This is a genomic window from Micromonospora sp. NPDC005087, from assembly GCF_042872965.1.
In the GTDB taxonomy this organism is placed as follows: Bacteria; Actinomycetota; Actinomycetes; order Mycobacteriales; family Micromonosporaceae; genus Micromonospora.
In genome coordinates, this window is record NZ_JBIALB010000001.1 from 891,266 (window position 1) to 946,927 (window position 55,662).

The window sequence follows — 55,662 nt, forward strand, 5'->3', positions numbered from 1 at the left end:
CGAAGCCCGCACCGCGTGACCGGTGCGGGCTTCCTTCACGCGACGTGATCTGCGACGTCGCGCCAGCCGGCGTGCTCCCCGCCGAGACGCCGGCTGCCCGCCACTGGATCCGGGAGGCACCCCCCGGCACGCCATCGCGCTGCCGGGCGCCTCCTGCCTAGACCTTGGAATCGCTGAAGCCATGAATAGTTCCCGCCATATCCGTGTGCCGGCCCACGGTCGCGGACCCGGCATCGACCGCAAAGCGCTGTGGGTGGTCAGCGAGCTCGGACTGCCCGCCATCGTCAAAACCTGCGTGTCATGCAGGTCCACGCGGCACCGTCCCACCGGCAAGATCCGGGTCAACGCGAACCACAAGCTGCTCGACGTGTGGCTGCTGATCTGCTGCGACCTGTGCGGCCGCACATCGAAAATCCCCGTCCACGAGCGCATCAACGTGCGGGCGCTGGACAACGAGCGGCTACTGATGTTCGAGAACAACGATCCGGCCATGGTGCGACAGCTGACCATGGACGCGACGCTCGCCCACAAGGCCGCCTACCAGCTTGACTGGACCGGCACCTGGCAGCTGGACACCGACATACCGTTCTACGACCTCCAGCGCGAGGATGCTGCGCCACTCGAGGTCATCATCAGGTTCGAGCTCCCGGCACCCATCCGGGTCGAGAAGCTGCTCACCGCCGGGTTCGGCCTGAGCCGTCCCGCCGTGCGAGGCATGGTCGACTCCGGGCGCATCCGCCTGCCCCTGCCCATCGACGCCAAGGCCCGCGAGGACTTCACCTTCCTGGTCGTCACCGCCCCACCGCTGTCACCTGAGCGGGCATAGGGTGCCACCCCACGGCGCGATGACCTGCGCCGTGGGGCGGCCCGTACCTTCCGGCCCGCCGGCCGTCGCGGTCGGCGGGCCGGCCCAGCGTGCGGCGGCTCACTTGAATGTGCCGGCCTTCGCCCGCACGGACATGCCTGCGTGCGAATCCCGTGCTTTCAAAGACCTCCGCTTGGCTGTCCGCGACATCTCGCCTGAGCGACTACTCCCGCCTCGCGAGCAACGCATCCACCCTCGGGGCCGGACAGCACCTCCGCTCGCGGCCCGCGACGCGGACACCGAACCCGCGCCTTATCGCCCCGTTACACACCGCTGCCACGCACTCAGACGGGCGCCCCCTTAAGGCCGGGCGCGGATCGCCTGCGTCATGGCATCAGCCGACACCGGCATCCGGGTCGCGCAGGGACCTGAGCTGCTGTGCGCTTGACGGGGCGGGGAAGGTGTAACGCCCCAGCACGTTGATGTGCGCGTACCCGAGCGGTGACAAGCGGGCGGCGTCCTCGTCGCGGACCTGGTAGCCCTGGGCGCGGAGCGCGGTGACGGCCAGGTCGATGTAGCGGGTGTTGAAGAGCACGACCGCGTTGAGGACGAGTCCGAGCGCGCCGAGCTGGTCTTCCTGTCTGGCGCGGTAGGGCTGCATGATGTCGCCGCGGTGTCCGTACAGGATCTTGCGGGCCAGGGAGTGTCGGGACTCGCCGATGTTCAGTTGCCGGGTCACGGTACGCCGGTAGGTTTCGTCGACCGGGTCGACCATGGCCAGCAGGTGCAGGGTCTTGGCGATCCGCCCGTACTCGGCCAGGGCTGCCTGGGGTCTTGACGTCAGCTCAGGTCAGTAACGACCGGTTGGAGGGCAACGACATCTGGTCCACGCGCCCCGGTCAGGGCCGGAGCCAGCGATCAAACCAGGCGCGGGTCCGGCGCAGGACGTCGAGTTGGTGGTTGCGTTCCCGGATCGAGTGGCCCTCTCTCGGGTAGATCACGAACTCGTGCTCGACGTCGAAGTGGCGCAGCGCCCGGTGGAGGTACACGGCCTGTCCGAGGGGAACGTTGGTGTCCTCGGCGCCGTGCATGATGAGCACTGGAGTACGGATGTGGCTGGCGAAGGAGATCGGGCTGACCGCGTCATGCGGGTGTGGGCCGACGCCGGACCAGCCAGTGCTGCCACCGAGCGCGGCTTCGAACTGGCCGTTCTCCCCGGTCGCGGCGAGCATGCCCCAGTCGATGATGCCGGCGCCGACCAGCGCGGCGCGGAAGCGGTCGGTCTGGCCGATGGCGCAGGCGGACATGAAGCCGCCGTGGCTCCAGCCAGCGATGCCCAGCCGGTCGGGGTCGGCGACGCCCTCGTCGATCAGCAGGTCGATGCCGGTCAGGATGTCGGTCCACTCCTGCTGCCCGACCCGGCCGGCGACGCTGGCGGCGAACCGGTGGCCATGGCCCTGGCCGCCGCGCGGGTTGGGCAGCAGGACCGCGTAGCCGGCGGCGGCCAGCCACTGCGCGCTGGGAAACCAGAACAACTGGCAACGATCGGCGTAGCGATCGTACGGGCCTCCGTGCACGATCGTGACCAGCGGGAACGGGCCATCCGATGCGGTTTTTCCAACCGGCAGTACGAGCAAGCCGTCTAGGTCGAGGCCGTCGGCGGCGCGGTAGGCCAGCGGTTGTTGCGTGCCGAGCGCGGTGCCGTCCAGTTCCGGGCGGGTGTTGGTGAGTCTTCGCAGCGGGCCGGTTGGCGGTCCGATGTGAACGTTCGGGGGCTGATAGCGGGTACCGGTAAGGACCGCGATCTCTTCGCCAGCAGGGGTGGTGGTGAGGTTGTCGAGGCGTCCAGGGTGATGCGACAGGGTCGTGAGGTCTTTGGGGTCGAGCCGGGCCAGGGTGGTGTTCAGGCCGTCGGCGAACACAACCAGCGGGGCGGCATCGGTCTGGCAGAGGGTGGTGGGGCACATCGAGAGACCAGCGGTGCGGTTGCGCGGGACGCGGCTGTCCACGGCCAGGTCGAACACGGCAGTGCCGGCCTGCAGAACCGGTGGGGTGAGCGCGATGTAACCGAGGTGCCAACCGTCCTCGCCCGGCCACCAGGCCAGGGATCGTGCGTCTACCCCGACCGGTCCGAGGTTCTCCGCAGTCCCGTTCGTGGGGTCGAACAGGTGCAGTTGGCCGGTGCGCGGGCCGTAGTCGTTGTCGGCGCTGGCCCCGGTCAGCACGGCAAGTGGGCCGCCGTCGGGACGTTGCCGCAGTTCCACGACGTGCCGGTCACCGAGCACATCCGGGGTGGTGACCCGCCCGGTGCGCAGGTCGAGCAGGCGCAACCGGGCACGCGGTTCGCGCTCGCCGACGACAATGGCGTCCTCCCGGTCCCGGGCGCGGCGCGCGTCCTGCTCGGTGGGTTCGTCCTCGGCGAGCAGAGCGACCAGGTCGGGGTCGGCGAGCGGCAGGTGGTCGATGACCCCGGCGCGCCAGGTGGTCAACGTGGTCATCGTGCCGGTGGCGAGCGTGAGCCCGTGCAGCTGCGGGGTACCACGGTCGGCGCGGTCGGACAGAAAGAACAGCGTCTCCGAGTCGGCCGACCAGCGTGGCCGGGACTCGGTTGCGGTGTCGGCGGTCGCCCGACGCGACGCGACGGCGCCATCGGTGTCGACGAGCCAGAGTTCGGTGTCGAGGTGGTCATCGGTCCGGCTGACGGGAGCGAGGACGTAGCAGAGCAGGCGCCCGTTCGGGGCAAGCGCCGGGGTCTGTGGGTCACGACCATCGACCACGAGTTCGGCGGTCAGACCTGTCATGCGATCAGTCTGTCAGCATCAACCGGATCGGTGCACGGGCGAGGCGATCCACGAGAAGCGACGTTGACCCTCGACGAGGTTGAGCCTCGACCATCTGCGGCATGGACGACCACGACGACCAACCCGCGCCCGACCCGACCATGACCCGCATCGTCAACGCCGTACAGCTCGGTCGATCAGGACAGCAGGCGCTGGCCCGCGACACCCTCACCGCGCTCTGGGACGAGATCGGCGCCGACGGCGACGCCTTCCACCGCTGCACTCTCGCGCATTATCTGGCCGACCTTCAGGGGAGCACCGAAGCTGAACTCAGCTGGGACGAGCGAGCACTGGCCGCCGTCGCCGACCTCACCGACGAGCGCGCCCAGCAGTACCACCACTCGATGCAGGTCCAGGGATTCCTTCCGTCGCTGCACCTCAACCTCGCCGACGACCACCGGCGCCTGGGCAACACCGCCCTGGCCCGGGAGCATCTGGCACTGGCCGAGCGCTTCGTCGGGCGGTTGCCGGACGACCCGTACGGCGAGATGATCCGCGCCGGCATCCGCAACGCCACCGAAGCCTTGGAGTCGGTGCGGGAGTAGCGGGAGCGGCCGCCGCATGGCCGAAGGACTGTCCGACCAGGCCCTCGGCCATGCGGCTCACCTACGTGAGAGAGCTACCTGTTGGGCTGACGCCCGCTGGCATGGTGCCGACAGGTGTTACTTCTTGTCCGTGTCGGGGTTCGTGCGGATGGACTCCTGATAGACGTCCGCGTAGGTGCGCGAGTCCTTGATCAGGTCGTCGCAGAAGGTGGCGACGTCGGTGCCGGTGAGTTCCAGAACCCCCTTGCCGGCCGCGGCGCCCTCCTCGAAGAAGTCGACGATCCCGGAGAGCAGGAGCCCGTCAGCCAGGTCGACCGGTCCGACCTTGAACAGGTACTTCTGCATCTCCTTGTAGACGATCTGGTAATCCGGCGGGAGTGTCTTGACCCGAGCCACGTGCGCCCGCCACTGCTTCTTGCCCTCGATGATGTCCTGGACTCCCACGTCAGCCTCCTAGCCGGGCCAGTTTCCTTGCGACGGTCCTGTTCAACTGCTCGCGCCACCGGTCGCGATAGGTCCGGGCTCCCTCTCCGCCGACCAACGCCGTGCAGAAGCCGGGGATGTCGTCGCCGAGCACCTCGTGGATGCTCTGCCCGTCCGCCGATGCTTCTTCGAGCAGCCCCAGGGCGGCGTCGAGGATCGGCATCAGGTTGCGACCCGTGAAGCCCCCGTAGGGGAAGAGGTTGCCCTTGATCTGTTCCCACGCCGCCTGGTAGTCGGCCGGCAATGCCTCCGCCCGGGCTTCGAACACCTTCCATTCCCTGGTGAGATCGCTGCCCGTGATGGTCTCCCAGAAGCTCATCTCGCCCCCTCCCTGAGCTTGTCGATGCGTGATGAGACGTACTGCCATTTCGCCCAGAACCGTGCGAGTTCCTCGCGCCCGGCGTCGTTGAGCGTGTAGAACTTGCGCGGAGGTCCCACCTCGGATGGTCGTTTCGTCACCTGGACAAGTCCGTTCCGCTCCAGTCGCAGCAGGATGGTGTACACCGTCCCCTCGATGACGTCGACGAAGCCGAGCTCGTTCAACCGACGCGTGACGGCGTACCCGTAGGTCTCCTCGCCGCCGATGATTTCGAGCACGCAGCCCTCCAGCGTGCCCTTCAACATCTCCGTCAGATCCTCCATGGCGGCTCCTCTTCGGTCCCCCTGGTACCTCGTAGCACTGAGTACCGCTATAACGTACCACCGACTACCGGTATTCGGTAGTACCAAGTAGCGCCTCGAATCTCGGCCCATCGCCGAAAACCACAGTTTGTAGGTAACCTTCTTGACTGGCGGTCATGGCGTAGCTAAGTTTCAGTCACCCGGACTGAGAGGCGTCTATGCAGACCCGACTCGTTACCGCGACCGCCTGGGTGGCCACACTGGCGGCCACCCTCGCCCCCATCCCCGCCCAGGCAGCCACCTCGGCCCACCCCCCGTCGGCCGAGCACGGCTGGGTCACATCGACGCTGCGGCACATGAGCCTGGAACAGAAGGTGGGCCAGCTTTTCTCCACCTACGTCTACGGTGGTGACGCCACCGAACCGACGGCCGCCGACCGGGCCGCGAACCTCGCCGCGTTCGGCGTGGAGACGCCGGCCGAGGTGATCCAGCGGTACCACCTCGGCGGCGTCTGCTACTTCTCCTGGTCGCACAACCTGGACAGTCCCCGCCAGATCGCCACCCTCTCCAACGGACTCCAGCGGGCCGCCCTCAGCGACGGCGCGAAGGGCCGGGTGCCCCTGCTCGTCTCCACCGACCAGGAGCAGGGCACCGTCCTGCGGATGCCCTCCCCCGCCGCCCAGTTCCCGGGGGCGATGGCCCTGGGCGCGGCACGCTCACCCGGGCTCGCCCGGACGGCGGCGGACGTCACCGGGCGAGAGCTGCGTGCCGTCGGCATCCGCCAGCCGTACGCGCCGATCGCCGACGTCAACGTCAACGCGGGCAACCCGGTGATCGGCGTCCGGTCCTTCGGCGCCGACCCCCGCCTGGTGGCCGACCTCACCGCCGCCCAGTTCACCGGCTTCCAGCACGACGCCCGGGTGACCGCCGTGGCGAAGCACTTCCCCGGGCACGGCGACACGGCCACCGACAGCCACACCGGCCTCCCGGTGATCAACCACAGCCGCGCCGAGTGGGACCGCGTCGACGCGCCACCGTTCCGGCGGGCGATCAGCGCCGGCGTCGAATCGATCATGACCGCGCACATCGTGGTTCCCGCGCTCGACCCCTCCGGCGACCCGGCGACGTTGTCGCCGACGATCCTCACCGGCGTGCTGCGCGGTGAACTCGGCTTCCGGGGCGTCATCGTCACCGACGCGCTCAACATGGCCGGCGTGCGGGCAAAGTACGGCGACGAGCGGGTGCCCGTACTGGCCCTCAAGGCCGGCGCCGACCAGCTCCTGATGCCACCGGACCTCGCGCTGGCCCGGGACGCGGTGCTGCGCGCCGTCGCCACCGGCGAGCTCACCGAGCGGCGGATCGACGAGTCGGTCCGGCGCATCCTCGGCATGAAGTACCGCCAGGGACTGGCCCGCTCGCCGCTGGTCGACGTCGAGCGGGCGGTACGGACGGTCGGCGCACCGGAGCACCTCGCCGCCGTCACCCGGGTCACCGACCCGACGCTCACCGCCGTCCGCAACGACGCCAGCCTGCTGCCACTGCCCCGCGCCGACCGGTCGGTCCTGGTCACCGGCTGGGACAGCGCCGCCTTCGCCCCGGTCGCGACGGTCGCCGCCGGCTTCACGGCCCGTGGCGCCCGAGCCACCGCCCGACCGGCGACGCTGCCCTCGGACGCGGTGATCGCCGCGACGGCCGCCCAGGCCGCCGAGCACGACCTCACCGTCGTGCTGGTGAACAAGGCGTGGGACACCACGGTCACCGACCCGCGCGCCACCCAGCAGCGCCTCGTCGCGGCGCTGGTCGGCACCGGCAAACCGGTGGTCGTCGTGGCGGTCCGCGATCCCTACGACATCGCGTACCTGCCGGGCGTGACCACCTACCTGGCGACCTACTCGTACACCCGGGCGGCGATGGACGCGCTCGTCCGCGCGCTGCACGGCGAGCTGTCCCCGAGCGGGCGGCTGCCCGTCACGATCCCCACGGCCGAGGGCGCGGGCTCCGTGCTCTATCCCTACGGCCACGGCCTGAGCTGGTAGGAGGCAACCAATGCAGCGGAGGAATTTCCTGGTCGGCACGGGCGCACTGGGCGCGGGAGCGCTCGGCGTCGGCGCGGCCGTGACGCCCGCGGCCGCCAGCCCCGGTGGCCGGCGGGTCCGCACCGGCCTGGACGAGCTGGTGTCCTCCAGGTTCGCCGAGCTCGCCGGCCAGCGGGTGGGGGTCGTCTCCAACCCGACCGGTGTCGACTCGGCCTACCGGCACCTCGTCGACCTGATGCACGGCTCCGGTCGAGTGCAGCTGGTCGCGGCGTTCGGCCCCGAGCACGGCTTCCGCGGCTCCGCGCAGGCCGGCGGCAGCGAGGGCACCGGCGTCGACGCGCGCACCGGAATCCCGGTCTACGACGCGTACGGCGCCTCGCAGGCCCGGTGGGAAGCCATGTTCACCGAGGCGGGGGTGGACACGGTCGTCTTCGACATCCAGGACGTCGGGGTCCGCTTCTACACCTACATCTGGACGATGTACACCTCGATGGTCGCCGCGGCCCGGGTCGGCAGACGCTACGTCGTACTGGACCGACCCAACCCGATCGGCGGGCGGGCCTACGGGCCGCTGATGACCTCGCCGTACACCTCGGGGGTGGGTCTGAAGGAGATCATCCAGCAGCACGGGATGACCGTCGGCGAGCTCGCCCGGTACTTCAACGCCACCTTCCTACCGGCCGAGGCGGGGCGACCGGTCGACCTGCACGTGGTGCGGTGCCGGCACTGGAAGCGCGACGACCTCGCCGCCGACACGGGCGTGCCGTGGGTGATGCCCAGCCCGAACATGCCCACCCCGGACACCGCGCTCGTCTACCCGGGCACCGGCCTGTTCGAGGGCGTCGCGTCGATCACTGAGGGGCGCGGCACGTGCCGCCCGTTCGAGCTGATCGGCGGGCTGGCGACCGACTTCGACCACCACTGGGGTGACCGGCTCAACGCCCGGAACCTGCCCGGAGTCGAGTTCCGCGAGGCGTACTTCTCGCCGACCTCCGCCGGGCAGAAGCCGGCGCTGCTCAACAAGCTCTGCGCCGGCGTGGAGGTCAAGGTCGTCGACCCGGCGGCGTACGACCCGATCCGCACCGGGGTGGCGATGCTGGTGGAGGCGCACAAGTACCCGGCGTTCGCCTGGCGGCAGGACTCGTGGGACACCGCACGCCCGTACTGGATCGACAAGCTCACCGGCTCGCCCCGGCTGCGGACCCAGATCGACGCCGGAGCCGACGTGGACGACGTCGTCGGCGCCTGGGCCGACGAGCTGGCCACCTTCAACCGGCAACGCCGGCCCTACCTGCTCTACTGAGGAGTGCGGTCATGACCAGGTCGACCCGTCGTCCGCTCCGCTCACTCGCGATCGGCCTGGCCCTGGCGGTCGTGGGCACGACGCTGCCAGCCAGCCCGGTGGCAGCGTCGCCCCCGGCCGGTCCGCCGACCGTCACCCCCGCCGACATCCAGTTCCGGCACGACACGCTGCGCCGTGGCGACGCCCGCCAGGTCGGCCTGCTCCCGGAGCACGTGGACCGCCTCCCCGCCGACCTGGCCGCGTATCTCCAGCCGACGCCGGACCATCCCGGCTACCCGGCGTACGCCGGCGCGGTGGTCCTGGCCGCCAAGGACGGCGTGATCGTTCAGCACGCCGCCGTCGGCAGCGCGGTGCGCTACTCCGCCGTCGGGCCACCGCCCGGCCTGGTCGGCGTGGAACTCCCCGCCGACCAGCAGATCGCGACCCGGCCGGACACCATCTTCGACCTGGCGTCGGTGTCGAAGCTGTTCACCACGATCGTCGCCATGCAGCAGGTGGAGCGGCGTCGGGTGGAGCTGGACGCGCCGGTCGCCCGGTACGTCCCGGAGTTCGCCGCTGGCGGCAAGGCGACGGTCACCGTCCGGATGCTGCTCACCCACACGTCGGGTCTGCCCGCGTTCGTGCCACTGTGGAGCAGGTACCCGACGCCGGCCGAGCGGTTCGCCGCCGCCCTCGCCACGCCACTGGCGGCCGGTGCCACACCCGGCTCCCAGTACGTCTACTCCGACCTCGGGCTGATCGCGCTGGGCGTGCTGCTGGAACGGGTCACCGGCCGGCCGCTGGCCGACCTGGTCCGCGACGGCGTGACCGGGCCGCTGGGCATGACCGACACCGGCTACAACCCCGGCCCGGAGCGGCGGTCGCGGATCGCCGCGACCGAATACCAGCCGTACGCCGGGCGCGGCATGGTCTGGGGCGAGGTGCACGACGAGAACGCCTGGTCGCTCGGTGGGGTGGCCGGGCACGCGGGGGTCTTCTCCACCGCCGCCGACCTGGCCGTGCTCTGCCAGTCACTGCTCAACGGCGGCGAGTACCGCGGCCGGCGGATCCTGCGCTCGGAGACGGTGCGCGCGATGCTGGTCAACTACAACGCGCCGCTGGAGTCGGCCTACCCGGAGAGCGACCGCGGCCTCGGCTTCGAGCTGAACAAGCACTGGTACATGATGGGGCTCTCCTCGCCGGTGGCCTTCGGGCACACGGGCTTCACCGGGACGTCGATCGTCATCGACCCGCTGTCGCACTCGTTCGTCGTCATGCTCAGCAACCGGGTGCACCCTGACCGTGGCTGGGGCAGCAACAACGTGGCCCGACGCGCCGTGGCGCGGGACCTCGCCGAAGCGATGCCGGTGCGGCCGCGCTCGGCCAGCGCCTGGCGAGCCGATCCACGTGACTCCGCGACGAGCACGCTCACGGCGCCGCTGCGCCGGCCCGCGCGGGGCGCCACGGCGAGTTTTCTGCTCTGGTACGACACCGAACCCCGCTACGACAGCGCACGATTCGAGGTCTCCACCGACGGTGGGCAGACCTGGGCGCCGGCGACCATGCAGCTGCGCGAGGCCGGCCGGCGGTGGAGCGCCGACGGCACGGTCACCGGCTACGGAGGCCGGGTGTGGTGGCAGGTCTCCGTGGAGCTGCCCGACCAGGCCACGCACCTGAGGTGGAGCAGCAGCACCGACGGCTCGGGCCAGGGGCGTGGCGTCTACGTCGACCGGATCGCCGCGACGGACCGGTACGGCGTGCTCTTCCGCGGCGAGGGCGCCGATGCCTCCCGGCTCGTCACCGACGGATGGTCACCCGCACGCACCTGAGCCGCTCGCCCGGGGCCGGACGCACTGGCGGCGGCCGGCCCCGAAGCGAACGGACGGCCTCGCGTCGAATCGCGTTGCGGAGGCCGGCGGGCACTGCGAGGGTCGACGGATGCCAGCAATGGATGGCGCCGACGTGCGCGACGCGGGCGAGGAGATGACCCGGGTCCTGGACCCGCACCGGGACCACGACTGGGCGGTGCCCGCCGGCACGTTGCGCTGGAGCTGCTGGACCACCGCCGCGCACGTCGCGCACGACCTGCTCGCATACGCCGGTCAGGTCACCGGCCGACCGGACGACGCCTACCTGCCGTACGACCTGCGGGTCTCCCCCACCGCGACGCCGGCGCAGGTCCTCACGGTGGTCCGGGCGTGCGCCGGGCTGCTCGCCGCCGCGGTCGACACGGCGCCGCCGGAGACCCGGGCCTGGCACTTCGGCCCGTGCGACCCGGCCGGCTTCGCCGCGATGGGGGTGGCGGAGACCCTGCTGCACACCCACGACATCACCCTCGGCCTCGGCGTGCCGTGGCAGCCGCCGCACCGGCTGAGCGCACGGGTGCTGCGACGACTGTTCCCGGACGCCCCGCCCGGCGCGGCGCCCGAGGTGCTGCTGTGGCTGACCGGGCGCGGTGAGCTGCCCGGCCGGGCACGGCGCACCTCGTGGACCTGGCGCGCCGCGCTGGACTGACCGGCCCTCAGCCGATCGAGGGGGCGGTGAGCGCGTGCCGGTGGCCGTCGCGCGGGAACGGCGGGTACGCGGGCAGCACCTCCTGGAAGACGTACCCGCTCTTCTCCGCCACCCGACAGGAGGCCGGGTTGTCCACCTGGTGCAGCAGGTCGAGGCGCTCCAGCCCGGTGAACTGCGCGAACGCCCAGCGGCTGAGCGCGGTGACCGCGCGCGGGGCGACGCCCCGACCGCGCGCCCACGCCGCCGTCCAGTACCCGACCTCGGCCGCCGGGCGCCCGGGCGCGACCCGCTTGAGCACCACGCACGCCACGAGCAGTGGACCGTCCGCGGCGTCCTCCAGCACGGCGAAGGTGAACCGCCGGCCGTCGTCCCAGTCCTGCCGTACCTTCTCCAGCCACTGACGCCCCTCGTCCGGGGTGGTCAACGGGTGTTGCGTCCACCGGTGCAGCACCGGATCCCGGTACGCCTCCAGCAGCGCTTCCAGGTCGTCGTCACGCCAGGGCCGCAGGACCAGGCCCGGTGCCGACGGGGTGGCCACCGCTCGCAGCTCGATCGACATGGGCACATTCTGCCTGCACGCCTATGTCCCGCCAGGGGTGACCAGGCCCGCCTCGTAGGCCACGACCACCGCCTGCGCCCGGTCGCGCAGCGACAGCTTGGCGAAGATGCGGGCGACGTGCGTTTTCACCGTCGCCTCGCTCAGGGTCAGGACCCGCGCCAGCTCGGTGTTGGACAGACCCCGGCCGAGCAGGGTGAGCACCTCACGTTCGCGGGGCGTCAGCGCGTCGAGTTCGCGGCGGCGTCCCGGCTCTTCGGTCGGGCGCCGCTCGGCGGCGGCGAAACGCTCCACGAGCCGCCGCGTGATAGATGGGGCGAGCAGCGCGTCGCCGGTGTCGACGAGCCGGACAGCGTTGGCGAGATGCTCGGCCGTGACGTCCTTGAGCAGGAAGCCGCTCGCGCCGAGGGAGAGTGCCGTGTACACGTACCGGTCGAGGTCGAACGTCGTCAGCATGAGCACCCGGCAATGCGGGCTCCGCGCCAGGATGTGGCGGGTGGCCTCCAACCCGTCCATGACCGGCATCCGGATGTCCATGAGCACGACGTCGGGCCGCAGCCGGCGTTCGGCGGCCACCGCCTCGGCGCCGTCGGACGCCTCGCCGACCACGTCGATGCCACGCGCGGTCAGGATCAGCCGGAAGCCGGTGCGGATCAGCTCCTGGTCGTCGGCGATGAGGACACGGGGCGCGGCGGTGGTCTCGGGTGCTGTCACGGCTGGTCCAGCGGGATGCGCGCGCGGACCCGGTAGCCGCCGCCGAGGCGCCGGCGCGCGTCGAGGTCGCCACCGTAGACCGCGACCCGCCCCCGGAGCCCGAGCAGGCCGCGCCCGGCGCCGTCACCGCCACGCCGCTCCCGTGGCACGGTGCCGGCCAGGACGCTCGGACCGACGTTGAGCACCTCGACCCGCAGGGAACGGTCGGCGTACCGGATCGTCACCTCGGCCCTGCCGCCGTCACCGTGCTTGAGCGCGTTGGTGAGCGCCTCCTGCACGATCCGGTACGCGGTCACGTCGATGCCCGGCAACAGGGGACGCGGCTCGCCGGAGATCCGCACCTCCACCGGCAGCCCGGCGAACGCGATCCGATCGACGAGCACGCCGAGCCGGCTGAGGCTCGGTTGTGGCTCCAGCCGCGTGCCACCGCCCACCCGACCGTCCGGACCGTCGGCGCCTTCCCGACCGTCGGCCGACGGCGCGAGCAGGCCGAGCAGGTGTCGCAGCTCGGTCATCGCACCCCGCCCGGCGCCCTCGACCGCTTCGAGGGCCGCGGCTGCCTCTCCCGGCATGGTCGTGAGGATCTCGCGCGCCGCGGCCGTCTGCACCACCATGATGCTGACGTTGTGGCTGACGATGTCGTGCAGCTCGCGAGCGATCCGGGCGCGTTCGACGTCGACGGCGGCGCGGGCGACCCCCTCCCGGTCCCGTTCCAGGAGCCAGCCCTGACGCTCGACAGCGCGCCGGTGCAGCCGCCGCGCGCGAACCAACGCGAACCACAGCCATCCCGCGCCCGCGCAGACCAGCACGAGGGCGACAGCCAGCCACGTCGTCCCGGATGTGCGCACCCCGTTACCCTCGCAGACCACCGTGGCGTGCCGCATCATCCTCCATGTCCAGCGCCGTACATCCCGCGGATGACGACCCCGGCGGGTTGCATCCCGGGAGGGATGCCCGGCCGGTGCCGCCGACCGTAGCTTCCTGTCATGACGAAAGACGCGACCGTCGTACAGCTCGACGGAGTCCGCAAGGAGTACGGCGACACCACCGCCCTCGACGGCGTGTCGCTGTCGGTCCGGGCCGGTGAGGCGGTCGCCGTGATGGGCCCGTCCGGCTGCGGGAAGTCGACGCTGCTCAACATGATCGCCGGGCTGGACCGGCCCACCACCGGCACGGTCGTCGTCCAGGGCGAGGACCTGGGAAGCAAGAACGAGACGGGCTTGGCGCTGTTCCGCCGGCACCGGATCGGCATGATTTTTCAGTTCTTCAACCTGCTCGACGACCTGCCGGCGCTGGACAACGTCGCCCTCGCCGCCCAACTGACCGGCAGCAAGGCGGGACCGGCGCGCGAGCGGGCCCTGGAACTGCTCGACGAGTTGGGCATCGCCGACCGGCGCAACGTGTACCCGGCAGCGCTGAGCGGCGGCGAGCGGCAGCGGGTCGCGGTCGCCCGGGCCCTGATGAACCGGCCGGCGCTCCTGCTGGCCGACGAGCCGACCGGCGCGCTGGACAGTCGGGCCGGCGAGCAGGTGATGGACCTGCTGCTGGACCTCAACCAGATCGGGCAGACGCTGCTGATCGTCACGCACGACGAGCGGCTCGCCACCCGGTGCGCGAGCCGCGTGGTGGAACTCGCCGACGGTCGGATCGCCCGCGAGCGCACCCTGGAGAAGGCATGAGCGCGGTGTGGCGGGCGTCCCGCGCGGCGGTACGCCGCCGCCGGCTGCAGACGTTCGTGATCGGCCTCGTCGTGCTGCTCTCCACCGCGTCCATCGTGGTCGCCCTGGCGCTGCTGGACGCCTCGTCGGCGCCGTTCGACCGGGCGTTCGCGGAGCGCCGGGGCGCGCACGTCGTCGCGACGTACGACGCGGCGGCTGTCACCCACGCGCAGCTCGCCGAGCACCGGCCGGACGTCACGGCGGTCGCCGGCCCGTTCCGGCAGGCCACCGTCGACACGTCCCGCGACGGGAACGTACCTCGCCTGCAGGGCCGCCCCCTCACCGTCGTCGGACGCGCCGACCCGGGCGGTCCGGTCGACACCGTGGACGTCTGGCACGGGCGCTGGGCCACCGGGCCGGGTGAGATCGTGCTGAACGAGGCGCCGCCGGCCGCCGGCTACCGGGCACAGTTCCGGCCCGAGGACGAACGGGTCACCCTGGCCGACGGCACGACGTTCACCGTGGTTGGCCGGGCCTACAGCATCAGCCGGACCGCCGACGCCTGGGTGGCGCCGGACCGGATCGCCGCGCTGCGCCCGACGACGACCCAGATGTTGTACCGCTTCGCCGACGCCCGCACCACGACCGACGTCGACGGCCACGTCGCCGCGCTGCGGGCCGGGCTGCCGCCGGACGCGCTGATCGCCGCCCAGTCGCACCTCGTGGTCAAGGAGGCCATCGCCGCCGGGCCTGGCGCGTACGTGCCGTTCCTCGTCGCCTTCGGCGTCCTGGGGCTGATCGTGGCGGTCCTCATCGTCGGCAACGTCGTCAGCGGTGCGGTGGTCTCCGGCTACCGGCACATCGGCGTTCTCAAGGCGATGGGGTTCACGCCACGGCAGGTCGTGGCGGTGTACCTCGCGATGGTGTCCGTGCCGGCCGTCGTCGGCTGCGTCCTCGGCACGGTGCTGGGCGATCTGGGTGCCCGCCCGCTGCTGCGGTCCGCGTTCCTGGGGCTGGGTTTCGGCGCCGAGGTCGGCGTCGCGCCGTGGATCGACGTCGCCGCGCTGGTGGGAGCACCGGCGGTCGTCCTGCTGGCCGCGCTCGTGCCGGCGCTGCGCGCGTACCGGCTGTCGGCGGCGGAGGCGATCAGCGCGGGCAGCGCACCGCGGCCCGGCCGCGCGCTGCGGGTGCAGCGGGCGCTCGGCGGCACCCGGCTGCCCCGCGCCGTCAGCCTCGGCCTCGGCCTGCCGTTCGCGCGCCCGGCCCGGACGGCGCTGACGATGGCGGCGGTCGTGCTCGGTGTGGTCACCGTGACGTTCGCGACAGGCATGTCGGAGACGGCGCGCCGCTACTCCGATCTCACCGATCTGAACGACACCCCCATCGCGGTACGGCCGTTGCGCCCGGACGGGGATCAGCCGGTGACGCAGCGGTCGGTGCCGGACGTGGAGCAGCTGCTGCGCTCGGTGCCGGGCACGACGCGGGTGGCCGGCGGACTGGACCTGGAGGTGTCGATCGTCGGGGACCGTGAGCCGGCCACCGTCTACTTCGTCCGGGGCGATGTGCCGGCCATGGGCTTCCAGGACCAGATCGTCGCCGGGCGCTGGCTGCGCGGCCCGGACGAGATCGTCGCGCCCTCGACCGTCCTGCACGACCACGGCCTGTCCGTCGGTGATCGGGCCACCATCCGATTCGGCGCCAGGCAGCGGTCCGTGACCGTCGTCGGTGAGATCATGTCCACCGCGCCCGGCTGGCCGAGGCTGGTCGCCGGCTGGGACACGTTCGAGCGCCTCGCGCCGGACTACCGGATCCTCCCGCACGAGATGTACTACGCGCTGGCCGTGGCGCCGGGCACCGACACCGGGCAGTACCTCGCCGCGATCCGCACCGCCGATCCCGGGCTCGACGCGTGGGACAACAGCGGCTCGAACTCGTACACCACGGCAGTCGTGGCGCTGTCCACGGTGCTCACGCTGCTGCTCGGGCTCGTCGCGGCGCTCGGCGTCTTCAACACCGTGGTGCTCAACACCCGTGACCGCCGTCGGGACCTGGGCATGCTCAAGTCGATCGGGATGACGCCCCGGCAGGTGGTCGTGATGATGGTGACGTCGATGGCGGCGCTGGGGGTGGTCGGCGGGCTGCTCGGCGTACCGCTGGGAGTGCTCGCCCACCGCGTCGTGGTGCCCGTCACGGCGGATGCGGCGAACCTGAGCCTCGCGAAGGCGATGCTTCAGGTGTGGCAGCCCGGCGGCCTCGTGTTGCTGGCCGTCGCCGGTCTCGCGATCACCGTCCTCGGCGCGCTCCTGCCGGCCCGGTCGGCGGCGCGGCTGACGATCGCGGAGGTGCTGCACAACGAGTGACCGGGGCCGGTCAGCTCACCGCCGCCGCCGGGCGGATCAGGTCGCCTGGCGGCGGCGCCACGGCAGCCACGCCCACCAGGACCGGCGTACCGGTGCGACGGCGGGCGCCGGCCCGCCGGTGGGCGCCAGCGAGTCGGTGGACGTCCGGGATCCGGCGGAGGCGCGCTCCGCGCGCCAGCGGCGGACAACCTCGTCGGCGTTCACCGGCCGCACCACCACCCGGGGGCCCTCGGGGTTACGCAGCCAGGTCACGATCTGGGCGTTCAGCTGACCCACGAAGTCCCGCACGGACTGTTCGGTGGGCAGGTCGCGGACCTCGGCGGGAACCTGCTCGATGCGCCGGCGCAGTTGCAGCGGAGTGGGCAGCAGCAGGTCGCTGGGGAGCGCCTCGCGCTCCAGGAAGCTCTTGATCCACCACGATTCGTCGTAGGGCGCGCCGCGGCCGGGGATCGGCTTGCCCATGCCGGGCAGGTTGTCGAACTCGCCGCGTTGTGCGGCGCTCCGGATCTGCGACTCCACGGCCGCTTCCCACGCTTCGGTCACCCTGCGGCACCTCCCTGGCCACCGTAACGCGCCGCCTCCGGCCGGCGGTGCGCACCGCAACGGGTCAGCGCGCCCGGGCCGGCTGCCATTCCCGTCGCCGCCCGGCGGGGGGTGGTTTCCGTCGGGACGTCCGGTTCCGCAGCAGCAGGCCACGGCCTGGCAGGTGGCCCTGGGCCGGTATGGCCGCCCGGCCTACGGTCGGTGCGGGTGTCGGAGTGAACGGGGGGGTTCGTCATGGTGGGTGCGGGTGCGCTGCTGGGTATCGCGCTGGTGGCGTTGGGGCTGGTGCTCACGCCCGGCCCGAACATGGTCTACCTGGTCTCCCGCTCGGTGGCGCAGGGCCGCCGGGCCGGGATGGTCTCGCTGCTCGGGGTGGCCGCCGGGTTCGGCGTCTACCTGGCCGCGGCGGTCGCCGGCCTGGCCGCCGTCTTCGTCCTGGTGCCGACGCTGTACGCGGTGGTGAAGCTGGCCGGCGCCGGTTACCTGCTCTGGCTGGCCTGGCGGACGCTGCGCCCGGGTGGGCACTCCCCGTTCACGCCCGCGCCGCTGCCGCCGGACCGGGCGCGACGGCTGTTCACCATGGGTCTGGTCACCAACCTGCTGAACCCGAAGATCGCCATCCTCTACGTCTCGCTGCTGCCGCAGTTCGTCGATCCGGGTCGGGGGGACGTGGCGGCGCAGAGCCTGCTGCTCGGCCTGACCCAGATCGCCGTCGCGCTGAGCGTGAACGCGCTGATCGTGCTCAGCGCCGGCGCGCTGGCCGGATTCTTCGCCCGCCGGCCGGTCTGGCTGCGGGTGCAGCAGTGGGTGACCGGCACGGCGCTGGCCGCGCTGGCCGTCCGGATCGCCACCGACCGCTCCCGCGCCGCGATCGCCACACCCTGATCCGACGCTCACTGTCCCCGGTGGCGGCGGACCATCCCGGCGGCCAGCGGCGCGGCGTCCAGGTCGCCGGCGGCGAGCCGGGCGGTGAGGGTACGACGCACCAGCCGGTCGGCCAGCGCGGGCGCGTGCCGGCCGACGGCCATCTCCAGCCGCCCGCGCGTGGTGGTGGCCACGTCCCGGGGTGCCCGTCGGGCGGTGGCGGCGCGCAGGATCGCCGCGACGACGCCCTCGACGGGCTCCGGACGGGACACGCCCCGCAGGGACAGGCCAGCCTCGGCGGTGCTGTCGTGGATCGGTGAGGCCACCATGCTCGGGTAGACGACGCTCACCCCGACGTGGGTGCCCACCTCATGGCGCAGCGCGTCGGCGTAGGCGACCAGTGCCCGTTTGCTGACCCCGTACGCGGCGGCGAGCGGCAGCGGCAGCACCGCCATCCTGCTCGACACGAAGATCACCCGTCCGCGCGCGGCGAGCAGTGCGGGCAGCGCCGCGGCGGTGGTCCGCCAGGCCGCCAGCAGGTTGACCTCGAGCTGCCGGCGGACCACCTCGTCCGGCGGCAGCTCGGCCGGGGCGGGGCCACCGACTCCGGCGTTGTTGATCAGCAGGTCGAGGCCGCCGAGCCGGTCGACGGCGGCCTGCACCGCCGGCGGCACGGCGGCCGGGTCGGTCAGGTCGCAGCCGAGCACCGGCAGCTCGTCGTCGGGCCGCGCGTGCAGGTCGAGCCCCACCACCCGGGCGCCGGCGGCGGTCAGCGCGGCGCCGAGGTGACGGCCGAAGGTGCCGCTCGCCCCGGTCACCAGCACCCGGCGGCCGGTCAGCCCGCTCACCGTCCGGCCCCTCACTGCCCCGCTCCGACCGGCGTGCCCGCGCGGGGGCGGCGGCGGGCGCCGGCGGTCAGCTCCCGGGTCAGCTCGGCCAGGTAGGCGTCGAAGTCGACCCGCATCGCCGGGCGGCGCTGGCCCCAGCGGGCGGTCGCGGCCCGCAGCTCGGCCCGGCAGACGGCCCGCTGCCGGTCGGGGTCCGGTAGCGCGTACCGGCCGGCGAGCTGCGCCGCGATCAGCTTGGCCTGCGCCTCCACCAGCGGGAACGCCGACCCGGTGGACTGCATCAGCCCCACGAAGGTCAGGCCGGGAGCGTCGGGGTGAAACACGTGCCGGTACAGCGGCAGGGTGTCCGCGCCCCCGCTGAGCAACGCCGGGTCGAGGAACGGGATCTCCACCCGGTAGCCGGTGCACCAGATGACCAGATCGACGCTGTCGGCGCGGCCGTCGGTGAACTCGACCCGGTCGCCGTGCAGGGCGGCGACGCCGGGTCGGGCCTCGATGTCGCCATGGGTCAGCCGGGACAGCAGCCCGTCGGAGAGCGTCGGGTGGTCCTGCAGGAAGCCGTGGGTCGGCGCGGGCAGCCCGTAGCGGGCGGGACCGCCGACGGTGGTGCTGAGCATCGCCTGGCTGATGCGTTGGCGCAGTCGCCACGGCAGCCGGCGGGCCAGCGCCCCGTTGAGGGTGTCCGAGGGGCGGCCCAGCAGGTACTTCGGCACCACCCAGACGCCCCGGCGCAGCGACAGCAGGGTGCGGGTGGACGCGTAGGAGGCGTCCACCGCGATGTCCATCGCGGAGTTGCCGCCCCCGACGACCAGGACCCGCTTGCCGGCCAGCTGTTCCGGGCCCCGGTAGTCGTGGCTGTGCAGCTGCTCGGCGGTGCAGGTGCCGGGGTACGGCGGGTCAGGCAGCCGGGGCGCCCGGTTGTGGCCGTTGGCGACGACCACGGCCTCGACGGTGACCTCGACCGGCCCGTCCGGTCCGTTCGCTCGGACGGTCCAGGTGCCGGCGGGATCCTGGGTGACCTGCTCGACGGTGTGGCGCAGGCGGATGGTGTCCCGTAGCCCGAAACGGTCGGCGTAGTCGGCGAGGTAGCCGGCGATCCGTCGGTGGTCGGGGTAGTCGGGCCAGTCGGTGGGCATCGGGTGGTCGGCGAACTGGGTGCGGCCGCGGCTGGTGTTCAGGTGCAGCGTCCGGTACGCGGGCGAGTCCGGCGCCCCGTACACCCAGAGGCCGCCGACCTGGTCGGTGGCCTCGAAGCAGACCGTCGGCACGCCGGCGTCGAGCAGTGCCTTGACCGCGGCGAGCCCGGCCGCGCCGGCGCCGATCACCGCCGCCCTGGGTGGTACGCCCATCGCTGCCCCCACTTAATCCAACGTCTGATGGATAATTGTCGTGAGCAGCCGGCCCGTCAAGGGCCCGGCGGTCCGTACAGGCCGTGCAGGAGGCGGTGCACGAACACTCGGAACTCGCGCCGCTCCCGGGCGCCCGGCGCACCCGCGGCCAGCGCCACCACGTGCCCGTGCGCGGCCCAGACCAGGCTCCGTACGGTGATGTGCGGGGTCGGTTCGACCAGCGCGCCGGTCGCCGCCGCGGCGGTGAGCAGCTCCGCCACCAACCGGTACAGCGGCTCGGCGTAGCGCTGGTCGAGCTCGGCGTGCCGCTGCGGTTCCAGCCAGCGACGCAGCCACAGCGCGGTGGTCTCCGGGCGGTCCTCCAGGAAGTCGACGAACACGTCGACCAGGTCGTGCAGGGCGCGTCGCGCCGCGTCCGGCCCCGCGTCGAGAGCCGAGCGGGCCTGCGCGGCGGCCTCGGTCAGCACGTCCCGCTCGGCGGCGAAGACCCGGGCGAAGCAGGCGTCGTAGAGCGCGGTCTTCGTACCCGTGTGGTGGGCGACCGTGGCGACGTCGACGCCGGCGGCGGCGGCGACCTCCCGCAGCCCGACGGCGTCGAAGCCGCGCTCGGCGAACAGCGCGGTGGCCGCGGTGAGCACCACCTCGCGGGTCGGCCGGCTCTCGTCGCGGCGGGGCCGACCCGGACGGCGTCGGGGCATGGTCATGGCCGCCATTCTGCCCCTAGAATCCAGCAACCGTTGGATTGCGGAGAGGATGCGGCGATGACCGGGCTCGACCGGCGGCCCGCTGCCGCCACGGAAGCGATGCTGCCCCGAGGCCCGCTGGCCGGCTTCGCCGCCGGCTCGCTCGGCATGGGTGTCTGGGTGACCGTGCCCGGCCTGCTGCTGCTCTACTTCCTCACCGACGTGCTGGCCGTCGCGCCGTGGCTGGCCGGCCTCGCGCTGCTGCTGCCGAAGGTCGCCGACGTGCTGCTGCACCCGTGGGTCGGGCACCGCGCCGACGTCGAGCAGACCCGCAGGGGCGACCGGCGACGGCTGCTGCTGCTCGGCTGCGCCCTGCCGCTCGCGTTCGCCGCGCTTTTCGCGGTGCCGGGCGGGCTGACGGGCGCACCGGCCGCCGCGTGGGTGGCGGTGTTCTTCGTCGCCGGCAACCTGCTCTTCGCCACCTACCAGGTCCCCTACCTGGCCACCCCGGCCGATCTGCGGATCGGGTATCACGAACGCACCCGGCTGATGGCGTTCCGGATGGTCGTGCTGACCTTGGGCATCCTCGTCTCCGGGCTGCTGGCCCCGCTGCTCACCGGCGGCGACGACGCGACCCGCGCCGGCTACCAGCGGATGGGCGTGGTCCTGGCCGTGGGGATGCTGGCCGCCATGCTGGTGGGCGTCGCCGGCATCGCCCGGCTGCGCGGCTCGGCGGCGGCCACCGGTCCCGCCGGGCACGGCGGGTGGCGGGCGCTGCGCACCGCGCTGCGCGATGCGCAGTTCCGCTGGCTGGTCGCCGCCTACCTGGCCATGTCCACCACCACCCATCTGGTGCTGGCCGGGGTGCCCTACTACGCCGAGTACGAGCTGCGCGCACCCGGCCTGACCACGGTGCTGGTGGCGGCGTTCGTCGCGCCGGCGCTGCTGGTCACTCCGGCCTGGCTGGTGCTGGCCCAGCGCATCGGCAAGCAGCGGGCGCTGCTCGGCGCGCAGGGCGCGTTCGCGGTCGGCTCGCTGGTGCTGGCGGTGGGCCGACCGGCCGGCCTGCCGGTGCTGATCGGGGCGGTGGCGGTGCTCGGGGTGGCGTTCGCCGGCATGCAGCTGCTGCCGTTCTCGATGCTGCCCGACGTGATCCGCGCGGCCGGCACGACCGGCGCGGGCACCTACACCGGGGTGTGGACGGCCACCGAGGCCACCGGCGCGGCCCTGGGCCCGTACGCGTACGCCCTGTGCCTGACCGTCGGCGGGTTCGTGGCCTCGACGGCCGGTGACACGCCGGTCCAGCCGGACGCGGCGCTCGCGGCGGTCCGCTGGGGCTTCGGGCTACTGCCCGCGGTGGCGATGCTCGCGGCGTTGCTGCTGCAACGCCGCTACACCCTGGACGCGACCGCCCGCGCGGCCAGCTGACGGCGCGGCGACGCGGCCCGGCGTCCGGCACTAGACTTCGCGCTCGATGGACGCCCAGCCCGCCCCCGCCGAGACCCGTCCGTGTGCCCACTGTGGACGGCCGGTGCCGCAACGTGTCGGCGCGGGCCGGCCGTTCCGCTACTGCCGAGACAACGACGGCGCCTGCCAGCGCGCCTCCCGCAACAGCCGGATGCGCCACCGCAACGCCCCCGGCCTGCCGGGTCAGGTGGCCCGCACGTGGGAGGCGGTGGACCGCCTCGACCAGGTCGTCGAGACGTTGACCGAGGCGCTGCACGCCGAGCTGTCCCCGGTGGGTGTGCAGCGGCAGCTCGCCCAGGCCCGCGCCGAGGCCGCCACCGAGATCGCGGCCGCGCAGACCGAACGCGACGAGGCCCGCGGTGACGCCGAGGACGCGGTGGCCGACGCGGCGCGCTCCCGCGAGCAGGCCCGCGAGGCGGTGGCCGCCGCCGAGGGGGCCCGCCAGCGCGCCGAGCGGGCCGCTCAGCAGGCCACCGCGGCCGACGAGCGCGCCCAGCGCGCCGAGGCGGCCCGCGACGAGGCCCGGCACGACGCCAGCGCCGCCGAGGCCCTGCGGGCCCAGGCCGAGCGGGACCGCGATCAGGCCCGCCACGAACTGCGCGACCTGCGCGCTGACCGCGACACCGAGCGGCAGCGGGTGGCCGACCTGACCGTCGAGCGCGACGCGCTGCGCGCGGACGCCGAACGGGCCACCCGGGCCGCCGCCGAGGCGACCGAGCGGGCCGGGCGGTGGCAGGCCGAGGTGCAGGACGTACGGCGCCAGATCGACCAGGCCCGCGCGGACGCCGCCCGCACCCGCACGGAGGCCGCCGACGCGGCCCGCGCCCGGGAGCAGGCCGACCGGGCCCGCGACCGCGCGCAGGCCGACGCGCGCGGGGCCGACAACGCCCGGCAGGAGGCCGCCGAGCTGGCCGCGCGGCTACGCGCGGAGCTGACCGCCACCGCCGCCCAGCGCGACACGCTCGCCGCCGAACTGGCCGCCGCCCGGCAGGCCGCGGCCACCGCCGAGGGCCGGCTCACCGCCCTGACGGTACGGCTGGAGGCCGCCGAGACCGACCGTGACCTGGCCCAGCGGCGGGTGGCGCAGCTCGGCGACCAGGTCAGCGACCTGGCCCTGGCGTTGGCGCGGCTCGGCGCCGCCACGCCCGACGACGGCACCCGCTGACGCGGCGGTCAGTGGATGCCGGCCATCAGGGCGCGGATCTGCCGGGCGAACATCACCGCGGCCAGGCCGAACGCCACCGACGCCAGACCGAAGGTGAGGAAGTAGGTCGACTCGGACCAGGTGTCGGCGAGCCGCGCCACCTGCCCACCGATCGCGTCGCCGACGGCGGTGGCGAGGAACCACAGCCCCAGCATCTGGCTGGCGTACTTCACCGGCGCCAGCTTGGTGGTGGCGGACAGGCCGACCGGGCTCAGCGACAGCTCACCGGCGACCTGGATGGCGAAGACCGCCACCAGCCACCACGGGGACACCAGGTCACCGCCGACGGCGGCCTGCGCGGCGGCGGCCATCAGCACGAACGACAGGCCGTTGAGCACCAGGCCGACGGCGAACTTCACCGGCGTGGACACCCGGTTGCCCACCCGCAGCCAGAGCAGCGCGAACAGCGGTGCGCCGATGATGACCAGGATGGGGTTGACCGACTGGAGCCAGGACGCCGGGAACGTGAAGCCGGCCACGTCCCGGTCGGTGCGCTCGGCGGCGAAGAGGTTCAGCACCGACCCGGCCTGGTCGTAGATCAGCCAGAACGCGGCGGCGAACACGAACAGCCACAGGTACGCCTTCATCCGGCTGCGTTCGGTCGCGCTGAGTTCCCGGTCGGTCATGATCCGGGTGAAGTAGCCGATGGTGACCAGCACGGTGACGGCGGTGAGCGCGTTCACGACCGTGTTGACGGTGAACAGCCCGGCCAGCGCGAGTACTGCGACGAGCACGAGGAGCACCGCGACCAGCACGCCGGCGCGGGTGAGCGCCCGGCGGCGGTCGGCGCCGAGCAGCGGGTCGGCGGGGCGGTCACCGGCGTCGCCCAGGTTGCGCCGGCCCAGCACGTACTGGATCACGCCGAAGGTCATCCCGATCGCGGCGACGGCGAATCCCAGATGCCAGTTGATCTTCTCGCCGAGCAGGCCGGTGATCAGTGGGGCGATGAACGCGCCCAGGTTGATGCCCATGTAGAAGATCGAGAAGCCGGCGTCGCGGCGCGGCGAATCCCGGTCGTACAGGGCGCCGACCATGGTGGAGATGTTGGGTTTCAGCAGGCCGGTGCCCAGGACGATGAGGGTCATCCCGGCGAAGACGCTCCACCGCGTGGGCACCGCCATCACGTAGTGCCCGGCGGCGATCACCACCCCGCCCCACAGCACGCTGCGCCGGGCCCCGATCAGGCGGTCCGCCACCCAGCCGCCGGGCAGCGCCATCAGGTACACCATCGCGTTGTACGTGCCGTAGACGGCGTTGGCGCCGGACTCGCTCAGGCCCAGCCCGTCGTCGGCGGCCTCGGCCGTGAGGTACAGCACGAGGATCGCCCGCATGCCGTAGAAGCTGAACCGCTCCCACATCTCGGTGAGGAAGAGGGTGGCCAGTGCCCGGGGATGACCGAAGAACGTCCGCCCGGTGGGGGCGCGACGCTCGACCGGGACGTCATGGGCCATCGCAACCTCCGCAGCACTCGGGCGGTTAACATCCCCGGTGGCGGCCGAAACACTCCACCGTTCCGACCCGGCCGGGGATCACCTGGCCGGGTGACCGTCCCGGCCGGCTACCCTTGGTCCCGGCCCACCCGTGGACGCCTCACGCCCTCGGGCGGGAATGGCTCGACGGGAACCCACCGTTACACCCAGAAGACCAGCACCACGAACGAGGGGAAGTCGATCATGGGCGAGCGTATGCTGCGCGGAAGCCGCCTGGGCGCGGTCAGCTATGAATCCGACCGCAACACGGAGCTCGCGCCGCGCCAGACCCGCGAGTACCTCTGCGCCAAGGGCCACCAGTTCGAGGTGCCGTTCGCCGTCGACGCCGAGGTCCCGACGACCTGGGAGTGCAAGTTCGACGGCAGCGTCGCTCGACTCGTCGACGGCACCGAGCCGGAGCAGAAGAAGGCCAAGCCGCCGCGTACCCACTGGGACATGCTGCTGGAGCGGCGCTCGATCGCCGAGCTCGAGGACATCCTCGCCGAACGGCTCCAGGAGGTTCGGACCCGCCGCGGCCGCGCCTGAGCCGCAACCCGCACGACACGGCGCCCCCGGGAAAATCCCGAGGGCGCCGTCGTGTTGTCGTGCGCGGTCAGTTGCGGCCGGGCTCGATGATCTCGCCCTCGATGGCCCGGCCGCCGTCGACCACCACCGGCTGCTCCGTCTGCGGACGCGGTGTCGGTTGCGGCGCACCTTGGCGCACGCGCACCGTACGCGGCCCGAACAGGTCACCGGCGACCATCGACGACACCCGCCGCTCGGCGGTGCGTTGCACCCCGGATCGGGCCAGTCGCCGCACCGGCGGCACGAGCAGCAGCAACCCCACCAGCCCGCTGACCAGACCGGGCACCGCCAGCAGCAGCGCACCGCCCAACCCGACGAGCCCGTCGGTCACCTGCCGCCCCGGCGGCTGCCCGGACGAGGCGGCGGAGCGGAAGCCACGCCAGGCGCGCATCCCCTCGCGGCGCAGCAGCGCCAGCCCGAGCAGCGAGGCCGCGAACACCAGCAGCACCGCCGCACCGAACCCGAGCGCCCGCCCCACCAGGACGAACACCGCAAGCTCCACCACCACCGCCAGCAACAGGGCCAACGGTACGAACCTCAGTCCTCGGCGCATCTCACCTCATCGCCATCCCGCGACACCGGAAACGTGTCCCGCCCATCCAGCATGACACGGCCGCGCTCACGGCCACCGCACCTGACCGGTGGGGGTGCCGTGCAGGCCCCGACGCACCGCCTGCCGGCGGTCCTGCACCCCCCACGTGGTGATCCGCCACAGCGCCTCGGCAACGATCCGCGGGCTCATCTTGCTGTCCCCGCGCTCCCGTTCGGCGAAGGTGATCGGCACCTCCACGATCCGCACCCCGGCCTGGTGCGCGAGCCGGGACAGCTCCACCTGGAACGAGTAGCCCTGTGAGCACACCGACTCCAGGTCGATGGCGTCCAGCGCGCTGACCCGGTACACCCGGTAGCCGCCGGTCGCGTCGGAGACCGGCATGCCCAGCGCGAGGCGCGCGTACAGGTTGCCGAAGCGCGACAGCAGCAGCCGCCGCAGCGGCCAGTTCACCACCCGCGCGCCGTTGGTCCACCGCGACCCGATCACCACGTCCGCGTCGAGGGCGGCCCGCAGCAGCGCCGGCAGGTCCTCCGGGGCGTGCGAGCCGTCGGCGTCCATCTCGACCACCGCCTGGTAGCCGCGCTCGCGCGCCCAGTCGAACCCGGCCAGGTACGCCGCCCCGAGGCCCTGCTTGCCCTCGCGGTGCAGGACCTGCACGTGCGCGTCGGAGTCGGCGAGGGCGTCGGCGATGGCGCCGGTGCCGTCGGGGCTGTTGTCGTCGGCGATCAGGATCTGCACCGCCGGGGCGGCCCGGCGGACCCGGGCCACGATCGCGGCGATGTTGTCGGCCTCGTTGTAGGTGGGGATCACCACCAGCACCCGGCCCACGCCGGGTACCTCGTCGGGACGTCGGATGGTGTCGGTCGCCTGGATCACGGTGCCTCCGCTCCCGCCGGCGTACCGGCTGTTGCTATCCGGCCAGGACCCGTTGCCGTCGGCGCAGCACCGCCGCGCCGAGCAGGGCGGCCGCGGCCAGCCCGGCGAGCGCCAACTCCGGCCACCAGCCGAGCCGGGTGGCGAGGGTGCGCCCGTCGTCGAGCCGCATCTCCCGCACCACGACCTCCCGGGTGTTGAACCCGGTGGCGTTGCTTACCCGCCCATCGGGGGAGACGAACCCGGACACCCCGACCGTGGAGGCCATCAACGCCGGACGGCCGTGCTCCACCGCCCGCAGGCGCACCATGGCCAGCTGCTGGCGGGCCTCGGCCACGTCGAAGGTGGCGTTGTTGGTCTGCACCACCAGCAGTTGCGCGCCGCCGGTGACGGTGTCGCGGACCACCTCGTCGTAGGCGACCTCGAAGCAGATCACGTCGCCGAGCACCGCCGGGCCGGCGCGTACCACGCCCGGGGTGCTGCCGGGAACGAAGTCGTTGCGGATCAGGTCGACCTGCTTGCTGACCATCCGGGCGACGTCGCGCAGCGGCACGTACTCGGCGAACGGCACGGGGTGCCGCTTGGTGTAGAGCTGGCTCAGGTCCGCGCCGGTGTCGGGCCGCCACAGGATGCCCGCGTTGCGGACCTCGCCGGGGCCGGGGCCGAGCAGCACCGCGCCGACCAGGATGGGCGCGCGGATCGTGTCGGCGGCCTGGGCGATGCGGGCCCCGGCGGTGGGGTTGCGCAGCGGGTCGATGTCGCTGGAGTTCTCCGGCCACACCACCAGGTCGGGTTGGCGCTGCGTGCCGGCGGCGACCCGCGCGGCCAGCTCCAGGGTGGCGTCGACGTGGTTGTTCAGCACCGCCTGCCGCTGGGCGTTGAAGTCCAACCCCAGGCGTGGCACGTTGCCCTGAACGATCGCCACGGTCACCGGGGCACCCGATCCGGCGGACGCGACCGGCACCAGCAGACCCGCCGCGCCCAGCGCCACGGCGGCGGCGGCCGGTACGGCCACCGGCTGCCAGCGCCGCGCGGGCGTGCCGCCCGGGGCTGTCTCCCGGAGCGCGGTGAAGCCCCGCCACGCGGCGGTGACGAGCAGCCCACCGATGAGGGCCACCGCGAAGGTGACCAGTGGCGCGCCGCCCAGCGCGGCCAGGCGCAGCAGCGGCGAGGAGTCCTGGCTGAACGCGAGGCGCCCCCACGGGAACCCCCCGAACGGGGTGCGGTCGCGCAGCGCCTCCTGCCCCACCCAGAGCAGCCCGGTCAGCGCCGGCCACGCCCACCGGCTGCGGTCGGCCAGCGGCGACACCCAGGCGGTGGCGGCGCCGAGCAGCGCCAGGTAGCCGGCCTGCAACAGCGACAGCAGCACCCACGGCAGGTAGCCGGTGTGCAGGTTCGTCCAGGCCAGCAGCGGCGCGAACAGGGCCACCCCGGTGAGGAAGCCCAGGCCGGCGCCGGCGCGCAACCGGCGCCGGTGCGCCGCGGCGGCCAGCAACGCCACCCCGACGGGCGCGAGCGGCCACAGCCCGTACGGGGGGAACGCGACCAGCAGGGCCAGCCCGGCGGCCACGGCCATCGGCGCGGCGGCCTTCAGCGGCAGCGGGCGGCCGACGACGACCGGCGGGGGCGGCGCCGCCGGGGCGCGCGTCTCGTCCCGGTCCAGGGTCGTCACCGCGGTTCCTCGATCACGGGGCGAAGGCTACCTGGCCGGCGGGTGTGTCGGCCGCATCGGGCCGCCGGGGACGGACCACCCAACGGACATGAAATCGGGGCGCGGCTCGCGCCGCGCCCCGATGCTCCCAGGCCCTCCCCGGCCGGTGCGGCGAGGACGAGGCACGCCGACCTTCGGACCGACCGGACGCGGACTGGCTGCCCCCGCCGGGCCGTTGTCTACTGGCCGTGCACCTCACCCTGCCCGTACACCGGTAACCGCGACCGGTTCGCGCCGCCCCGCCGACCCCCGCCCGCTGGACCTGGCCGCCGCGACGATGACGCTGAAACTGTCGCTCGGCCAGCGGACGAAGGGACGAAGCGAACAACAGCCGCTTCCCGTGGTAGGACTCAAAGACGGTACGTGTTGCACCCCGCCCCCTGTCAACCCACCCCCGGCCTGTCGTGTGTTGCACCACGGCGTGTCGGGTCGGCGTGTCTCAATGCGTGGTCAGATGGTGGCGCAGCAGCGCCCCCGAGGCTGCCCGGTGCTCCTCGGCGAGGAGCCCACCGGCGGCCAGCACGTAGTCGGTGTCCACCACCGGCCGGGCGGCGCGCGGCAGCGCCCATCCCCCGGCGTGGTCGCCGAGCACGGCCGCCAGCACCTGCCCCGCCGTGTGCGCCGGCGCGTGCCGCAGCACCCCGCCGGAGCCCACCATCAGCCGAACGTCGCGCAGGTCCCGGCCGGCGCGTTCGCCGGTGGAGGCGCCGCGGGCGTGCCGGCGCAGCGCCACCGTCGCCGCGAGGGTGGCGATCCGGGCGTCCACGGCCCGCTCGGCGTCGTCGGCGGCCAGGAACGCCGGGTCGGCGGCGCGCAGCGCCGCGGCCGCCGTCAGGTCGTCCTGTTCACCCGGGGCCAGGAGCCGCTCGTCGGCGGCGGCGCGGACGACCCCGGGGGCGCTCCACCGCATGCCCAGGTCCCCCTCCACGGTGCGGGCCCGCCACAGGCTGCCGGCGACCTCCCGGCCCGGCCCGGTGGCCCGCTCGTCGGGGGTGAGCACCGAGTACACGTCGGTGGTGGCCCCGCCTACGTCGACCACGGCGAGGTCCCCGCCGATGGTGTCGGCGAGCACCTCCACGCCGGTGAGGACCGCGTCGGGGGTGGCCGCGCGCACCAGCCGGGCGAACCGGGTGCCCCGCGACAGCCGCTTGCCGCCGATGACGTGGCGCAGGAACACCGCGCGGATCGCCGCCCGCGCCGACGCGGGGGCGAGCACCCCGATGCGGGGCAGCACGTTCTGCGCCGCCGTCACCGGCACCCCGGCGGACTCCAGCAGCCCGGTCAGGTCCGCGCGTACGTCGCCGTTGCCGGCGAGCACCACCGGCACCCGCCAGCGGGCCCGGGCCAGCCGGGTGGCGTTGTGGGTGATCGTGTCGGTGTCGCCGCCGTCGGTGCCGCCGACCAGCAGCACCACGTCCGGGCGGGCGGCCCGCAGCGCCGCCAGGTCCGCCGCGCCGAGCCGCCCGGCCGCCACGTGCACCACGTGCGCGCCGGCGGACAACCCGACCCGCCGGCCCGCCTGCGCGGTGACCAGCGGCTCGTAGCCGATCACGGCCAGCCGAAGTCCACCGCCCGCCGACGAGCAGACGTACCACGGGACGTTTCGCGCGCCAAGCCCGGCGGTGGCCGCCGCGACCGCGGCGTCCAGGCCGTGCAGCACGTCGCTGCCCACCGTGGTGGGCGCCGCCGCCGCGCCCACCAGCACCCCGGCGGCCAGGTCCACCACGGCCGCCTTGGTGTACGTGGAGCCGACGTCCGCGCAGACCGCCAGGGTCACGGCGCGGCGGGAACGACCACGGTGCCGGTCGCGGTGACCGCCACGATCGGCGGGTCGAGGACCTCGGCGGCGGACTCGGAGCGGTCCGGTCGGCCCCGGCACACCACCGCGCAGCTCAGCTCCAGGGTGCGGCTGCGGCTGCCCACCCTGAACACCTGCGCCCTCACCTCGACGACGTCACCGGCGCGGATCGGCGCGAGGAACCGCACGTCGGCGTACCCGGCGAACAGGCCCTCGTCGCCGTCGGTCTGGATGCACACCTCCGTGGCGACGTCGCCGAACAGTCCGAGGGCGTACGCCCCGTCGACGAGGTTGCCGGCGTAGTGGGCGTGCGAGTACGGCACGTACCGCCGGTGCGTCACCGTCAACCCGAGCCTGGAGTCCGTCATGCCGTCGCCTTCCGCTGGGTGATCAGGGCGTGCACGAGGTAGCTGGCCACCTCGCCGGGCGTGGTGCCCCGACCGAAGATCCGGTCCACGCCCAACTCGTCGGTCATCGTCTCGTCGAACCGGGGGCCGCCGACGATCAGCAGCGGCCGCCGCCCGGCGGGCATCGCCTCACGGAACGCCGCGGACATCTCCCGGGTGTTGTGCAGGTGCGCGTCGCGTTGGGTGACGACCTGCGACACGAGCACCGCGTCGGCCTTCTCCGCCCGGGCGGCCTCCACCAGCTCGGGCACGCTGACCTGCGCGCCCAGGTTGGTGACCTTGAGCTCCCGGTAGTACTCCAGGCCCTTCTCCCCCGCGATGCCCTTGACGTTGAGGATCGCGTCGATGCCCACGGTGTGCGCGTCGGTGCCGATGCACGCGCCGACCACGGACAGCTTGCGCCGCAGCCGCTGCTTGACCACCGTGTTGACCTCCTTGGCCGACAGCAGCGCGAAGTCCCGCTCCACCACCTGCACCGCGTCCAGGTCGACCAGGTGGTTCACCCGCCCGTAGACGACGAAGAAGGTGAACCCGTCGCCCATCGGCTTGGCGTGCACCACCATCGCCGGGTCGATGCCCATCCGGTTGGCCAGCTGCACCGCCGCGCCCTCGGCCCGCTTGTCATGTGACACCGGCAGGGTGAACGACACCTGCACCATCCCGTCGCCGGTGGTGTCCCCGTACGGCCGCACGATCTGCTTGCTCACGCCGCCGCCTCCAGGATGTCGGTGGCCGGGTTGCAGTAGTCGGCCTCGTGCGCGGCGACCCCGGCGAGGCCCTTGCCGCGGTCCGCGGGCCGCTTCATGATCCCGAACGTGCCCTCGGCGATCGCGGTCAGCAGCGTCTGCTCCCCGATGCGCTCCAGCAGGTCCAGCGCCTCACCGAGGACCTGGTTGGCGCGCCGCCGGATGAACCCGCCCGGCGCGGGCACGAAGTCCTCGTGCAGTCCACCGGCCGCGCCCAGCACGTACCGCACGTTCTGCAGGGCGATGTCCCGGTCGGACAGCCACGGCGTCACCACGGCCTCGGTCATCATCCCCACCAGCAGGATGCCCTGACCGGTCAGGGCGCCCGCCAGGTTGAAGAACCCGTCGAGCAGGTTGCCCCGGAACACGTCGCCGGTCATGTGCTTGGTCGGCGGCATCCACTTGAGCGGGGCGTCCGGGAACAGCTCGCGGGCCAGCAGCGCGTGCGCCAGCTCCAACCGGAACGACTCCGGCACCTCCGGGTTGATCTCGAACGCGTGGCCGAGGCCCAGCTGCCAGTCCGCCAGCCCCGCCTCGTGGGCGAAGAACTCGTTGAGCAGCTGCGACACGGTCACCGTGTGCGCCTCGTCGACGGCGTCGGCGGTGGTCAGGTAGTTGTCCTCACCGGTGTTGATGATGATGCCGGCGCGGGCGTGGACCTGCCGGGAGAACCGCTGGTCGACGAAGGTGCGGATCGGGTTGATGTCGCGGAACAGGATTCCGTACATCGAGTCGTTCAGCATCATGTCGAGGCGTTCCAACCCGGCGAGGGTCGCCATCTCTGGCATGCACAGCCCGGACGCGTAGTTGGTCAGCCGCACGTAGCGGCCCAACTCCTTCGACGACTCGTCCAGCGCCGCGCGCATCAGCCGGAAGTTCTCCTGCGTGGCGTACGTGCCGGCGAAACCCTCCCGGGTCGCGCCCTCGGGCACGTAGTCCAGCAGCGACTGCCCGGTGGAGCGGATCACCGCGATGACGTCCGCGCCCGCCCGGGCCGCGGCCTGCGCCTGCGGGATGTCCTCGTAGATGTCCCCGGTCGCCACGATCAGGTAGATCCACGGCCGCTGCGCCGGGTCCCCGTGCCGCTTGACGAGACGGTCGCGTTCGGCGCGCCGCCGGTCGATACGGCGGATGCCCGCGCCGACGGCCCTGCGCGCCGCCGACCGGGCGGCCGTGGCGGCCCGTCCGGTGGGCACGGTGAAGCGCACCGAACCGGCGGCGGCCTTCTGCGCCAGCAGCGTCACGTCCGTGACGCCCTCGCGGGCGAGGGCGTCGAACACAGGCACGGCCACGCCGTGGCCCAGCCCCACGTCCGCGACGACGGCGTCGACGAGCCGGTTCACCCATGGAATGCCGTCCGGGTCGGCGCCGGTCACCCCGGCCAGGCGCAGCACCGCCCGCTCCACGGACACGGTGGTGTGGCTGCGCGCCAGGTCCACCACCGGCTGCCCGGCCCGGCGCGCCAACTCCCGCGCCCTGGCCACCAACGCCGGATCTAGATCAAGCTTCCCGGTCACGACGACCCTTCCTGATAGATGACCTCACCGCGCAGCACCAGGCTTCGGCACACCGGCAGCGGCGTCGGGTCGTCCGGACCCCGCAGCTCCGGGTCCTCGGCCAGCAGCACCGGCAGGCCCCGCTGCGCGCCGGCCGGCGTCGACCACACCGCGAACGTCGCCGGCGCGCCCAGCGCGAGGACCCCCTCGACGTCCAGGTGCACCGCCCGCCACCCGCCGCGGGTGTGCGCGGCGAACGCCGCCCGCACGCTCATCCGCTGCGCCGGGTTGTGGTGCGCCGCCGCCGCCCGCACCGACCCCCACGGGTCCAGCGGCGTCACCGGCGAATCCGACCCGAACGCCAGCGCCACCCCCACCCCGTGCATCGCGCCCATCGGGTTGGACTCCAACGACCGGTCCAGACCCAGCCGCGACTCGTACATCCGGCCCGCGCCACCCCAAAGCCGGTCGAACGCCGGCTGCATGCTCGCCACGACCCCGTACTCCACGAAACCGGCGATCATCCGCTTGTTCATGATCTCGGCGTGCTCGATGCGGTGCCGGGCGGCGCGCAGCCGCTCCACGCCCAGCGTCCGCGCCGCCGCCGCGAAGCCCTCCAGCACCGTGCCGATCGCCGCGTCACCGATCGCGTGGAACCCGCCCTGCATGCCGTGCGCCGCGCAGTCCAGCAGGTGGTCGCGCACCTGCTCGGCCGACAGGTACCCGTGCCCGCAGCCGTCGCCGTCGCCGTACGGCTGCGACACGTGCGCCGTACGCGAACCCAACGCCCCGTCGGCGAACAGGTCCCCGCCGGCGCCCACCGCGCCCAGCTCCCGGGCCCGCGCCGCGCCACCCAGCTCACCCCAGTACCCGTACACCTCCGGTAGCCCCGCGCCGGAGATGCCCAGCAGGCCGGTGAAGTCCTCCTCGTCGGAGATGTCCGGTCCGCCGCACTCGTGCACCGCGGCGATGCCCAGCGACGCCGCGTGCGCGAGCGCCACCCGCTGCGCGGCGACCCGCTGCGCCCGACTGACCGATCCCTGCGCGGCCGCCCGCACCACGTGATGCGCGTCACGACGCAACCACCCCGACGCGTCGTACCCGGCCTCGGCCGCCGCCTGCGGGCACGCCGCCAGCAGCGCCGTCGACACCAGCGCCGAGTGGATGGACGCCTGCGACAGGTACACCCGCCGGCCGCCCGCCGCCCGGTGCAGCGCCGCCGCGTCCGGCAGCGTCGGGTCCGGCCAGCCCGACTCGTCCCAGCCGTGCCCCAGCACCACCGCGTCCGCCGGCTGGCCGGCCGCGAACGCGGCCACCGCGTCCAGCAGTTCAGCCGCCGAGCGCACCCCGGACAACTCCAGCCCGGACAGCGTCAACCCGGTGTCCGTGGCGTGCACGTGCGCGTCGACGAACGCCGGCGTCACCAGCGCGCCGTCGAGGTCCACCACCCGGTCGGCGGGCGGCGCGTCACGGTCGGTCCCCAGCCAGGCGATCCGCCCACCGGAGACCAGCAGCGCGGTCGCGCTCGGGTCGGCGGGACAGTGCAGCACGCCGCCGCGGTACAGGGTCGAGGGGTTCGTCATGACCTCAGTCTGCCGCGACCCGCGCCGCGAACAGCCGACGCACCCCCGGCTCGGCGCGCAGCAGCCCCAACGCCAGTTCCGCGTGCCCCGGCACGTACCCGTTGCCCACCAGCATCGTCACGTCCGCGGCCAGCCCCTCGGCGCCCAGCGCCGCGGCGGAGAAGCTCGTCGCCATCGAGAAGAAGATCACCGTGCCGCCGTCGGCGGTGGCCAGCACCGCCCCGTGCTCGCAGCCCGGCACGTCCACGCAGACCACGGTGACGTCCGCCGGGCTGCCCAGCGCGGTGGTCACCGCGGTGGACAGCGCCACCGGGTCCCGGGCGTCGGCCATCGCCACCACCGAGGCCAGGCCGGCGGCCGTCAGCGCGTCGCGCTCCGCCGCCACCGGCACCACCCCGACGGTACGCGCGGCGCCCGCCCGCCGCGCCGCGGCCAGCGACAGCGACCCGCTCTTGCCCGCGCCGCCGATCACCGCGACGCGCACCGGCGTCGGGTCGCCCGCACGGTGCCGGTCCTCGACGTAGCGCGACACCACCCGCGCGGTCAGCGCGGGCGCCCCGCACACGTCCAGCACCGCCAGGGACAGCTGCGGGTCCTCGTCGTCCGGCAGCACCGCGGCGATGGAGCGGGCGAACAGGATCGCCCAGCCGTCGCAGGGCACCTGCTCGCTGCGCCCGTCCCAGCGGGCCAGCCCGTCGGTCACCACCAGCGGGGTCAGGGTCAGCGACACCAGGGTGGCGACCCGCTCGCCCGGCTTGAGGCCCAGCGGGGAGCGCCGGCCGGCCTCCTCGACCGTGCCGATCAGCATCCCGCCGGACCCGGTCACCGGGTTCTGCATCTTCCCCCGGGTGGAAATGATCTCCAGGACCTCGGCGCGGACCGCGTCGCCGTTCCCGCCGTGCTTCTCCGACAGCTGCCGGAAGCTCGCCGCGTCCAGGTTGAGCCGCTGCACCCGGATCCGCACCTCGTTCGGGGCGATCGCGGTGGACGCGTCCAACCGCCAGGCCGCCTGCGGCAGCACCCCCGCCGGTTCCACGACGCGGTGCAGTCCCACCGGTGACGTCACGCCGACCTCCCCCTGTCCATCCGCCCGAAGCCCCGGTCGGGGGATCGCGTAACGGGAAAACTTACGGCAGACTAGTTTCTGTACCGGATATTTTCCAGTAGCCTTCGGGTTTCGTTGATCAGCCGCAGCACTGAGGAGGGGCCGTGACCCAGACGCAACCGGTTGAGACCATCGCTCAACCCCGTCACGCCCCGGTCGCCGTACCGACCGCCGGGCAGCCGTACGAATACCGCCGCCAGCCCCTGGTCGAGCCCGACTGGACCCGCTTCCCCGGCTGGCGCCACGTCACCCGAGACCAGTGGGAATCCGCCCAGTGGCAGCGCGTCAACTGCGTCAAGAACATCAAGCAGCTGCGGACCGTCTTCGGCGACCTCATCGACGAGAGCTTCTACGCCGACCTCGAGGCCGACCAGAAGGCCCTGGCCACCATGTCGATGCTGGTGCCGCCCCAGATGATCAACACGATGGTGCCGTTCGCGCCCCTCACCACCGAGGCGCTGCTCGCCGACCCCATCCGCCGCTACATGATCCCGGTCGCCTCCGACCGACGCACCGACTGGCCGTCGCACCCGTACGCCAGCCGCGACTCGCTGCACGAGCACGACATGTGGGTCGCCGAGGGGCTCACCCATCGCTACCCCACCAAGGTCCTCGCCGAGCTGCTGTCCACCTGCCCCCAGTACTGCGGGCACTGCACCCGGATGGACCTCGTCGGCAACTCCACCCCCGCCGTCGACAAGCTCAAACTCACCCTCAAGCCCGTCGAGCGCTACGACGCCCACATCAGCTACCTCAAGGCGCACCCCGGCGTCCGCGACGTCGTCGTCTCCGGTGGTGACGTGGCCAACGTGCCGTGGCGCAACCTCGAGTCGTACCTGATGCGCCTGCTGGAGCTGGAGACGGTCCGCGACATCCGGCTCGCCACCAAGGCCCTCATGGGCCTGCCCCAGCACTGGCTGCAGCCCGACGTCGTCGAGGGCCTCGAGCGCGTCGCGCGCACCGCCGCCCGCCGGGGCGTGAACCTCGCCATCCACACCCACGTCAACCACGCCCAGTCGCTCACCCCGCTGGTCGCCAAGGCCGCCCAGACCGCCCTCGACGTCGGCGTCCGCGACGTGCGCAACCAGGGCGTGCTCATGCGCGGGGTGAACGCCACCACCCCCGACCTGCTGGACCTCTGCTTCGCCCTGCAGGGAGAGGCGGGCATTTTGCCGTACTACTTCTACATGTGCGACATGATCCCCAACGCCGAACACTGGCGGGTGCCGGTCTGGCACGCCCAGCAGCTCCAGCACGACATCATGGGCTACCTGCCCGGCTACGCCACCCCGCGGATCGTCTGCGACGTCCCCTTCGTCGGCAAGCGGTGGGTGCACATGCTCACCGACTACGACCGTGACCGCGGCATCTCCTACTGGACCAAGAACTACCGCACCTCCATCGAGTCGGCCGACCTGGAGGCGCTCAACAAGCGCTACGCCTACTACGACCCGATCGACACCCTGCCCGAGGGCGGGCAGCAGTGGTGGACCGACCACCGCGACGACTGACCCACCACCCACGACACCCCCGGCGGATCCCCTTGCCGGGGGTGTCGCCCATTGCGGCGTCCCTCACCGGCACCTCGACCGCCAGGGCAGGGCGTCGGTCGGTCGGTCCCGCAGGAGCGTTATGACTCCCAGGTATAGATATGACTCTGCGGTATAACGCTCACCGACCTCATGCCGGCCCCTCGGCCGACACTCAGGCGCTGGCCAACACCTCAGACAACGGCGCCGGCACCAGCCCCCGCTCGCGCAACCCGGCCAGGATGTGCGGCAACGCCTCATCGGTCATCGCGGCGTTCGCCTCGGTCACATGCATGATCACCACAGACCCGGGGCGGACGTTGTCCAACACCGCCCGCACCAGCGGCTCCCACGCGGTGGCGAAGGGATCGCCGCTCACCACGTCCCCGTCGACCACCGTCACGCCGAGTGGCGCGAGCGCGGCCAGCGCCGCCGCGTCGTGACACAGCCCTGGAAAACGGAAGTACCGGGTCTGCCGGCCCCCGTACGGCTCGATCACCCGGAAGGTCTTCGCCACGTCGTCGGTCATCCCGCTCGCCCGCACCCGGGGCAGGTCGTAACAGTCCCCGGTGAACGCCGCATGCCCGTACGTGTGGTTGGCCAACTCGAAGCGCGGGTTGCCGGCGAGCCGCCGAGTCACCTGCGGATACCGCTCGACCCACTTGCCGGTCAGGAAGAAGGTCGCCGGAATCCGCTCCCGCTCCAACAGGTCCAGGACGCGCAGGTTCGCGTAGGACCTGACCTTGCCGGTGCGCAGGTTCTGCAGCATCCCGTCGGTCATGTCCGCGTCGAAGGTCAACGCCACCCGGTTACCGGTACGCGGTCCGTGATCCACCACCGGTGGTCGGGTCCCCACCCGCGTCGCCCCGGGAACGGTGGCTGCCGGCCCGCTCGGCGTCGGAGTGGCGCCACCCGACCCGCTCGGCGTGGGAGCGGGAGTGGCCTCACCCGACGGCTCCGTGGCAGCGGTGGGACCGGCTGACGTGGCTGGTCCGGCTGGCGCGGCGACGGCCGTCGACCTGGGCGGCGCCGGTGTCGTGGAGAGCACGATGGCGGACGCGGCGACGCCGATCGCGGCCGCCGCGACCAGCACACCGAGCAGCGAACGCGGCCGTGGTCGGATCACGCCGGCAATCATTCCAGACGCGAGGGCGGCTCACTGTCCCCTGGTGATGCCGTCCAGGATGGTGATCAGGTTGTCCTGGAAGGTTTCCTCGGCGTTGAGGTGGGCGCCGTCGATGACGAGCCGGGCGACGGTGGGATAGCGGCCCGTTTCGAGCATGCGTGTCAGGTAGGGCCCGAGGGCGGCCTGCCAGACGGACACGTCGGTGCCGGTGGAACGGGCGGTGCGTCGCTCGGTGATCTCCCTGCGGAGCGCTCCGACGATGAACGCGTTGAGGGCGCCCAGGGCCCGCTGGAGATCGTCGACACCGCGAACGCCAGGGGCCTGGCTGAGCGCCGCCGCGGTCGACTCGCCCACGGCGAGCGCGTGCGGTCCCAGGTGTGGCCTTGCGCCGAGCAGGTCGACGAACCACTCGTGGTCGAGAGCGGCGTCGCGGGTCCGGTGAACGATGGCCAGCACTGTGTCGCGCCACCCGGATTGCTGGCCGGCCTCGGCGATCTGGGCATAGACGGCGTCGACCATCAGATCGAGCAGTTCCGATCTGTTGATCACGTAGTCGTAGAGCCGCATCGGACCGACACCGAGCTCTTTGGCGATCTTGCGTACCGACAGTCCGTCGAGGCCGTGCGCGTCGGCGATCCGGATCGCCGTGGCGGCGATCTTCGCGCGGCTCAGCGGCACCGGCGCCGCCCGCGGCTGCGGCTCGGGCCGTTCCCAGACGGGCAGCGGTACGCTACCGTACGGCGTCTCCATAAGATACAGCGTACGGTAAGGGGCATGACGATGCGAATCGCGATCGCCGGCGGCGGCCTCGGCGGCCTGACCCTGGCCCGAATCCTGCACCGGCACGACATCGACACGGTGGTGTACGAACGCGAGGCAAGCCGATCCGCGCGAGCACAGGGCGGAATGCTCGACCTGCACCCGGAGTCCGGGCAACAGGCCCTGGCCGACGCGGGCCTCACCGACCGATTCCGATCCGAGGCACGACCACAGGGCGAGGAACACCGCATCCTCGACCCGGCCGGCCGCACCCTCGTGCACCACACGCCCCAACCCGGCTCATTCTCCGGACGCCCCGAGATCGACCGCAGCGCACTGCGTGACCTCCTGCTTGATTCACTCCCCGGCGACACGGTCGCGTGGCAGCACCGGCTCGTCGCCGCGACGCCACGACCCGACGGAGGGTTCGGGCTGACGTTCGATGGCGGCCACCGCGCCGACTGCGACGTCCTCATCGGCGCGGACGGCGCACGCTCGGTCGTCCGGTCGCTGCTGACCGACACGACACTCTCCTACGTGGCCACCCTGATCGAGCTGAACATCAGCGACGCCGACCGGCGCCACCCGGACGTCGCCGAGCTGGTCGGCCCCGGAAACCTCTGGTGCGTCGGCGTCAACCAGATCCTGGCCGCGCAACGCCTCGGCGACGGCAGCATCCGGGTCGGGATCTCCCTGCGCGCGGACGATCGCGACCTGGACACCTACCGCAGCAAGCGCGCCCTGCTGGACATGTTCGATGGCTGGAACCCCAGCCTCACCGCGCTCATCGAAGCCGCCGACAGCCCACCGACCCCACGCAGGATCGAGGCGATGCCCACCGGCACACGCTGGGCCCACCGTCCGGGCATCACCCTCATCGGTGACGCCGCGCACCTCATGCCACCGGTCGGCGAGGGCGCCAACCAGGCCATGCTCGACGCCGCCGAACTCGCCGCCGCCCTCGCCACCAACCCCGCCGACCCCGACCCGGCGATCCAGGCGTACGAGGAGGCGATGTTCGCCAGAACCCACCCGATCGCCGAGATGTCCGCACGAGTCCAGGCCATGATGCTCTCCCCCACCGCAGCCGACGACCTCGTCCGCTTCTTCGCGCCACGGGCCACCGAGCCGGCACCCGCAGAATGACAACCTGGGTTGACACCGTCCTCGACCAGCGCGCCAACCAGACACCACACCCCGCGCCGACGGCCTCGTCGGACGCATCATCCAGGCCCTGCACCTACGCGGCCTGCACGAACCACTCGCCGGCCAGCCCGACACACCCCGACCCACACCGTGGTACCAGTGGACGCTCTCATGAAACTGGCGAGTCCTTGCACGATCCTGCCGCTGACCAGCGGTCACCGCGGGTCTCGTGTTGCACTCGGGGCATGCCCCTGGACGAGCTTCGCGACCTGTTGGAACGACACGTGCGCCGCGACCTGGCCACCGCAATCGAGGGCGTACGGGTCTGCCGGATCGAGCACACCGCCTCCCCGGTCTCCTCGATGTCCGGCAAGGTGCTGGCGGTCATTGCCCGGGGCGGCAAGCGACTCGCCCTCGGCGACCAGGTCTACGAGTACCACCCCGGTCAGTACCTCGTCGCCTCGGTCGACCTCCCGGTGACGGGGGACGTCATCAACGTCGCCCCGGGCCACCCCGTACTCGGCTTCGGAATGACCCTGGACCCTGCCACGATCGCGGAGCTGCTGCTCCAGGCCGGGCCGGGCGATCTGCCGCGTTCCCCCGGCACCGCGCGGCCCGGAATCGCGGTCAGTGACGCCCCGGACGAACTGCTCGACGCCATCGTGCGGCTGTTGCGGCTGCTCGACCGGCCACAGGATCGCCGGGCACTGGCCCCCCTGTTCAAGCGCGAGATCCTCTGGCGGTTGATGACCGGCGAACAGGGCGACGTCGTCCGGCAGATCGGCCTCGCGGACAGCAGCCTGAGCCACATCGCCCGGGCTGTCCAGTGGATCCGGGAAAACTACACACGGCCCTTCCGCGTCGACGAGGTGGCACAGCTTTCCGCGATGAGCGTCTCCGCGTTCCACCGGAACTTCCAGGCGGTGACGGCGATGAGCCCCATCCAGTTCCAGAAGCACATCCGCCTACAGACCGCGAGACTGCTGCTGGCGAACAGCCCCAACGACATCACCCGCGTCGCCCATCGCGTCGGATACGACAGCCCGTCCCAATTCAGCCGCGAGTACCGACGGCTGTTCGGTGCTCCGCCCAGCATCGACGCGCTGCGCATACGTGCCGGAGCCGGAAATGCCGGCGCCGCGCTCCCCTGACTCCGGGGAAGAGGATTGTGCAACCACACGAGACGATTCCGCTAGTTCCGCCTCTCCGGCGCTGCTTTCATGGACTCATCGGAACAAAAGCGGGAAAGGCCGGTGAAATGGACGACGCCATCGCACGAGCCCTCGCCATCGGACCGGACTCCTCCGCGGCCGCGCGCACCATAGACATCACCACACTGGGCGCACGCACCGGCGTCCCCCGCCGCATCGAGATCTGGTTCCACCGCGTCGACGGTCGCTGGTACCTGACCGGTATGCCCGGACCCCGCAGTTGGTACGCGAACGTGCGCGCCCACCCACGGTTCACGGTGCACCTCAAGCACGGGGTCACGGCCGACCTGCCCGCGACCGCGGTGCCGGTCGACGAGCCGACACGACGGCGGGTGATCACCGCGGTCCTCGACCTGCAGAACCGACCCGAAATCGCTGCGCGGGTCAGCCGGCGCCAGACGTTCGACGACTGGTTCCCGCACAGCCCGCTCGTCGAAATCGTCTTCGACGACGAGGAACTGCGCACCACGTCCTCGACGCACTCCGAATAGCCCACCAATCACCGAACCACTCCGAAGGACAACAGTGAAATACCGCAACCTGGGCCGGACCGGAATCGAAGTCAGCCCGTACTGCCTGGGCGCCATGATGTTCGGCGCCATGGGAAACCCCGATCACGACGACTCCATCCGCATCATCCACAAAGCACTCGACGCAGGAATCAACTTCGTCGACACCGCCGACGTGTACTCCGCCGGCGAATCCGAGGTGATCCTCGGCAAGGCGCTCAAGGGCCGCCGCGACAACGTCGTACTCGCCAGCAAGCTGCACTATCCGATGGGCGACGACCCGAACCACCGCGGAAACTCACGGCGCTGGATCACCACTGCCGTCGAGAACTCCCTGCGCCGCCTACAGACCGACCACCTCGACCTCTACCAGGTCCACCGCCCCGACCCGTCGGTCGACCTGGAGGAGACGCTGTCCGCCCTGTCCGACCTGATCCACAGCGGCAAGGTACGCGCGATCGGCGCGTCGTCCTTCCCCACCTCGGAGATCGTCGAAGCACAGTGGGTCGCCGAGCGACGCGGCCTCGAACGCTTCCGCACCGAACAACCGCCGTATTCGATCATCAACCGGAGCATCGAACGCGAGGTGCTGCCGGTCTGTCAGCGCTACGGAATGGGCGCGCTGGTGTGGAGCCCGCTGGGCCAGGGCCTGCTCACCGGCCGGTACCGCAAGGGCCAGCAGTTCGACAGCCACCGGTCGGGCCACACCCCACAGCACTTCAGCGACGAGCGCAAGCTCGACGTCGTGGAGCAGCTCATCCCGCTCGCCGAGCAGGCCGGCCTGCCGATGACCCACCTCGCGATGGCGTTCGCGATCGCGCACCCGGGCGTCACCTCGGCGATCATCGGGCCGCGCACCATGGCACAGCTCGACGACCTCCTGGCCGGCGCCGACGTCACCCTGAGCGACCAAATCCTCGACCGGATCGACGAGATCGCCCCGCCCGGCACCGACGCCGGCCCCAACGACGTGGCCTACGTACCGCCGGCCATCTCGAGCGTGGGCCTGCGCCGCCGACCGGTCCCGGAGCGTTCCGCCGCCTGAACGACGACCGCTGACGGCGCGTAGGGAAGTCGCGCCGCGCTAGGCAGTAGCGCCGCGCGGCGCGTACATGATGACCGCGACGCCGAGCAGGCAGAGCGCCGCCCCGGCCAGGTCCCAGCGGTCCGGGCGGAAGCCGTCCACGAGCATCGCCCAGGCCAACGAGCCCGCCACGAACACCCCGCCGTACGCCGCGAGGATCCGGCCGAAGTGCGCGTCCGGCTGGAAGGTGGCGACAAAGCCGTAGCAGCCCAGCGCGATCACGCCCGCGGCGATCCACCACAGGCCACGCTGCTCGCGCCAGCCCTGCCACACCAGCCAGGCGCCGCCGATCTCGGCCAGCGCGGCCACTGCGAACAACACCAGGGAGCGGAGCACGGTCACCCCGCGACCCTAGCCGCAGCACACGACGGGTCCCCGGGCGCACAGTCGCCCGGGGACCCGTCGGACCGCTCAGATCACTTCGTGAAGGCGTCCTTCACGTTGCTACCGGCTTCCTTCATGTTCTGACCGGCCTGCTTGGCGCGCGCGTCGCTCTTCTGGCTGGCGCCCTCGGCCCGCATCTGCTCGTTGTCGGTCTTGTCGCCGATCCGCTCCTTCGCGGCACCAGCCATCTGCTCGACCTTGTTTCGTGCCTTGTCGGTGAAGCTCATCGCGCCTCCTCCGTCTGGCGTCTCTCCCGGCTCGCTTGCCCGCTCTCCGGGTGCCGAAACCGGTGGTGCCGGTCGGCACATCCGGTAAGGCATCCTAGGAAGATAGGTTGAGTGTCCGGGGGCGCGGCATCGGAGGCCACCCGGTGCCGCCGGGTCCGCGATGGTTAACTGGCCGCATGGGAGAGCTCCTGCTGATCCGGCACGGCGAGACCACCTGGAGCGCCACCCGACGGCACACGTCGTACACCGATCTGGAGCTGACCCCCGACGGCGAGCGGCAGGCCCGCACCCTCGCCGCGTTCCTGGCCGGCCGGCGATTCGTCACCGTGCTGGCCAGCCCCCGCTCCCGGGCGCTGCGCACCGCGCAGCTGGCCGGGCTCACCGTCGACGCCGTCGACGAGGACCTCAGCGAGTGGAACTACGGCGAGTACGAGGGACGCACCACCGTCGACATCCACGAAGACCAACCGCACTGGAACATCTGGACCGACGGCTGCCCTGGCGGCGAGTCACCCGAGCAGGTGGGGGCCCGCCTCGACCGGGTGCTGACCCGGGTCGCCCCACTGCTGGACAGGGGCACCGTGGCGCTGGTGGGCCACGCGCACAGCCTGCGGGTGCTCGGCGCCCGCTGGATCGGCCTGCCCCCGTCCGCCGGCGGCCGGCTCCGGTTGGACACCGCCACGGTCAGCGTGCTCGGTCACGAGCACGATCGGCAGGTCATCCTGCGGTGGAACCAGCCGGCTCCTCCGGCACCCGGGACCGCGACCGACTCGGTGGCCCGGCACTGATCTTCGGCGGCCGGTTCTCGTACGGGGTGGACAGCACCACCGTGGTCCGGGTGGTCACGTTCGCCGACGTACGGATCTCCTGGAGCACCCGCTCCAGGTCGGTCGGGCTGGCAACCCGCACCAGCAGCATGTAGAAGTCCTCCCCCGCCACCGAGTAGCAGGAGTCGATCTCGGGCAGGTGGGCCAGCCGCTCCGGCGCGTCATCCGGCTGCGACGGGTCGAACGGCCGGATCGCCACGAACGCGGTCAGCGGCAGTTCCAGCGCCTCGAAGGAGACCCGGGCGGCGTACCCCTTGATCACCCCACGCTGCTCGAGCCGGCGCACCCGCTGGTGCACGGCGGACACCGACAGCCCGACCCTGTCGGCTAGGTCGGTGTACGACAGGCGGCCGTCAGCGGTCAACGCTGCGACGATGGCGCGGTCGATCTCCTCCACGGCGAGCAACCTACCGGGAAAAACGCCGGACGGCGACGAGGCTCCCACCGCAGGGTGCGGACGGCGGCCACGGTGGACCCACCGCGGCCGCGCCACCACGCGTCGTCGACCCGGGCTCAGCCCTTGGCCAGAGCCCGGGAGATGACCAGCCGCTGGATCTGGTTGGTGCCCTCCACGATCTGCAGCACCTTGGCCTCGCGCATGTACCGCTCCACCGGGTGGTCGGCCACGTAGCCGGCGCCGCCGAGCACCTGCACCGCGTCGGTCGTCACCCGCATCGCCATGTCGGTGGCGAAGAGCTTCGCCTTGGCCGCCTCGATCGAGTACGGACGCCCGGCGTCGCGCAGCCGGGCCGCGGCGAGGGTCAGCGCGCGGGCGGCGGAGATCTGGGTCGCCGCGTCGGCGAGCATGAAGCCCAACCCTTGGAAGTCGACGATCGCCCGACCGAACTGCTGCCGCTCCCGGGCGTACCCGATCGCGTAGTCCAGTGCGGCCTGGGCCAGCCCGACCGCACAGGCCGCGATGCCCAGCCGACCCGAGTCCAGCGCGGACATCGCGATGGTGAAGCCCGCACCCTCGCCGCCGATGAGCCGCTCGGCCGGCACCCGCGCCTCGTCGAAGGCGATCTGCGCCACCGGCGAGGAGCGCAGCCCCATGGTCCGCTCGGCCGCCTGCGGGGTGATGCCGGCGGTGCCGGCGTCGGCGAGCAGGCAGGAGATGCCCTTCGGGCCGGGCCCGCCGGTACGGCAGAAGACGTTGTAGAAGTCGGCGGTCCGGGCATGGGTGATCCACGCCTTGGTGCCGGAGACGAGGTACGCGTCGCCGTCGCGGACCGCCCGGGTGCTCAGCGCCGCCGCGTCGGAGCCGCCCTGCGGCTCGGAGAGGCAGTACGCGCCGAGCAGTTCGCCGCCGAGCATGTCCGGCAGCAGCTTGCGCTGCTCGTCGCTGCCGAACGCGGCCACCGGGTAGCAGGACAGGGTGTGCACGCTGACCGCCTCGGCGACCGCGAGCCAGCGGCTGGCCAGGATCTCCAGCACCTGCAGGTACACCTCGTACGGCTGTGCGGCGCCGCCGTGCTCCTCCGGGTACGGCAGGCCGAGCAGGCCGGCCCGGCCGAGGGTCCGCAGCACCTCGCGGGGAAACTCGGCGCGTTCCTCGAAGCCGACGGCCTTCGGCGCGAGCTCACGATCGGCGAGTTCGGTGGCGAGGTCCAGCAGGTCGTGGGCCTCGTCGGTGGGCAGGATCCGGTCGACAGTCATAGCGCGATGAGCTCCGTGGGGGTGGTGTTGAGCCGCTGCACGCCGTCCGTGGTGCAGACGACGATGTCCTCGATGCGGGCGCCGTGCCGGCCCGCCAGATAGATGCCCGGTTCGATGGAGAACGCCATCCCGGCCTCCAGCGGCCGGTCGTTGCCGGCCACCAGGTAGGGCTCCTCGTGACCGTCCAGGCCGATGCCGTGGCCGGTGCGGTGCAGGAACGCGGGGCCGTAGCCGGCGGCGGCGATCGGCTCCCGGGCGGCGGCGTCGGCCGCGGCGCCGCTGATCCCGGGCCGTACCGCCGCCACCGCGGCGCGCTGCGCGTCGCGCAGCACCGCGTAGTAGGCCTGGAACTCTGCCGGCGCCGGCCCGCCGGCGACGTACGTGCGGGTGCAGTCCGAGCGGTACCCCGACGTCATGGTGCCGCCGATGTCCACCACCACCGGCTCGCCGGCGCCGATCGGCCGGTCCGAGGTGCCGTGGTGCGGGCTGGCCCCGTTCGGCCCGGCCGCCACGATCACGAAGTCCACGCTGACGTGCCCGGCGGCCCGGATCGCAGTGGCGATGTCGGCGGCCACCTCGGCCTCGGTGCGCCCAGGGCGGAGCCACTCCCCCATCCGCAGGTGCACCTCGTCGATCGCCGCGCCCGCCTCGGCGAGGGCCGCGACCTCCGCCGGGGACTTGCGGATCCGTAGCTCGCGCAGCACCTCGCCGGCGAGCCGCTGCGCCGCGGCCGGCAGGGCGGCACGCAGTGCGAGGACCTGCTCGGCCCACATCCGGTCGGCCAGCCCGACCGCCGCTGGCGCGCCGTCGAGGGCCGCGACGACCAGGGGGTACGGGTCGGTGCCGTCGGCGTGATCGACGATGCGGACCCCGGTGGCCGGCGCTGGGGACGCCTCCGCGGCCGGTCGCTCCAGCGTCGGCACGATCAGCGTCGGCTCGCCCTCGGCCGGCAGCACCAGGCAGGTCAGCCGCTCCCCCGCGCGGGCGTCGTACCCGGTCAGGTAGCGCAGGTCGGAGCCGGGGGTGAGCAGCAGGGCGTCCAGGCCGGCGGCCGCGGTGGCGCGCTGCGCGGCGATCAGCCGGTCGGGCGGGTACAACTCGTCGATTCCCACCCGGTCAGCTTAACGGTCGTTTGGGGATCGCCGGCAGCCAGCGCACTGCTCGAAGGAAGGGCACCTCATTAACGCCTGGTGTAGAGCACGGGCCCCTTCTTAACAGCGCGCCAGCCCGGAAATTCACCGACGTTGATTGACGCGGACAGTTAACACTCTTTAAGATTTGGCTGCCTCGAGGCCACCCGTCCCTGCGTACCGCAACCGCACCCCCGCCCGCGACGACCCTGCACGGGCGGCTGTCGTCCCCCGCCCACGGGAAGGCCCCCGATGTCCTCACCACTGCGCCGCGCCCTCGCCGCCGGCCTGCTCGCGCTGGCCACGGCCGGCGCCACCCTCACCCTCGTGCCCACCGCCGCGCAGGCCGTGGTGCTGCCGAACAACTTCAAGAGCGTCGGCTACATGCCCTCCTGGGCCGGCAACGTCAACACCGTCCAGTACAACAAGCTCACCCACATCAACTACGCCTTCGTGCTGCCCAACAACGACGGCAGCCTCCGCCCCGTGGAGAACCCGAGCAAGCTCTCCTCGCTGGTCTCGCTCGGGCACGCCAACAACGTCAGGGTGTCGATCGCGGTCGGCGGCTGGAACGACGGCAACGACTCCGCCTTCGAGGCCCTCGCGGCCAACGCCGGCAGCCGGACCAACTTCGTCAACAACCTGGTCAACTTCGTCAACCAGTACAACCTCGACGGTGTCGACATGGACTGGGAGTACCCGGACCCGGGCGCCTCGGCGAACAACTACACCCAGCTCATGACGCAGCTCGGCAGCGCCATGCACAGCCGCGGCAAGCTGCTCACCGCCGCCGTGGTCTCCGAGGGCGGCAGCGTCCAGGGCGTGCAGACGGCCGTGTTCGGCCAGGTCGACTGGCTCAACATCATGGCGTACGACGGCGGCAGCCCGCACGCCAACTACGACTGGTCGATCGCCAGCATCAACCTGTGGAAGTCGCGCGGCCTGCCGGCCAGCAAGGCGGTCCTCGGGATCCCCTTCTACAGCCGCCCTGGCTACTACACCTACTCGGCGCTGGTCGGGATGGACCCGGCCAACGCCAACCGGGACTGCACCACCGTCGCCGGCGCCCAGCAGTGCTACAACGGCGTCCCGACGGTCAAGCGCAAGACGCAGTGGGCCCTGGCCAACGCCGGCGGGGTGATGAACTGGGAGCTGTCGCAGGACATGACCGGCTCGACATCGCTGGTCAGCGCGATGTACGACACCATCATGGGCGGCACCACCCCGCCGCCGACCGGCCGCACCGGACAGATCACCGGAATCGGCGGCAAGTGCGTCGACGTGGCCTCGGCGAGCAGCGCCAACGGCACGGCCGTTCAGCTGTGGGGCTGCAACGGCACCAACGCGCAGACCTGGACCGTGGCCAGCAACGGCACGCTGCGCGCCCTCGGCAAGTGCGCCGACGTCGCCAGCGGCTCCACCGCCAACGGCGCCAAGGTGCAGCTCTGGGACTGCAACGGCAGCGGCGCCCAGGTCTGGCAGGCCCAGTCCAACGGCACGCTGCGCAACCCGCAGTCGAACAAGTGCCTGGACGCCACCGGCAACAGCTCCGCCGACGGCACCCGGCTGCAGATCTGGGACTGCTTCGCCGGCGCCAACCAGCGCTGGACCCTCCCGGCCTGACCTGCGGCAGGCACGGGCTTTCTGCTGACGCTCGGCGTCAACAGGAAGGCCCGTGCCTGCGATCAGGCGGCGCGGTGCTTGCGGACCACGTCGAGCATCTCGTCCACCGAGCCGGCCGGATCGCTGACCGGGAACTGCACCGCGCGGACCACCGCGGCCGGGTCGACCAGCAGCGTCAACCGCTTGAACCGGGTGATCCCACCGGCCCGGAAGGTGGGCAGCAGCAGCCCGGCGGCGAGCCGACCGTCCTGGTCGGACAGGAGCGGGAACGGCAGCCTGGCGTACGCGGCGAAGTCGCCGAGCTGGTCCGGCCGCTGCGTGCTGACCCCCCACACCCGTGCGCCGGAAGCCTGGAAGTCCGCGTGCCGGTCGGCGTAGGTTTTCGACTCCAGGGTGCAGCCGCGGGCGCCGGGAATGTCGGCCCACCCCGGCGGGTAGCCCTGCGTCCCCGGCGCGTACGCCCCGGGGAAGAAGTAGAGGACGCTCCACGCGTCGCCGTCCGTCAGCGCGATCGGCTGGCCGTCCGGCCCGGGCAGGACGACGTCGGGCAGCCGCCGCCCGATCAGCTCGTGCACGCGGCGTGCCTCGGCCGAGTCGGGGTCGGCGGTCGCGGTCAGGTCACCGTCGCCCATCAGGTGTCTCGTACCCCAGTCCTGCAGTGCGATCAGCACAGGAAGCAGTCCCTCACCCTTGGCGGTCAGCAGGTAGTCGAAGCGCGGCGGATGGTGCGAGTAGGGCCGGCGCTCGAGCACGCCGTGCTCGACCAGCGCGGCGAGACGTTCGGCCAGCGCCCGCCGACTCACCCCCAGCTCGCGCTGGAGTGCGTCGAAGCGGGTCGTCCCGCCGGCGACGTCGCGCACGATGAGGAAGGTCCACCAGTCCCCCAGGACGCCGAGCGCCTGCGCGATGCCGCAGTCCGCGTCGGCAAGATCTTCCCGCCGCACCCGTCACCTCCCTCCGCTCCGCCCTCGACTATAGTCCGTTTCAGATTGGAACGCACTGGCACGGCGAACGGGGGCGGACGACATGCACGTCGACGATCGGGCCGGGGTGTTCTGGCGATGGTGGACCGCCGGCACGACCAGCATGGCCGGGTCGGCGGTCGGCGCGGTGGCCCTGCCGCTGACCGCGCTCACCGTGCTCGACGCCACCGCGTTCGAGATGGGCCTGATCGCCGCTGCCAGCTACGTCGCCTGGATCGTGATCGGCCTACCAGCCGGCGTCATCGTGCAACGCCTGCCGCTGCGCGGCGCCCAGGTGGGCGCCGACCTGGCCCGCGCGGTCGCCGTCGCGTCGATCCCGCTGGCCTGGTGGTGGGGTCACCTCACCGTCGCCCATCTCGTCATCACCGCGCTCGTGGTCAGCTTCGCCAACGTGCTCTTCGACGTGGCCAACTCGACGTTCCTGCCCAGCATCGTGGACCGCGAGCAGTTGCAGTCCCGCAACAGCCTGACCTCGGCAACGCACGCCGCCACTCAGCTCAGCGGCCCCTCCCTCGGCGGGCTCGCCGTGCAGGCTCTGGGCGCGGTGCCCACCCTGCTCGTGGACTCGGCCAGCTACCTCGTCTCCGCGGCACTGCTGCGCACGCTGCCCGCCCGCCGCGACGACGCTCCGGACCGCTGGCCGCCGGTCGGCGAGCTGATCCGGGAGGGCTGGCGCTTCGTCGCGCACCACCCCGTGATGGGGCCCGGCATGTGGGCCGCCACGGCCATCAACTTCGTCTGCGGCGCGCAGTACGCGCTCTACCCGCTCTATCTGGTCCGCGAACTGCACGCCCCGGCCGGCCTGGTCGGCGTGCTGCTCGCCGTCGAGGGGGTCGGCGCGCTGGTAGGGGCGGCGCTCACCACACGGATCACCGCACGGATCGGCACCGCCCGCGCCCTGATCGCCGCCGGGTTCACCACGGTCGCCGGGGCGTTCCTGATCCCCTGGGGCACCGGCTGGCCGGCGTACGCCGCCTTCGCCGCCGGCAACGTCGTCTTCGCCCTCGGGACGGTGGTGCTCAGCGTGACCACCCGGACGTACCGGCAGATCGCCAGCCCTCCCGACCTGCTCTCCCGGGTGATGGCGACCGTCCGGTTCGTCTCGTGGGGCGCGATCCCGGTCGGCGGCCTGGTCGCCGGCGCGCTGGCCGGCCCCCTCGGCGCGCGGGCCACCCTGTTCGTCTTCGCGACGGCGGTGGTGTGCGCGCCGCTGGCGCTGCTGTTCTCCCCCGTCCGGCACCTGCGTGACCTCACCGACCACGACCGGGACGACGACCCGCCCCGCCCCGCCCCGCCGGCGCTCACCGTCGCAGGTCGGTGACGACGCCGCCCGGCCAGAGGCTGTCGGCCAGCCGGCGGACCCGGTCGGCGTGGGTGAGCACGTCGACGCTGTGCACGTACTGGTCGACGGCGCCCAGCGGCGGTCGGTCGCGCAGCACGGGGTCGCCCACGCCGGCGCGCAACGCGGCGGCGATCCGCTCGGCGTGCAGCACCAGGAACGGGCGGTGGTGAAACGGCCGGACGCGAGCGCGCACCGGCGCCGCCAGCCCGGTCTCGTCGGTCCACCGGGCCACCGCCTCCAGCGCCTGGACCAGCCCGCCCTGACGTCGGGTCCAGTCGCCCGGGCCGAGCGCGTCGTTCAATGCCGCGACCACCGGCGCCGCGTCGGGCAGCCCGCCGAAGACCGTACCGAGCCACTTGTCGTACGGCGGCCAGCGCCGGCGCAGCAGCAGACCGAGCCGCATCAGGTCCCGGGCCAGGCCGGCGGCGACGACCCGGCTGCCCAACTCGTCGCCGACCTCGGCGCACCGGCCGGGCAGGTGCTCCGCCTGCGCGATCCGGGTCCACGCTGCGGCGAGCACGTGTCGCCACACGTCCGGCGGATACCAGACCAACGCCGTCCGGCGGGTCGTCAGTGCGCCGTCGAGGCCGTCGTGAAAGATCGCGCCGCCGGTCACCTCGGCCAGCCGTTGAGTCGGGGTGGCCAGCCAGTCCGCCACGGCGACACCGTCGGCGGGGTCGAAGCCCAGCCGATCGCGCCACCAACCGGCCAGCTCGTCCACGCGGACGCCGAGCCGGCCGCCCGCCGGGTCGGCGACGCCCAGCCGCCCGTCGTCGCCGGCGAAGCGGGTCGGCCAGCCCAGAAACTCGGCCGGCAGGTCGGCGTCCAGCGCGGCACGCAGCCCCGGGATCCGGTCGGCGTCGGTGGCCGTGACGAAGACCTGCACGCGCGGCCCCCAGTCGTGGTCGGTGGACCGCGCGGTGTCCAGGCCCAGCAACTCCGAGCCGCCGTCCAGCAGGCCGGCCGCGTACCGCAGACCCGGGAAGCGACGGTGCAGGACCGGTGCGACCACCTCGTCGTGGTAGCGGCGGGCGAGCGTCAGACCGGGAAGGAACGCCACACCGGCAGTCTGCGCCGGTCGGGCACCAGCCGCACCGCGGTTTCCCGGGTCGGACGGCGCCGTGGGTCATAGCCTGGACAGAGGGTTACCGTACGGGCACCGCGACCGGGAGGACCGACGTGGCAGCGAACGAGGCGGACCGGGCGGCGACGCGCCGACGCCGGCAGCTGTGGGCCGGGGTCCTCGCCCTCGTCGGCCTGGTCCTGCTGATCATCGGCCTCACCGTGGCCGACGGCGTCGCGGCCTGGGTCGAGGTGCTCGTCGCGATCCTGCTGCTGGTGGCCAGCTACGTCGTGCAGTACCTGGCCCGCAGGGCAACCGTCTACCGGCACGACGAGCGGCGCTGACGCGGACGACGGCCGGGCGTACCCCTGATCGTCGGAGGGCTGTGCCAGGCTGTCGGGCGTGGCACACCGATCCCCGATCCTGCTGATCGACGCACCCAGCCTCTACTTCCGGGCCTACTTCGGCATTCCGGAATCCGCCGCCCGCGCCGAGGACGGCACCCCGGTCAACGCCGTGCGCGGCTTCCTCGACATGCTCGCCACCCTGATCCGTGGGCGCGGCGCGGACCGGATGGTCTGCGCGCTGGACTACGACTGGCGCCCGGCGTGGCGCGTCGACCTGCTGCCGTCGTACAAGGCGCACCGGGTGGCTCCGCAGGGCGGCGAGGTCGTGCCGGACACGCTCTCCCCGCAGGTGCCGAAGATCCTGGAGGTGCTGGCCGCGGTCGGCATCACCTCCGTCGGCGCCACCGGCTACGAGGCCGACGACGTGCTCGGCACACTCTCGGTGACCCAGCCGGGCCCGGTCGAGGTGGTCTCCGGCGACCGCGACCTGTTCCAGCTCGTCGACGACGTCCGGCCGGTCCGGCTGCTCTACGTCGGGCGCGGCGTGGCCAAGCTCGACGACTGCGACGACGCCGCCGTGCGGGCCCGCTACGGCGTGCCGGCCGACCGGTACGCCGACTTCGCCGCGCTGCGCGGCGACCCCAGCGACGGGCTGCCCGGGGTGCCGGGCGTCGGCGAGAAGACCGCCGCCCGACTCATCGAGCGGTACGGGAGCATCGCCGGCATCCTGGCCGCCCTGGACGATTCGGACTCGTCCTTCGCACCGGGCCTGCGGGCCAAGCTGGCCGCCGCACGCGACTACCTGGCCGTCGCGCCGACGGTGGTCCGGGTCGCGCTCGACGTGCCGCTGCCGGAGCTGCCCACCGCCCTGCCGACCGCCCCCGCCGACCCGGACCGGTTGCTCGAACTGGCCGGCACGTGGAACCTGGCCGGCTCCGCCCGTCGACTGGTGGACGCCCTCGCCGCACGCGCTGACGCCTAACGATCGGGGCTGTCGGCGGGAGCCATGATGCGGAGCGCGTTGGGATCCAGGCCGATCCGGACCGGGGTCTCGCCGTACAGCTCGCCGTCGACCTCCACGGGCGCGGGTCGGTCGGTCTCCAGCCAGAGTTGGTGGACGGCGAGGAACGGCTCCTCGCCGAGCGTGCGGCGATGCCCGGTCGCCGCGTTACGGGCCGTGTGCCGCAGCAGCTCACGGCGGGGCGCGCCGCCCACCGGATAGGCGACCAGGAGCCGGTCGTCGGCGTCCGCGTCCGCGGTGATCGGCCGGCCGGCGTGGAAGCCGCCGTTCGCCACGTACAGCTGGTGGGTGACCACCTCGCGCTCCCGTCCCTCGGCGCGCACCACGGCGCGCAGCGGGCGGTGCCGGGTCAGCAGCGTCAGCGCGGTGACCGGATACGCGAGCCGGCCGGTGGCCCGCTTGAGGCGCGCCGGCGTCCTGAGCATCACGTCGGCGGACAGGCCGATACCGACGTGGTTGGTGAACCACCGGCTGCCCACGAGCCCGAGGTCGACGTCGATCACCTTGCCGTCGGCGAGGACCGCCACGGCCGCGTCGAGGTGAAGGGGGACGCCCACGGTGCGCGCGAAGTTGTTGGTGGTGCCCAGCGGCAGCAGACCGAGCGCGATGTCGCGGTGCGCGAGCAGGCGTGCGGCGGTGCTGATCGTGCCGTCGCCGCCGCCGGCTATCAGCAGGTCCGGTCCGAGGTCGGCGGCAGCGGCGAGGCTCTGCTCCAGTTCGGCGGGCACGTCGACCGGGTACGCGGCCAGCAGCTTGAAGCCGGCCGACGTGAGCCGATCCCGCGCCCGCTCGTAGAGCCGACGACCGCGACGGGAGTGGGTGTTGACCACGAGCGCCGCGCGCCGCTCCCATCGGATGGCCTCGCTCAGCTCCGGCTTCGTCCGCATACGCCCGGAGCCTATCGTCGGATGGCCGGCCGAAATCCGACCTTCGCAACCGACCGGGGTGTCGCTGATCGACGTTCGTCGTGCCACGATCGGCGGGTCCCATACCGGTTACGCCACGCCCGAGGAAGAAATCATGCGGTTCGAAGTCCTGGGGCCACTGCGAGCCGTCAACACATCGGGGTCAGTGGTGCCGGCCGGCAGAGGTCAACATCAGGTCGTACTCGCCTGCCTCGTTGCCGCCCGCGGCCAGACGGTCGCCGACAGCACGTTGATGGAAGCCCTGTGGGGTCGCGACCCGAGCAACAACAAGCACGGGGCGCTGCGGGTCCTCGTCCATCATCTGCGCCGCAACCTCGGCATTGGATCGATCATTCGCGCGGATGGTGGCTACCGCATCACGCTGGCCGGCCACCAGCTTGATGCCGACGAATTCATCGCTCTGGTCGACGCGGCCGCGCACGACGAGGCGCAGGGCCGGCTCGCCGAGGCGCGTCAGCGCTACCAGGCGGCGCTGCGGCTGTGGCGGGGAACGGACGCCTACCACGGCACCGCCGATACCGATCATGTGCGGGTGGCAGCAAACCACCTGGGCGAGCAGCGGATGACCGCCTACGAACGCTGCGTCGACATCGAACTCAGCCTCGGACTCCACCGCGAACTGTGCCCCGAGCTGTCGGCCGTGGCCACGGAGAACGCGCTGCGCGAGCGCCTCCAGGCGCAACTGATGCTTGCGCTCGTCCGCAGTGACCGTCGGGCGGAGGCGCTGACCGTCTACGAACGGACCAGGCGCATTCTCGCCGACGAGCTTGGAGCGGACCCGGGTACGCGCCTGCAGCAGCTCTACACCGCGATCCTGCGCGGCCCACGCCAGCGGTTGTGCCATCCGTCGCCGCTGCCGCGGTCCGGCCGGCGCAGCTGCCCGTTCCACCCAGCGATTTCGTCGGGCGTTACGACGAGCTCGGGGTCCTCGACGCCGTGCACGCGAAATCCCGATCCGGTCAGCGTCCCAGTGGCTCAGTGGTCGTCACGGGATCCGGTGGCATGGGCAAGACGGCTCTGGTGACGCACTGGGCCGATCAGAACCGGCAGAGCTTTCCTGGCGGGCAGCTC

At 72.7% G+C, this 55,662-nt stretch carries 55 protein-coding genes and 1 pseudogene (1 of these 56 running past the window's edge); 24 read left to right on the forward strand and 32 right to left on the reverse strand.

Annotation, left to right across the window (positions count from 1 at the left end):
• Positions 1-205 precede the first annotated feature (205 nt).
• Positions 206-826, forward strand: coding sequence for a DUF1062 domain-containing protein (locus ACFYPS_RS04165; protein ID WP_354965263.1), 621 nt, complete (start codon positions 206-208; stop codon positions 824-826).
• Between the two features lie 373 nt (positions 827-1,199).
• Here ACFYPS_RS04165 and ACFYPS_RS04170 read toward each other — a convergent pair.
• Positions 1,200-1,631, reverse strand: a pseudogene (locus ACFYPS_RS04170) (Tn3 family transposase); the annotation flags it as partial.
• Between the two features lie 73 nt (positions 1,632-1,704).
• Positions 1,705-3,606, reverse strand: a complete 1,902-nt coding sequence (locus ACFYPS_RS04175) for a prolyl oligopeptidase family serine peptidase (RefSeq protein WP_354965264.1) — start codon at positions 3,604-3,606, stop codon at positions 1,705-1,707.
• 101 nt (positions 3,607-3,707) lie between these two features.
• Here ACFYPS_RS04175 and ACFYPS_RS04180 point away from each other — a divergent pair, with 101 nt between their 5' ends.
• Positions 3,708-4,190: a hypothetical protein gene (locus ACFYPS_RS04180; protein WP_354965265.1), complete on the forward strand. Its 483-nt coding sequence runs from the start codon at positions 3,708-3,710 to the stop codon at positions 4,188-4,190.
• A gap of 117 nt (positions 4,191-4,307) precedes the next feature.
• Here the strand turns inward: ACFYPS_RS04180 and ACFYPS_RS04185 are convergent, their stop codons facing one another.
• From ACFYPS_RS04185 to ACFYPS_RS04195, 3 genes are read right to left on the reverse strand one after another with little or no spacing between them, the layout of a single operon-like run.
• On the reverse strand, positions 4,308-4,634 hold the full coding sequence (locus ACFYPS_RS04185) for a DUF1048 domain-containing protein (RefSeq protein WP_354965266.1): 327 nt from the start codon (positions 4,632-4,634) through the stop codon (positions 4,308-4,310).
• Position 4,635: 1 nt separating this feature from the next.
• Positions 4,636-4,992 (reverse strand): DUF1048 domain-containing protein, encoded by a 357-nt coding sequence (locus tag ACFYPS_RS04190; protein ID WP_354965267.1) that lies wholly within the window; start codon positions 4,990-4,992, stop codon positions 4,636-4,638.
• Entirely contained in the window at positions 4,989-5,315 is a 327-nt protein-coding gene (locus tag ACFYPS_RS04195) for a PadR family transcriptional regulator (protein WP_354965268.1), read from the reverse strand. The genes ACFYPS_RS04190 and ACFYPS_RS04195 overlap by 4 nt, the downstream gene beginning before the upstream one ends.
• Positions 5,316-5,512: 197 nt before the next feature.
• On the opposite strand from ACFYPS_RS04195, the gene ACFYPS_RS04200 reads away from it, so the two are divergent.
• From ACFYPS_RS04200 to ACFYPS_RS04215, 4 genes are all read left to right on the forward strand, one after another.
• Entirely contained in the window at positions 5,513-7,330 is a 1,818-nt protein-coding gene (locus ACFYPS_RS04200; protein WP_387322639.1) for a glycoside hydrolase family 3 protein, read from the forward strand.
• Positions 7,331-7,340: 10 nt separating this feature from the next.
• Positions 7,341-8,633 (forward strand): exo-beta-N-acetylmuramidase NamZ domain-containing protein, encoded by a 1,293-nt coding sequence (locus tag ACFYPS_RS04205; RefSeq protein WP_387322641.1) that lies wholly within the window; start codon positions 7,341-7,343, stop codon positions 8,631-8,633.
• A gap of 11 nt (positions 8,634-8,644) precedes the next feature.
• Positions 8,645-10,441 carry a serine hydrolase gene (locus tag ACFYPS_RS04210; protein WP_354965271.1) on the forward strand — a complete coding sequence of 599 codons (1,797 nt, stop codon included), beginning with the start codon at positions 8,645-8,647 and terminating at the stop codon, positions 10,439-10,441.
• Between the two features lie 118 nt (positions 10,442-10,559).
• Entirely contained in the window at positions 10,560-11,126 is a 567-nt protein-coding gene (locus ACFYPS_RS04215) for a maleylpyruvate isomerase N-terminal domain-containing protein (protein WP_387322827.1), read from the forward strand.
• Positions 11,127-11,133: 7 nt separating this feature from the next.
• Here ACFYPS_RS04215 and ACFYPS_RS04220 read toward each other — a convergent pair whose 3' ends face one another.
• The 3 genes from ACFYPS_RS04220 to ACFYPS_RS04230 are packed head-to-tail and all read right to left on the reverse strand — an operon-like array spanning position 11,134 to position 13,280.
• Positions 11,134-11,685 (reverse strand): GNAT family N-acetyltransferase, encoded by a 552-nt coding sequence (locus ACFYPS_RS04220; RefSeq protein WP_387322643.1) that lies wholly within the window; start codon positions 11,683-11,685, stop codon positions 11,134-11,136.
• Between the two features lie 21 nt (positions 11,686-11,706).
• Positions 11,707-12,396 carry a response regulator gene (locus tag ACFYPS_RS04225; protein WP_387322645.1) on the reverse strand — a complete coding sequence of 230 codons (690 nt, stop codon included), beginning with the start codon at positions 12,394-12,396 and terminating at the stop codon, positions 11,707-11,709.
• Positions 12,393-13,280, reverse strand: coding sequence for a sensor histidine kinase (locus ACFYPS_RS04230; protein ID WP_387322647.1), 888 nt, complete (start codon positions 13,278-13,280; stop codon positions 12,393-12,395). Before ACFYPS_RS04230 ends, ACFYPS_RS04225 begins: the two co-directional genes overlap by 4 nt.
• A gap of 102 nt (positions 13,281-13,382) precedes the next feature.
• On the opposite strand from ACFYPS_RS04230, the gene ACFYPS_RS04235 reads away from it, so the two are divergent.
• Together ACFYPS_RS04235 and ACFYPS_RS04240 are read left to right on the forward strand one after the other, a co-directional pair.
• A complete protein-coding gene (locus ACFYPS_RS04235) occupies positions 13,383-14,075 on the forward strand; it encodes an ABC transporter ATP-binding protein (protein WP_387322649.1) in 693 nt (230 codons plus the stop codon).
• A complete protein-coding gene (locus ACFYPS_RS04240) occupies positions 14,072-16,414 on the forward strand; it encodes an FtsX-like permease family protein (RefSeq protein ID WP_387322651.1) in 2,343 nt (780 codons plus the stop codon). The genes ACFYPS_RS04235 and ACFYPS_RS04240 overlap by 4 nt, the downstream gene beginning before the upstream one ends.
• Before the next feature lie 36 nt (positions 16,415-16,450).
• On the opposite strand, the gene ACFYPS_RS04245 is transcribed toward ACFYPS_RS04240, so the two are convergent.
• Complete coding sequence (locus ACFYPS_RS04245) at positions 16,451-16,957, reverse strand: DUF1992 domain-containing protein (protein WP_387322653.1); 507 nt, start codon at positions 16,955-16,957, stop codon at positions 16,451-16,453.
• Positions 16,958-17,191: 234 nt separating this feature from the next.
• On the opposite strand from ACFYPS_RS04245, the gene ACFYPS_RS04250 reads away from it, so the two are divergent.
• Positions 17,192-17,842, forward strand: a complete 651-nt coding sequence (locus tag ACFYPS_RS04250) for a LysE family translocator (protein ID WP_387322655.1) — start codon at positions 17,192-17,194, stop codon at positions 17,840-17,842.
• Positions 17,843-17,850: 8 nt separating this feature from the next.
• Here ACFYPS_RS04250 and ACFYPS_RS04255 read toward each other — a convergent pair whose 3' ends face one another.
• From ACFYPS_RS04255 to ACFYPS_RS04265, 3 genes are read right to left on the reverse strand one after another with little or no spacing between them, the layout of a single operon-like run.
• Positions 17,851-18,669 (reverse strand): SDR family NAD(P)-dependent oxidoreductase, encoded by an 819-nt coding sequence (locus ACFYPS_RS04255; protein ID WP_387322657.1) that lies wholly within the window; start codon positions 18,667-18,669, stop codon positions 17,851-17,853.
• 11 nt (positions 18,670-18,680) lie between these two features.
• Complete coding sequence (locus ACFYPS_RS04260) at positions 18,681-20,018, reverse strand: flavin-containing monooxygenase (RefSeq protein ID WP_387322658.1); 1,338 nt, start codon at positions 20,016-20,018, stop codon at positions 18,681-18,683.
• 56 nt (positions 20,019-20,074) lie between these two features.
• Positions 20,075-20,722 carry a TetR/AcrR family transcriptional regulator gene (locus tag ACFYPS_RS04265; RefSeq protein WP_354965280.1) on the reverse strand — a complete coding sequence of 216 codons (648 nt, stop codon included), beginning with the start codon at positions 20,720-20,722 and terminating at the stop codon, positions 20,075-20,077.
• 57 nt (positions 20,723-20,779) lie between these two features.
• Here ACFYPS_RS04265 and ACFYPS_RS04270 point away from each other — a divergent pair, with 57 nt between their 5' ends.
• Together ACFYPS_RS04270 and ACFYPS_RS04275 are read left to right on the forward strand one after the other, a co-directional pair.
• Positions 20,780-22,129: an MFS transporter gene (locus ACFYPS_RS04270; protein ID WP_387322660.1), complete on the forward strand. Its 1,350-nt coding sequence runs from the start codon at positions 20,780-20,782 to the stop codon at positions 22,127-22,129.
• A gap of 46 nt (positions 22,130-22,175) precedes the next feature.
• The gene (locus ACFYPS_RS04275) at positions 22,176-23,333 is read left to right on the forward strand and encodes a hypothetical protein (protein WP_387322662.1); all 1,158 of its coding nucleotides are present in this window, start codon (positions 22,176-22,178) and stop codon (positions 23,331-23,333) included.
• Positions 23,334-23,341: 8 nt separating this feature from the next.
• Here ACFYPS_RS04275 and ACFYPS_RS04280 read toward each other — a convergent pair whose 3' ends face one another.
• Positions 23,342-24,823 (reverse strand): peptide MFS transporter, encoded by a 1,482-nt coding sequence (locus ACFYPS_RS04280; RefSeq protein ID WP_387322664.1) that lies wholly within the window; start codon positions 24,821-24,823, stop codon positions 23,342-23,344.
• 222 nt (positions 24,824-25,045) lie between these two features.
• On the opposite strand from ACFYPS_RS04280, the gene ACFYPS_RS04285 reads away from it, so the two are divergent.
• Positions 25,046-25,387, forward strand: coding sequence for an RNA polymerase-binding protein RbpA (locus ACFYPS_RS04285; RefSeq protein ID WP_007070998.1), 342 nt, complete (start codon positions 25,046-25,048; stop codon positions 25,385-25,387).
• 67 nt (positions 25,388-25,454) lie between these two features.
• On the opposite strand, the gene ACFYPS_RS04290 is transcribed toward ACFYPS_RS04285, so the two are convergent.
• The 9 genes from ACFYPS_RS04290 to ACFYPS_RS04330 form a co-directional block, all read right to left on the reverse strand.
• Positions 25,455-25,979 (reverse strand): FxsA family protein, encoded by a 525-nt coding sequence (locus ACFYPS_RS04290; RefSeq protein WP_354965284.1) that lies wholly within the window; start codon positions 25,977-25,979, stop codon positions 25,455-25,457.
• A 66-nt stretch (positions 25,980-26,045) separates the two neighbouring features.
• Complete coding sequence (locus ACFYPS_RS04295) at positions 26,046-26,855, reverse strand: polyprenol monophosphomannose synthase (protein ID WP_354965285.1); 810 nt, start codon at positions 26,853-26,855, stop codon at positions 26,046-26,048.
• A 34-nt stretch (positions 26,856-26,889) separates the two neighbouring features.
• The gene (gene lnt, locus ACFYPS_RS04300) at positions 26,890-28,524 is read right to left on the reverse strand and encodes an apolipoprotein N-acyltransferase (protein WP_387322667.1); all 1,635 of its coding nucleotides are present in this window, start codon (positions 28,522-28,524) and stop codon (positions 26,890-26,892) included.
• Positions 28,525-29,002: 478 nt separating this feature from the next.
• Positions 29,003-30,340 (reverse strand): glutamate mutase L, encoded by a 1,338-nt coding sequence (locus tag ACFYPS_RS04305; protein ID WP_387322669.1) that lies wholly within the window; start codon positions 30,338-30,340, stop codon positions 29,003-29,005.
• Positions 30,337-30,729, reverse strand: coding sequence for a hotdog domain-containing protein (locus tag ACFYPS_RS04310; protein WP_387322671.1), 393 nt, complete (start codon positions 30,727-30,729; stop codon positions 30,337-30,339). The genes ACFYPS_RS04305 and ACFYPS_RS04310 overlap by 4 nt, the downstream gene beginning before the upstream one ends.
• Positions 30,726-31,475: an OAM dimerization domain-containing protein gene (locus ACFYPS_RS04315; RefSeq protein WP_354965288.1), complete on the reverse strand. Its 750-nt coding sequence runs from the start codon at positions 31,473-31,475 to the stop codon at positions 30,726-30,728. The genes ACFYPS_RS04310 and ACFYPS_RS04315 overlap by 4 nt, the downstream gene beginning before the upstream one ends.
• Entirely contained in the window at positions 31,472-33,031 is a 1,560-nt protein-coding gene (locus ACFYPS_RS04320) for a lysine 5,6-aminomutase subunit alpha (RefSeq protein WP_354965289.1), read from the reverse strand. Before ACFYPS_RS04320 ends, ACFYPS_RS04315 begins: the two co-directional genes overlap by 4 nt.
• Complete coding sequence (locus ACFYPS_RS04325; RefSeq protein WP_354965290.1) at positions 33,028-34,593, reverse strand: amidohydrolase family protein; 1,566 nt, start codon at positions 34,591-34,593, stop codon at positions 33,028-33,030. Before ACFYPS_RS04325 ends, ACFYPS_RS04320 begins: the two co-directional genes overlap by 4 nt.
• Before the next feature lie 4 nt (positions 34,594-34,597).
• Positions 34,598-35,647 (reverse strand): zinc-binding alcohol dehydrogenase, encoded by a 1,050-nt coding sequence (locus ACFYPS_RS04330; protein WP_387322829.1) that lies wholly within the window; start codon positions 35,645-35,647, stop codon positions 34,598-34,600.
• A gap of 155 nt (positions 35,648-35,802) precedes the next feature.
• On the opposite strand from ACFYPS_RS04330, the gene ACFYPS_RS04335 reads away from it, so the two are divergent.
• Complete coding sequence (locus tag ACFYPS_RS04335; RefSeq protein WP_354965291.1) at positions 35,803-37,209, forward strand: lysine 2,3-aminomutase; 1,407 nt, start codon at positions 35,803-35,805, stop codon at positions 37,207-37,209.
• A 193-nt stretch (positions 37,210-37,402) separates the two neighbouring features.
• Here the strand turns inward: ACFYPS_RS04335 and ACFYPS_RS04340 are convergent, their stop codons facing one another.
• Complete coding sequence (locus ACFYPS_RS04340; protein WP_354965292.1) at positions 37,403-38,353, reverse strand: polysaccharide deacetylase family protein; 951 nt, start codon at positions 38,351-38,353, stop codon at positions 37,403-37,405.
• Between the two features lie 30 nt (positions 38,354-38,383).
• Complete coding sequence (locus ACFYPS_RS04345; RefSeq protein WP_354965293.1) at positions 38,384-39,199, reverse strand: TetR/AcrR family transcriptional regulator C-terminal domain-containing protein; 816 nt, start codon at positions 39,197-39,199, stop codon at positions 38,384-38,386.
• Between ACFYPS_RS04345 and ACFYPS_RS04350 the strand changes: the two genes are divergently transcribed.
• From ACFYPS_RS04350 to ACFYPS_RS04365, 4 genes are all read left to right on the forward strand, one after another.
• A complete protein-coding gene (locus ACFYPS_RS04350) occupies positions 39,128-40,258 on the forward strand; it encodes an FAD-dependent monooxygenase (protein ID WP_354965294.1) in 1,131 nt (376 codons plus the stop codon). The two genes, ACFYPS_RS04345 and ACFYPS_RS04350, sit on opposite strands and share 72 nt — an antisense overlap.
• Positions 40,259-40,503: 245 nt before the next feature.
• A complete protein-coding gene (locus ACFYPS_RS04355; RefSeq protein WP_354965295.1) occupies positions 40,504-41,409 on the forward strand; it encodes an AraC family transcriptional regulator in 906 nt (301 codons plus the stop codon).
• Between the two features lie 107 nt (positions 41,410-41,516).
• Complete coding sequence (locus tag ACFYPS_RS04360) at positions 41,517-41,960, forward strand: nitroreductase/quinone reductase family protein (protein ID WP_354965296.1); 444 nt, start codon at positions 41,517-41,519, stop codon at positions 41,958-41,960.
• Between the two features lie 34 nt (positions 41,961-41,994).
• Positions 41,995-43,023, forward strand: coding sequence for an aldo/keto reductase (locus tag ACFYPS_RS04365; RefSeq protein ID WP_354965297.1), 1,029 nt, complete (start codon positions 41,995-41,997; stop codon positions 43,021-43,023).
• A 39-nt stretch (positions 43,024-43,062) separates the two neighbouring features.
• On the opposite strand, the gene ACFYPS_RS04370 is transcribed toward ACFYPS_RS04365, so the two are convergent.
• Together ACFYPS_RS04370 and ACFYPS_RS04375 are read right to left on the reverse strand one after the other, a co-directional pair.
• A complete protein-coding gene (locus tag ACFYPS_RS04370) occupies positions 43,063-43,404 on the reverse strand; it encodes a YnfA family protein (RefSeq protein ID WP_354965298.1) in 342 nt (113 codons plus the stop codon).
• Positions 43,405-43,478: 74 nt separating this feature from the next.
• Positions 43,479-43,673, reverse strand: coding sequence for a CsbD family protein (locus ACFYPS_RS04375; protein WP_354965299.1), 195 nt, complete (start codon positions 43,671-43,673; stop codon positions 43,479-43,481).
• A 176-nt stretch (positions 43,674-43,849) separates the two neighbouring features.
• Here ACFYPS_RS04375 and ACFYPS_RS04380 point away from each other — a divergent pair, with 176 nt between their 5' ends.
• Positions 43,850-44,461 (forward strand): histidine phosphatase family protein, encoded by a 612-nt coding sequence (locus tag ACFYPS_RS04380; protein WP_354965300.1) that lies wholly within the window; start codon positions 43,850-43,852, stop codon positions 44,459-44,461.
• Here ACFYPS_RS04380 and ACFYPS_RS04385 read toward each other — a convergent pair.
• From ACFYPS_RS04385 to ACFYPS_RS04395, 3 genes are all read right to left on the reverse strand, one after another.
• Positions 44,391-44,897, reverse strand: coding sequence for an Lrp/AsnC family transcriptional regulator (locus ACFYPS_RS04385; RefSeq protein ID WP_354965301.1), 507 nt, complete (start codon positions 44,895-44,897; stop codon positions 44,391-44,393). The two genes, ACFYPS_RS04380 and ACFYPS_RS04385, sit on opposite strands and share 71 nt — an antisense overlap.
• A gap of 116 nt (positions 44,898-45,013) precedes the next feature.
• A complete protein-coding gene (locus ACFYPS_RS04390; RefSeq protein WP_387322677.1) occupies positions 45,014-46,156 on the reverse strand; it encodes an acyl-CoA dehydrogenase family protein in 1,143 nt (380 codons plus the stop codon).
• The gene (locus ACFYPS_RS04395; protein WP_354965303.1) at positions 46,153-47,268 is read right to left on the reverse strand and encodes a Xaa-Pro peptidase family protein; all 1,116 of its coding nucleotides are present in this window, start codon (positions 47,266-47,268) and stop codon (positions 46,153-46,155) included. The genes ACFYPS_RS04390 and ACFYPS_RS04395 overlap by 4 nt, the downstream gene beginning before the upstream one ends.
• A 270-nt stretch (positions 47,269-47,538) precedes the next feature.
• Here ACFYPS_RS04395 and ACFYPS_RS04400 point away from each other — a divergent pair, with 270 nt between their 5' ends.
• Complete coding sequence (locus ACFYPS_RS04400; RefSeq protein WP_387322679.1) at positions 47,539-48,909, forward strand: glycosyl hydrolase family 18 protein; 1,371 nt, start codon at positions 47,539-47,541, stop codon at positions 48,907-48,909.
• Positions 48,910-48,971: 62 nt separating this feature from the next.
• Here ACFYPS_RS04400 and ACFYPS_RS04405 read toward each other — a convergent pair whose 3' ends face one another.
• Positions 48,972-49,853, reverse strand: a complete 882-nt coding sequence (locus ACFYPS_RS04405) for a winged helix-turn-helix transcriptional regulator (protein ID WP_387322681.1) — start codon at positions 49,851-49,853, stop codon at positions 48,972-48,974.
• Positions 49,854-49,935: 82 nt separating this feature from the next.
• On the opposite strand from ACFYPS_RS04405, the gene ACFYPS_RS04410 reads away from it, so the two are divergent.
• Positions 49,936-51,213 (forward strand): MFS transporter, encoded by a 1,278-nt coding sequence (locus ACFYPS_RS04410; protein WP_387322683.1) that lies wholly within the window; start codon positions 49,936-49,938, stop codon positions 51,211-51,213.
• Here ACFYPS_RS04410 and ACFYPS_RS04415 read toward each other — a convergent pair.
• Entirely contained in the window at positions 51,194-52,294 is a 1,101-nt protein-coding gene (locus tag ACFYPS_RS04415) for a DUF4037 domain-containing protein (protein ID WP_387322685.1), read from the reverse strand. The genes ACFYPS_RS04410 and ACFYPS_RS04415 overlap by 20 nt on opposite strands.
• Before the next feature lie 119 nt (positions 52,295-52,413).
• On the opposite strand from ACFYPS_RS04415, the gene ACFYPS_RS04420 reads away from it, so the two are divergent.
• Positions 52,414-52,641, forward strand: a complete 228-nt coding sequence (locus ACFYPS_RS04420) for a hypothetical protein (RefSeq protein ID WP_354965308.1) — start codon at positions 52,414-52,416, stop codon at positions 52,639-52,641.
• 58 nt (positions 52,642-52,699) lie between these two features.
• Positions 52,700-53,626 (forward strand): 5'-3' exonuclease H3TH domain-containing protein, encoded by a 927-nt coding sequence (locus ACFYPS_RS04425; protein ID WP_387322688.1) that lies wholly within the window; start codon positions 52,700-52,702, stop codon positions 53,624-53,626.
• Here the strand turns inward: ACFYPS_RS04425 and ACFYPS_RS04430 are convergent.
• Positions 53,623-54,552: a diacylglycerol/lipid kinase family protein gene (locus tag ACFYPS_RS04430; RefSeq protein WP_387322690.1), complete on the reverse strand. Its 930-nt coding sequence runs from the start codon at positions 54,550-54,552 to the stop codon at positions 53,623-53,625. The genes ACFYPS_RS04425 and ACFYPS_RS04430 overlap by 4 nt on opposite strands.
• Before the next feature lie 58 nt (positions 54,553-54,610).
• On the opposite strand from ACFYPS_RS04430, the gene ACFYPS_RS04435 reads away from it, so the two are divergent.
• Both ACFYPS_RS04435 and ACFYPS_RS04440 read left to right on the forward strand, forming a co-directional pair.
• Positions 54,611-55,615: an AfsR/SARP family transcriptional regulator gene (locus tag ACFYPS_RS04435; protein ID WP_354965311.1), complete on the forward strand. Its 1,005-nt coding sequence runs from the start codon at positions 54,611-54,613 to the stop codon at positions 55,613-55,615.
• On the forward strand, positions 55,594-55,662 hold the 5' portion of the coding sequence (locus tag ACFYPS_RS04440; RefSeq protein ID WP_387322693.1) for an NB-ARC domain-containing protein. It continues 903 nt past the right edge of the window; only the first 69 of its 972 coding nucleotides appear in the window; its start codon is at positions 55,594-55,596; its stop codon lies beyond the right edge, outside the window. The genes ACFYPS_RS04435 and ACFYPS_RS04440 overlap by 22 nt, the downstream gene beginning before the upstream one ends.

Coding starts and splice junctions, on each gene's coding strand:
- ACFYPS_RS04175 (WP_354965264.1), bottom strand. CDS start 3,606: ATGACAGGTCTGACCGCCGAACTCGTGGTCGATGGTCGTGACCCACAG.
- ACFYPS_RS04180 (WP_354965265.1), top strand. CDS start 3,708: ATGGACGACCACGACGACCAACCCGCGCCCGACCCGACCATGACCCGC.
- ACFYPS_RS04190 (WP_354965267.1), bottom strand. CDS start 4,992: ATGAGCTTCTGGGAGACCATCACGGGCAGCGATCTCACCAGGGAATGG.
- ACFYPS_RS04195 (WP_354965268.1), bottom strand. CDS start 5,315: ATGGAGGATCTGACGGAGATGTTGAAGGGCACGCTGGAGGGCTGCGTG.
- ACFYPS_RS04200 (WP_387322639.1), top strand. CDS start 5,513: ATGCAGACCCGACTCGTTACCGCGACCGCCTGGGTGGCCACACTGGCG.
- ACFYPS_RS04205 (WP_387322641.1), top strand. CDS start 7,341: ATGCAGCGGAGGAATTTCCTGGTCGGCACGGGCGCACTGGGCGCGGGA.
- ACFYPS_RS04210 (WP_354965271.1), top strand. CDS start 8,645: ATGACCAGGTCGACCCGTCGTCCGCTCCGCTCACTCGCGATCGGCCTG.
- ACFYPS_RS04215 (WP_387322827.1), top strand. CDS start 10,560: ATGGATGGCGCCGACGTGCGCGACGCGGGCGAGGAGATGACCCGGGTC.
- ACFYPS_RS04220 (WP_387322643.1), bottom strand. CDS start 11,685: ATGTCGATCGAGCTGCGAGCGGTGGCCACCCCGTCGGCACCGGGCCTG.
- ACFYPS_RS04230 (WP_387322647.1), bottom strand. CDS start 13,280: ATGCGGCACGCCACGGTGGTCTGCGAGGGTAACGGGGTGCGCACATCC.
- ACFYPS_RS04235 (WP_387322649.1), top strand. CDS start 13,383: ATGACGAAAGACGCGACCGTCGTACAGCTCGACGGAGTCCGCAAGGAG.
- ACFYPS_RS04240 (WP_387322651.1), top strand. CDS start 14,072: ATGAGCGCGGTGTGGCGGGCGTCCCGCGCGGCGGTACGCCGCCGCCGG.
- ACFYPS_RS04250 (WP_387322655.1), top strand. CDS start 17,192: ATGGTGGGTGCGGGTGCGCTGCTGGGTATCGCGCTGGTGGCGTTGGGG.
- ACFYPS_RS04260 (WP_387322658.1), bottom strand. CDS start 20,018: ATGGGCGTACCACCCAGGGCGGCGGTGATCGGCGCCGGCGCGGCCGGG.
- ACFYPS_RS04265 (WP_354965280.1), bottom strand. CDS start 20,722: ATGACCATGCCCCGACGCCGTCCGGGTCGGCCCCGCCGCGACGAGAGC.
- ACFYPS_RS04270 (WP_387322660.1), top strand. CDS start 20,780: ATGACCGGGCTCGACCGGCGGCCCGCTGCCGCCACGGAAGCGATGCTG.
- ACFYPS_RS04275 (WP_387322662.1), top strand. CDS start 22,176: ATGGACGCCCAGCCCGCCCCCGCCGAGACCCGTCCGTGTGCCCACTGT.
- ACFYPS_RS04280 (WP_387322664.1), bottom strand. CDS start 24,823: ATGGCCCATGACGTCCCGGTCGAGCGTCGCGCCCCCACCGGGCGGACG.
- ACFYPS_RS04285 (WP_007070998.1), top strand. CDS start 25,046: ATGGGCGAGCGTATGCTGCGCGGAAGCCGCCTGGGCGCGGTCAGCTAT.
- ACFYPS_RS04290 (WP_354965284.1), bottom strand. CDS start 25,979: ATGCGCCGAGGACTGAGGTTCGTACCGTTGGCCCTGTTGCTGGCGGTG.
- ACFYPS_RS04310 (WP_387322671.1), bottom strand. CDS start 30,729: ATGACGGACTCCAGGCTCGGGTTGACGGTGACGCACCGGCGGTACGTG.
- ACFYPS_RS04325 (WP_354965290.1), bottom strand. CDS start 34,593: ATGACGAACCCCTCGACCCTGTACCGCGGCGGCGTGCTGCACTGTCCC.
- ACFYPS_RS04350 (WP_354965294.1), top strand. CDS start 39,128: ATGACGATGCGAATCGCGATCGCCGGCGGCGGCCTCGGCGGCCTGACC.
- ACFYPS_RS04355 (WP_354965295.1), top strand. CDS start 40,504: ATGCCCCTGGACGAGCTTCGCGACCTGTTGGAACGACACGTGCGCCGC.
- ACFYPS_RS04360 (WP_354965296.1), top strand. CDS start 41,517: ATGGACGACGCCATCGCACGAGCCCTCGCCATCGGACCGGACTCCTCC.
- ACFYPS_RS04375 (WP_354965299.1), bottom strand. CDS start 43,673: ATGAGCTTCACCGACAAGGCACGAAACAAGGTCGAGCAGATGGCTGGT.
- ACFYPS_RS04380 (WP_354965300.1), top strand. CDS start 43,850: ATGGGAGAGCTCCTGCTGATCCGGCACGGCGAGACCACCTGGAGCGCC.
- ACFYPS_RS04390 (WP_387322677.1), bottom strand. CDS start 46,156: ATGACTGTCGACCGGATCCTGCCCACCGACGAGGCCCACGACCTGCTG.
- ACFYPS_RS04400 (WP_387322679.1), top strand. CDS start 47,539: ATGTCCTCACCACTGCGCCGCGCCCTCGCCGCCGGCCTGCTCGCGCTG.
- ACFYPS_RS04410 (WP_387322683.1), top strand. CDS start 49,936: ATGCACGTCGACGATCGGGCCGGGGTGTTCTGGCGATGGTGGACCGCC.
- ACFYPS_RS04430 (WP_387322690.1), bottom strand. CDS start 54,552: ATGCGGACGAAGCCGGAGCTGAGCGAGGCCATCCGATGGGAGCGGCGC.